The sequence below is a fragment of the Pseudoscardovia suis genome (assembly GCF_002797875.1).
Lineage (GTDB): Bacteria > Actinomycetota > Actinomycetes > Actinomycetales > Bifidobacteriaceae > Pseudoscardovia > Pseudoscardovia suis.
Window position 1 is genome coordinate 288,356 of sequence record NZ_PGFC01000002.1, and the last position, 57,671, is coordinate 346,026.

At 59.6% G+C, this 57,671-nt stretch carries 55 protein-coding genes, 5 tRNA genes and 1 pseudogene (1 of these 61 cut by a window edge); 58 read left to right on the forward strand and 3 right to left on the reverse strand.

Features of this window, described 5'->3' with window-relative positions; translation table 11 throughout:
* The 9 genes from CLV65_RS03835 to dapC all read left to right on the forward strand — a co-directional run.
* Positions 1–385: the 3' end of a hypothetical protein gene (locus CLV65_RS03835; protein ID WP_144441835.1), read on the forward strand. The gene continues 677 nt to the left of window position 1, outside the view; only the last 385 of its 1,062 coding nucleotides appear in the window; its start codon lies off the left edge, out of view; the stop codon is at positions 383–385.
* Positions 386–579: 194 nt separating this feature from the next.
* Positions 580–873, forward strand: coding sequence for a co-chaperone GroES (gene groES, locus CLV65_RS03840; protein WP_094690607.1), 294 nt, complete (start codon positions 580–582; stop codon positions 871–873).
* A gap of 240 nt (positions 874–1,113) precedes the next feature.
* Positions 1,114–1,195: transfer RNA gene (locus CLV65_RS03845), tRNA-Tyr, on the forward strand.
* Position 1,196: 1 nt separating this feature from the next.
* A tRNA-Thr gene (locus CLV65_RS03850) sits at positions 1,197–1,271 on the forward strand.
* A 1-nt stretch (position 1,272) separates the two neighbouring features.
* Positions 1,273–1,346: transfer RNA gene (locus CLV65_RS03855), tRNA-Met, on the forward strand.
* 62 nt (positions 1,347–1,408) lie between these two features.
* The gene (gene rpmG, locus CLV65_RS03860; RefSeq protein ID WP_094690606.1) at positions 1,409–1,579 is read left to right on the forward strand and encodes a 50S ribosomal protein L33; all 171 of its coding nucleotides are present in this window, start codon (positions 1,409–1,411) and stop codon (positions 1,577–1,579) included.
* A 265-nt stretch (positions 1,580–1,844) separates the two neighbouring features.
* Positions 1,845–3,185: a UDP-N-acetylmuramate dehydrogenase gene (locus CLV65_RS03865; RefSeq protein WP_094690605.1), complete on the forward strand. Its 1,341-nt coding sequence runs from the start codon at positions 1,845–1,847 to the stop codon at positions 3,183–3,185.
* A gap of 222 nt (positions 3,186–3,407) precedes the next feature.
* Positions 3,408–3,731 (forward strand): ferredoxin, encoded by a 324-nt coding sequence (fdxA, locus tag CLV65_RS03870; protein WP_094690604.1) that lies wholly within the window; start codon positions 3,408–3,410, stop codon positions 3,729–3,731.
* A gap of 11 nt (positions 3,732–3,742) precedes the next feature.
* Positions 3,743–4,903 carry a succinyldiaminopimelate transaminase gene (gene dapC / locus CLV65_RS03875; RefSeq protein ID WP_094690603.1) on the forward strand — a complete coding sequence of 387 codons (1,161 nt, stop codon included), beginning with the start codon at positions 3,743–3,745 and terminating at the stop codon, positions 4,901–4,903.
* A gap of 294 nt (positions 4,904–5,197) precedes the next feature.
* Here the strand turns inward: dapC and CLV65_RS03880 are convergent.
* Positions 5,198–5,286: transfer RNA gene (locus CLV65_RS03880), tRNA-Ser, on the reverse strand.
* A gap of 222 nt (positions 5,287–5,508) precedes the next feature.
* Between CLV65_RS03880 and dinB the strand changes: the two genes are divergently transcribed.
* The 49 genes and pseudogenes from dinB to CLV65_RS04125 all read left to right on the forward strand — a co-directional run bounded on the left by dinB (position 5,509) and on the right by CLV65_RS04125 (position 54,929).
* Positions 5,509–6,813, forward strand: coding sequence for a DNA polymerase IV (dinB, locus tag CLV65_RS03885; RefSeq protein ID WP_094690602.1), 1,305 nt, complete (start codon positions 5,509–5,511; stop codon positions 6,811–6,813).
* A 146-nt stretch (positions 6,814–6,959) separates the two neighbouring features.
* Positions 6,960–8,441 (forward strand): Mbeg1-like protein, encoded by a 1,482-nt coding sequence (locus CLV65_RS03890; protein ID WP_094690601.1) that lies wholly within the window; start codon positions 6,960–6,962, stop codon positions 8,439–8,441.
* Between the two features lie 342 nt (positions 8,442–8,783).
* On the forward strand, positions 8,784–9,782 hold the full coding sequence (locus CLV65_RS03895) for an NAD(P)-dependent oxidoreductase (protein ID WP_094690600.1): 999 nt from the start codon (positions 8,784–8,786) through the stop codon (positions 9,780–9,782).
* Positions 9,783–9,884: 102 nt separating this feature from the next.
* Positions 9,885–10,544: an IMPACT family protein gene (locus CLV65_RS03900; protein ID WP_094690599.1), complete on the forward strand. Its 660-nt coding sequence runs from the start codon at positions 9,885–9,887 to the stop codon at positions 10,542–10,544.
* Positions 10,545–10,951: 407 nt separating this feature from the next.
* Complete coding sequence (locus tag CLV65_RS03905; protein WP_169713365.1) at positions 10,952–11,731, forward strand: AbrB family transcriptional regulator; 780 nt, start codon at positions 10,952–10,954, stop codon at positions 11,729–11,731.
* 175 nt (positions 11,732–11,906) lie between these two features.
* A complete protein-coding gene (gene malQ / locus CLV65_RS03910) occupies positions 11,907–14,102 on the forward strand; it encodes a 4-alpha-glucanotransferase (RefSeq protein WP_094690598.1) in 2,196 nt (731 codons plus the stop codon).
* A 333-nt stretch (positions 14,103–14,435) separates the two neighbouring features.
* On the forward strand, positions 14,436–14,885 hold the full coding sequence (rplM, locus tag CLV65_RS03915; RefSeq protein ID WP_094690597.1) for a 50S ribosomal protein L13: 450 nt from the start codon (positions 14,436–14,438) through the stop codon (positions 14,883–14,885).
* A 26-nt stretch (positions 14,886–14,911) separates the two neighbouring features.
* Entirely contained in the window at positions 14,912–15,403 is a 492-nt protein-coding gene (gene rpsI, locus CLV65_RS03920) for a 30S ribosomal protein S9 (protein WP_094690596.1), read from the forward strand.
* A gap of 259 nt (positions 15,404–15,662) precedes the next feature.
* Positions 15,663–18,419 (forward strand): bifunctional acetaldehyde-CoA/alcohol dehydrogenase, encoded by a 2,757-nt coding sequence (adhE, locus tag CLV65_RS03925; RefSeq protein WP_094690595.1) that lies wholly within the window; start codon positions 15,663–15,665, stop codon positions 18,417–18,419.
* A 407-nt stretch (positions 18,420–18,826) separates the two neighbouring features.
* Positions 18,827–19,135, forward strand: a complete 309-nt coding sequence (gene rpsJ / locus CLV65_RS03930) for a 30S ribosomal protein S10 (protein ID WP_094690594.1) — start codon at positions 18,827–18,829, stop codon at positions 19,133–19,135.
* A 13-nt stretch (positions 19,136–19,148) separates the two neighbouring features.
* The gene (rplC, locus tag CLV65_RS03935) at positions 19,149–19,799 is read left to right on the forward strand and encodes a 50S ribosomal protein L3 (RefSeq protein ID WP_094690593.1); all 651 of its coding nucleotides are present in this window, start codon (positions 19,149–19,151) and stop codon (positions 19,797–19,799) included.
* Between the two features lie 6 nt (positions 19,800–19,805).
* Positions 19,806–20,453, forward strand: coding sequence for a 50S ribosomal protein L4 (rplD, locus tag CLV65_RS03940; protein ID WP_094690592.1), 648 nt, complete (start codon positions 19,806–19,808; stop codon positions 20,451–20,453).
* Positions 20,454–20,458: 5 nt separating this feature from the next.
* On the forward strand, positions 20,459–20,755 hold the full coding sequence (gene rplW / locus CLV65_RS03945; protein WP_094690591.1) for a 50S ribosomal protein L23: 297 nt from the start codon (positions 20,459–20,461) through the stop codon (positions 20,753–20,755).
* A 30-nt stretch (positions 20,756–20,785) separates the two neighbouring features.
* Positions 20,786–21,616 (forward strand): 50S ribosomal protein L2, encoded by an 831-nt coding sequence (gene rplB, locus CLV65_RS03950; RefSeq protein ID WP_094690590.1) that lies wholly within the window; start codon positions 20,786–20,788, stop codon positions 21,614–21,616.
* 15 nt (positions 21,617–21,631) lie between these two features.
* The gene (rpsS, locus tag CLV65_RS03955) at positions 21,632–21,910 is read left to right on the forward strand and encodes a 30S ribosomal protein S19 (protein ID WP_094660080.1); all 279 of its coding nucleotides are present in this window, start codon (positions 21,632–21,634) and stop codon (positions 21,908–21,910) included.
* A 22-nt stretch (positions 21,911–21,932) separates the two neighbouring features.
* Positions 21,933–22,292, forward strand: coding sequence for a 50S ribosomal protein L22 (rplV, locus tag CLV65_RS03960; RefSeq protein WP_094690589.1), 360 nt, complete (start codon positions 21,933–21,935; stop codon positions 22,290–22,292).
* Entirely contained in the window at positions 22,293–23,111 is an 819-nt protein-coding gene (rpsC, locus tag CLV65_RS03965; RefSeq protein ID WP_094690588.1) for a 30S ribosomal protein S3, read from the forward strand.
* A gap of 4 nt (positions 23,112–23,115) precedes the next feature.
* Positions 23,116–23,535 (forward strand): 50S ribosomal protein L16, encoded by a 420-nt coding sequence (gene rplP, locus CLV65_RS03970; protein ID WP_094690587.1) that lies wholly within the window; start codon positions 23,116–23,118, stop codon positions 23,533–23,535.
* Positions 23,532–23,792: a 50S ribosomal protein L29 gene (rpmC, locus tag CLV65_RS03975; protein WP_094690586.1), complete on the forward strand. Its 261-nt coding sequence runs from the start codon at positions 23,532–23,534 to the stop codon at positions 23,790–23,792. The genes rplP and rpmC overlap by 4 nt, the downstream gene beginning before the upstream one ends.
* The gene (rpsQ, locus tag CLV65_RS03980) at positions 23,792–24,067 is read left to right on the forward strand and encodes a 30S ribosomal protein S17 (protein ID WP_094690585.1); all 276 of its coding nucleotides are present in this window, start codon (positions 23,792–23,794) and stop codon (positions 24,065–24,067) included. Before rpmC ends, rpsQ begins: the two co-directional genes overlap by 1 nt.
* Positions 24,068–24,186: 119 nt before the next feature.
* Complete coding sequence (gene rplN, locus CLV65_RS03985; RefSeq protein WP_094690584.1) at positions 24,187–24,555, forward strand: 50S ribosomal protein L14; 369 nt, start codon at positions 24,187–24,189, stop codon at positions 24,553–24,555.
* Position 24,556: 1 nt separating this feature from the next.
* Positions 24,557–24,892: a 50S ribosomal protein L24 gene (rplX, locus tag CLV65_RS03990; protein WP_094690583.1), complete on the forward strand. Its 336-nt coding sequence runs from the start codon at positions 24,557–24,559 to the stop codon at positions 24,890–24,892.
* Positions 24,889–25,455, forward strand: coding sequence for a 50S ribosomal protein L5 (gene rplE, locus CLV65_RS03995; RefSeq protein WP_094690582.1), 567 nt, complete (start codon positions 24,889–24,891; stop codon positions 25,453–25,455). The genes rplX and rplE overlap by 4 nt, the downstream gene beginning before the upstream one ends.
* Position 25,456: 1 nt before the next feature.
* Positions 25,457–25,642 (forward strand): type Z 30S ribosomal protein S14, encoded by a 186-nt coding sequence (locus CLV65_RS04000; RefSeq protein WP_004114370.1) that lies wholly within the window; start codon positions 25,457–25,459, stop codon positions 25,640–25,642.
* An 86-nt stretch (positions 25,643–25,728) separates the two neighbouring features.
* Complete coding sequence (gene rpsH / locus CLV65_RS04005; RefSeq protein WP_094690581.1) at positions 25,729–26,127, forward strand: 30S ribosomal protein S8; 399 nt, start codon at positions 25,729–25,731, stop codon at positions 26,125–26,127.
* A gap of 17 nt (positions 26,128–26,144) precedes the next feature.
* The gene (gene rplF / locus CLV65_RS04010; protein WP_094690580.1) at positions 26,145–26,684 is read left to right on the forward strand and encodes a 50S ribosomal protein L6; all 540 of its coding nucleotides are present in this window, start codon (positions 26,145–26,147) and stop codon (positions 26,682–26,684) included.
* Positions 26,684–27,052 (forward strand): 50S ribosomal protein L18, encoded by a 369-nt coding sequence (gene rplR, locus CLV65_RS04015; RefSeq protein ID WP_094690579.1) that lies wholly within the window; start codon positions 26,684–26,686, stop codon positions 27,050–27,052. Before rplF ends, rplR begins: the two co-directional genes overlap by 1 nt.
* Entirely contained in the window at positions 27,049–27,768 is a 720-nt protein-coding gene (gene rpsE, locus CLV65_RS04020) for a 30S ribosomal protein S5 (protein ID WP_094690578.1), read from the forward strand. The genes rplR and rpsE overlap by 4 nt, the downstream gene beginning before the upstream one ends.
* Positions 27,768–27,956 (forward strand): 50S ribosomal protein L30, encoded by a 189-nt coding sequence (rpmD, locus tag CLV65_RS04025; RefSeq protein WP_094690577.1) that lies wholly within the window; start codon positions 27,768–27,770, stop codon positions 27,954–27,956. Before rpsE ends, rpmD begins: the two co-directional genes overlap by 1 nt.
* A 2-nt stretch (positions 27,957–27,958) precedes the next feature.
* Positions 27,959–28,423, forward strand: coding sequence for a 50S ribosomal protein L15 (gene rplO / locus CLV65_RS04030; RefSeq protein WP_094690576.1), 465 nt, complete (start codon positions 27,959–27,961; stop codon positions 28,421–28,423).
* Between the two features lie 177 nt (positions 28,424–28,600).
* Positions 28,601–30,067, forward strand: coding sequence for a preprotein translocase subunit SecY (gene secY / locus CLV65_RS04035; RefSeq protein WP_094690575.1), 1,467 nt, complete (start codon positions 28,601–28,603; stop codon positions 30,065–30,067).
* Between the two features lie 114 nt (positions 30,068–30,181).
* Complete coding sequence (locus tag CLV65_RS04040; RefSeq protein ID WP_094690574.1) at positions 30,182–30,745, forward strand: adenylate kinase; 564 nt, start codon at positions 30,182–30,184, stop codon at positions 30,743–30,745.
* 425 nt (positions 30,746–31,170) lie between these two features.
* Positions 31,171–31,731, forward strand: a pseudogene (locus tag CLV65_RS04045) (LemA family protein); the annotation flags it as partial.
* A gap of 158 nt (positions 31,732–31,889) precedes the next feature.
* Positions 31,890–34,280, forward strand: a complete 2,391-nt coding sequence (locus tag CLV65_RS04050) for a DUF2207 domain-containing protein (RefSeq protein ID WP_157847213.1) — start codon at positions 31,890–31,892, stop codon at positions 34,278–34,280.
* A 193-nt stretch (positions 34,281–34,473) separates the two neighbouring features.
* The gene (gene infA / locus CLV65_RS04055; RefSeq protein WP_094690571.1) at positions 34,474–34,692 is read left to right on the forward strand and encodes a translation initiation factor IF-1; all 219 of its coding nucleotides are present in this window, start codon (positions 34,474–34,476) and stop codon (positions 34,690–34,692) included.
* A 9-nt stretch (positions 34,693–34,701) separates the two neighbouring features.
* Positions 34,702–34,815, forward strand: coding sequence for a 50S ribosomal protein L36 (gene rpmJ, locus CLV65_RS04060; protein WP_094660099.1), 114 nt, complete (start codon positions 34,702–34,704; stop codon positions 34,813–34,815).
* Between the two features lie 147 nt (positions 34,816–34,962).
* Entirely contained in the window at positions 34,963–35,337 is a 375-nt protein-coding gene (gene rpsM, locus CLV65_RS04065; RefSeq protein ID WP_094660100.1) for a 30S ribosomal protein S13, read from the forward strand.
* Between the two features lie 110 nt (positions 35,338–35,447).
* The gene (gene rpsK, locus CLV65_RS04070; protein ID WP_094690570.1) at positions 35,448–35,846 is read left to right on the forward strand and encodes a 30S ribosomal protein S11; all 399 of its coding nucleotides are present in this window, start codon (positions 35,448–35,450) and stop codon (positions 35,844–35,846) included.
* 79 nt (positions 35,847–35,925) lie between these two features.
* Entirely contained in the window at positions 35,926–36,924 is a 999-nt protein-coding gene (locus tag CLV65_RS04075) for a DNA-directed RNA polymerase subunit alpha (RefSeq protein ID WP_094690569.1), read from the forward strand.
* A 241-nt stretch (positions 36,925–37,165) separates the two neighbouring features.
* Complete coding sequence (rplQ, locus tag CLV65_RS04080; protein ID WP_094690568.1) at positions 37,166–37,780, forward strand: 50S ribosomal protein L17; 615 nt, start codon at positions 37,166–37,168, stop codon at positions 37,778–37,780.
* 159 nt (positions 37,781–37,939) lie between these two features.
* Positions 37,940–38,968, forward strand: a complete 1,029-nt coding sequence (truA, locus tag CLV65_RS04085; protein WP_094690567.1) for a tRNA pseudouridine(38-40) synthase TruA — start codon at positions 37,940–37,942, stop codon at positions 38,966–38,968.
* A gap of 111 nt (positions 38,969–39,079) precedes the next feature.
* A tRNA-Ser gene (locus CLV65_RS04090) sits at positions 39,080–39,165 on the forward strand.
* Positions 39,166–40,581: 1,416 nt separating this feature from the next.
* Positions 40,582–41,877, forward strand: a complete 1,296-nt coding sequence (locus CLV65_RS04095; RefSeq protein WP_094690566.1) for an ROK family transcriptional regulator — start codon at positions 40,582–40,584, stop codon at positions 41,875–41,877.
* Positions 41,878–42,026: 149 nt separating this feature from the next.
* The gene (locus tag CLV65_RS04100; protein ID WP_094690565.1) at positions 42,027–42,929 is read left to right on the forward strand and encodes a carbohydrate kinase family protein; all 903 of its coding nucleotides are present in this window, start codon (positions 42,027–42,029) and stop codon (positions 42,927–42,929) included.
* A 233-nt stretch (positions 42,930–43,162) separates the two neighbouring features.
* Positions 43,163–44,347, forward strand: a complete 1,185-nt coding sequence (locus tag CLV65_RS04105) for an MFS transporter (protein ID WP_094690653.1) — start codon at positions 43,163–43,165, stop codon at positions 44,345–44,347.
* Positions 44,348–44,686: 339 nt separating this feature from the next.
* Complete coding sequence (locus CLV65_RS04110) at positions 44,687–45,844, forward strand: GmrSD restriction endonuclease domain-containing protein (RefSeq protein ID WP_094690564.1); 1,158 nt, start codon at positions 44,687–44,689, stop codon at positions 45,842–45,844.
* Positions 45,845–45,855: 11 nt separating this feature from the next.
* A complete protein-coding gene (locus tag CLV65_RS09090; protein ID WP_211278391.1) occupies positions 45,856–46,854 on the forward strand; it encodes a patatin-like phospholipase family protein in 999 nt (332 codons plus the stop codon).
* Positions 46,855–47,023: 169 nt separating this feature from the next.
* Complete coding sequence (gene rpoB / locus CLV65_RS04120; protein WP_094690563.1) at positions 47,024–50,581, forward strand: DNA-directed RNA polymerase subunit beta; 3,558 nt, start codon at positions 47,024–47,026, stop codon at positions 50,579–50,581.
* An 85-nt stretch (positions 50,582–50,666) separates the two neighbouring features.
* Positions 50,667–54,929 carry a DNA-directed RNA polymerase subunit beta' gene (locus CLV65_RS04125; RefSeq protein ID WP_094690562.1) on the forward strand — a complete coding sequence of 1,421 codons (4,263 nt, stop codon included), beginning with the start codon at positions 50,667–50,669 and terminating at the stop codon, positions 54,927–54,929.
* A gap of 332 nt (positions 54,930–55,261) precedes the next feature.
* Here CLV65_RS04125 and CLV65_RS04130 read toward each other — a convergent pair whose 3' ends face one another.
* Positions 55,262–56,830 (reverse strand): PucR family transcriptional regulator, encoded by a 1,569-nt coding sequence (locus tag CLV65_RS04130; RefSeq protein ID WP_157847214.1) that lies wholly within the window; start codon positions 56,828–56,830, stop codon positions 55,262–55,264.
* 96 nt (positions 56,831–56,926) lie between these two features.
* Positions 56,927–57,613, reverse strand: a complete 687-nt coding sequence (locus CLV65_RS04135) for a biotin transporter BioY (protein ID WP_094690560.1) — start codon at positions 57,611–57,613, stop codon at positions 56,927–56,929.
* Between the last annotated feature and the right edge of the window lie 58 nt (positions 57,614–57,671).

The following is a 57,671-nucleotide window of genomic DNA, read 5'->3' on the forward strand; positions in this document are numbered from 1 at the left end:
TACCGTGAAAATGGACACACGGCAGATCAGCCAGGCGATTCATTCGGAGGAACCGCCTGTTGATGTCTTGCACACATCGCTTTCGTTCACGCTGGGTGCTGTCGACTCTGAGCAGACCTCCGCCGTGCGCAGCGCGGAAATCAAGTCCTATAGGCAGGTCGCCAAGGCCGTGCCGCGTCGTGGCATGACCGAGCAAATTCGCAAAGCTGCGCAGCGTGAGGCGGCTGAGGCTTCCCAGGAAGCCAAGGGCGTGCTGGACGCATCGGAGGTGTCGCACACGCAAGGTGTGTCTCAGGAAGACCTGGACCGCGATTTGCAGCAGGCGTTGGAACGGCACCGCAATGCGTCTGTCATGTCTTCGGCGACGCGGCATTCCGCACGGTGATTTGAGCGGAACGTGCACGGCATATGCACGGTATTTCACCGAGAGAGAGAATTAGCACTCGAATTGGCAGAGTGCTAAATGTTGCGCTACTATTCGAGGTAGCGCATGAAAGACGCGAGGCGTTTCGTCAGCCGCCACACGCCGGCCATGCGGCAATAGTCACTCTCTGAATATGCAGAAACAGGAGGCCCACAGTGTCGATTTCACTCACACCGTTGGAAGACAAGATTGTCGTTAAGCAGGCTCCGGCCGAGACCCAGACGAAGTCCGGTCTGTTCATTCCGGAGAACGCCAAGGAGAAGCCGCAGCAGGGCGAAGTCCTGGCGGTTGGTCCTGGCCGTCGCGCAGACAACGGCGAGATCATCCCGATGGATGTCAAGGTCGGCGACAAGGTCCTGTATTCGAAGTATGGCGGCACTGAGGTGCATTTCGACGGTGAGGATCTGCTGATCCTGTCCGCTCGCGACGTGCTGGCCATCATTCGCTAATTTTCACTGGCCGACGCCTCATTTCAAAGCCCGCCCATGCGGCGGGCTTTTTGTATTGTGCTGCGGCATGATTCCATGCCTCGCAGCGTTGCGGCTGGGCGATCGCTAGGCGCGTGAAGAGGGTTGGGATGCTCTCGCGACACGCCGTTAGGCGTCGACTTGCGCTTCTTAAAATTTCATGGCATTATAGCCAAGTTGCCGCACGAGAGAGCAACGCAAGAAGTTCCCTCGAGTTGCAATGGCTGATTTCCCAAGCGGTCAAAGGGAGCAGACTGTAAATCTGCCGGCTCTGCCTTCAGTGGTTCGAATCCACTATCAGCCACGCCTCGGTAGCTCAGTGGTAGAGCACTTCCTTGGTAAGGAAGAGGTCGCGGGTCCAATTCCCGCCCGAGGCTCCATGGCGGGATAGCTCAGCTGGCTAGAGCGTACGACTCATAATCGTAAGGTCGAGTGTTCGAGTCACTCTCTCGCTACGAGAGCCGGCCGGGCGATACAGTCTGGCCGGCACAATTCGGTAAACAAACAGAGGTGGAAAATGGCTAGCAAGAGCGCCGATATTCGTCCGGGCATCACGCTCGCATGCACCGAGTGCAAGGAGCGCAATTACATCACGACGAAGAATCGTCGTAACACGCCCGACCGTCTCGAACTCAAGAAGTTCTGCCCGCGCTGCGGCAAGCACACGCTGCATCGTGAAACCCGCTAAAGCGTGGATTCGCTAAAGCTAGACTTTACAGCCCGGTTCGCCGGGCTTTTTTCATATCCAGCTACGGTTGTCCAGCCACATAATTGAGGTGCCATCGCCACATGGAAAAGGCCTGTCATCCGGCGGACGGCTTATCGCCAACGATCCATGTCGCCGTGGCAGTTACTGCGGTTGCCCTACACTTCTAGATAGCACCATTGCCCATGCCTATTTACGGATCATCCCGTATTCCACGTGATGCTCACGTCAGCCAAGGGAGGCATTCATGACCGACGCGCTTATCAATCAACCTGCTGCACAAGTGAATGCTGCACAAGCGGATGTTGCACAGACAGATGCTGCACAGACAGATACGCCCGCTTTCAGCGACATCACGACCATTCGCATCGGTGGCGCCATCCGCACATTCGTGCAGCCTGCCACGGAAGACGAATTTATCGATGCCGTGCGTTCCGCGGACTCGAAGTATGAAAGGCTGTGCGTGATCGGTGGCGGAAGCAACATGCTTGTCTCTGATGCGCCGTTCGATGGCACCGTGGTGCGTGACGCCCGTCACGGCGTGGATGTGCAGGATATGCCGGCGAAGGCCTCACAGCACAATGGCGAGGACGTCACGGTTACCGCGCAAGCCGGCGTGAACTGGGATGATTTCGTGGCTTTCACCGTTGCACACGGACTGGAAGGCGTCGAAGGGCTCAGCGGCATTCCCGGCACCGTGGGAGCATCTGTGGTGCAAAACATCGGCGCATACGGGCAGGAGGTCGCCTCCAGCATTCGAAAGGTGCGGGTATGGGACAGGCAGGAACAGGTCATTCGCACCCTGGATGCCGACGATCTGCGGTTCGGCTACCGCACATCCTCTCTCAAGACGACCATGTACACCGGCTCGCTGCAGGCACGGGAAACGACCCAGTGGTTCCCCACACCGCGGTTCATTGTGCTTGAGGTGACCTATGTGTTGCATTCCGACAATCGCGGCACCGTAGGCATGGGGCAGCTTGCCAAGGCTCTCGGAGTTGACGTGGGGGAGCGCATGGAGCTCGCTCGCATTCGCGATGCCGTGCTGAAGGTGCGCGCCGGCAAAGACATGCTGGAGGACCCGACTCGCTACGCCAACCGTTGGATGGCTGGCACCAAGGCGAGCCTCATGGCCGCAGGGACTTTCACTGGCAATGACGACGCTGTGGGCGATAGCGACACGGCAGGCCAGACGGTGCAGCCCAATCACAATCGTTGGAGCTGCGGAAGTTTCTTCATCAATCCCGTGGTCAAGACGGCCCACGCGCAGCGTTACCTCGACGGCGCGCCGCAGTATCCGGTTGCGCTTCCCGACGGCTCCATGGGCGTCAAGACGTCCGCTGCATGGCTTATCGACCATGCGGGATTCCATCGTGGCTTCACTCTTGCGTCGAGTCAGGACGATGATGTGCAGGAGTCGCACCCCGAACTGGGCCGCGCTGGTCTGAGCACCGTGCATACCCTTGCCCTGACGAACAGGGGACAGGCGCGCTTTGATGATGTGATGCGCCTTGCCGCAAGCATCCAGAAAGGTGTAGAAGACACTTTCGGAATCCATCTTGTGCCTGAACCGGTGATCGTGCGCTGAGCCATGCCACGTCTGGCATGCGTCGCCCGGAGCCGAACCGAGCCGTCGAATGCATCGCTGCGGCGGCGATGGCACGACACGCACAAGGGTCCAGGCGCGTTGGCGCAGCGTCGTCAAACGGTCGTAACCTTGTAGCAGAACTCGCGCCTCGGGTTGCGTCCGCTGCAGCCCAGCAATTCGGCGCGCATCATGTTGGCCGCATCGCGGCAGGAAGGAGCCATCATGGCCTACGTTATCGCTGAGCCTTGCGTGGATGTCAAGGACAAAGCCTGTGTGGACGAATGCCCCGTGGATTGCATCTACGAAGGTGACCGCACGCTGTACATCAACCCCAACGAATGCGTTGATTGCGGTGCTTGCGAGCCTGTGTGCCCCACCGAGGCGATCTTCTATGAAGACGACCTGCCTGATGACTGGGCGTGGTACAAGGATGCCGCGGTGAGCTTCTTCGCTGAAGTCGGTGACAAGGGCGGAGCTTCCGCAGTCGGCGCCTTTGGCCATGATGAGCCCCGTGTGGCTGCGCTTCCCGCCGGTATCAACGGCTGATTGGCGCATTCATGGGTTTTGAAGCGTATTCGACTCCTTACGATTGGTCCCGCGTCTCTGCATTTCGCACAGCGGCAGCGGCATATCCGGGCGGTTCCGTCGACCTTTCCATCGGTTCGCCGGTGGATCCGGTGTCCGATGGCGTGCGTAAGGCCTTGGCTGATTCCTCCAATGCGCGCAACGCCTACGGGTATCCCGCAACGGTGGGTACGCCGGAGCTGCGCGAGGCGATGTCTCAATGGTATGCGCGCAATCGTGGTGTCGATCTGGCCGCCCTCGGTGCAACCGTTGTGCCCTCCGTCGGTTCGAAGGAAGCCGTTGCCTTGATGGCGTCCATGCTGCATTTGCAGCCGGAGGACGTGGTCATCCAGCCGCGGATCGCATATCCCACGTATGCCATCGGCACGCAGCTGGCTGGCGCCACCGTCAAGCTGGTCGATGCAGTCGAAAACACCGCATCATGGGAGCACATCAAGGGAGTCAAGGCCATTTGGGTCAATTCACCCAACAACCCCAGCGGCAAGATGCTCAATGCATTCCAACTGCACGACATTGTGATGGCGGCGCGCCGTATCGGTGCCGTGGTGCTCAGCGATGAATGCTATGCATTGCTGGCATGGCGCGGATCCGATGATGCTGCTGATGCCACAGGCCTTGCTGCGCACGCGGCTCCGTCCATTCTTGACCCGGGCGTGTGCTCGGGCAGTGCCGAAGGAATACTTGCGTTGTATTCCTTGAGCAAACAGAGCAACATGGCGGGCTATCGCGTGGCGTTCATCGCCGGCGACAAGAATCTGGTCGATCCCATGGCGGCATTGCGTAAGCAAATCGGCTTGATCATACCAGGACCGGTGCAGGCGGCAATGACGTACGCATTGGGAGACGGCGACACCGTGGTGGCCCAAAGACGCAAGTATCTGTCCAGACTCATGTCGCTTGTCGACGGGCTCAAGGCGTTCGGCTACGGTGACGCTGCGATTCCTGATGGTGGTCTGTATGTGTGGGTGAAGGCACTGGGCAAGGATTGCTGGGATGACATGGATGTGCTTGCCGAACTTGGCATTGTGCCAGCTCCCGGTGAATTCTACGGCGACAGCGGGTACCTGCGGTTCTCGGTGACAGCCACCGATGAGGCGGTCAACCGTGCGGCGCACCGCCTGCGTGGTGCTTGATGCGCATCGCTGCCTGAATCATCTAAGGGTGATTGAGGAGGGTGACTGAGGTTAGCGTGATCCGGGCGCGGATGAGAAATCCGCGTCCGGATTTTTATATGATGCGCCGTGTGCATGCCCTCGGTTCACGGCTTGATTGTTATTGCCATGGCCGCTTGCATCCATGGTTTGGCGAGAGAACGAAAGACCTAAGAATGAAGGGCTCGGGAACGAAAGGCCTCAGGACGGAAGGCGTAGGGCGGAATGCGTAGGAACGAAAAAGGCCTTGGACACGAAGTTCCAAGGCCTTGCGGGCGGAGACGGAGGGATTCGGACCCTCGAACCACAAAAACGTGATTAACACCTTAGCAGGGTGCCCCTATCGACCACTCAGGCACGTCTCCAGGCTGTGTATGCAAATCGACTTGCATAGTGCTGACCTGCATATTGAATTATATGAAGCGCTGCATACGCTGCAGCAACGCAACAGTGCAAAACAATATCAGAAATTCACAAAAACACCAAAACGGCGTGGTTGGCGGTGCGCTCGGCGTTCGTAGTCCGACATGCATGCGGTCCGCATGACATGCGGAGCCTTAGGCGGTTTGTCGCGGCATAATGAGGTTATGAGCACGTCACCGAGGCCTGAGGCAGCCAAACGAGATTGGGGACACGACCCTACTGGGTGCACGATTCTGCATGTCGACATGGATGCTTTCTTTGCTTCATGCGAAATCGCACGCAACCCACAGCTGCGAGGGCTGCCCGTGATCATCGGCACCGGTGCCCGCGCCGTTGTCTCAGCGGCGAGCTACGAGGCACGCGCATTCGGGGTGAATTCCGCCATGCCACTGTCGGCTGCCCGCAGGAGGTGCCCGCAAGGCGTGTTCCTGCCAGTGGACATGGCATACTACCGGTCGGTTTCCGCCCAAGTGTTCGAGATATTCGAAGAGGTGACGCCCTTCATCGAGAAAGTCTCGGTCGATGAAGGCTATCTGGATGTCTCCGGTGCATTGTCTGCATGGTCGGGAGGGCCGGAGCAGATGGGTGCATGGATCCGCCAGCAGGTCCACGATCGCCTGGGCATCACATGTTCTGTGGGCATCGCATCCAACAAACTCATCGCCAAGCTTGCATCCACCACTGCCAAGCCGGACGGCATGCTCATCATTCCCAAGGCGCGCAACGCCGAATTCATCCAAGTTATGCCATTGAGATCGGTGCCCGGCATCGGCCCTGCGATGGAGAAATCACTTGCTGCATGGGGGTGCACCACCGTGGCGCAACTCGCACGGCTGAGCGAAGATGACCTGCTCCACGCCACTGGGTCGCGAGTGGAGGCTGAGCGCCTCTGGCGTGCCGCTCGCGGGCAGGACGACCGTCGCGTTGTGGTGTCGGCACCCGAAAAATCCGTGGGTTACGAGCGCACATTTGATGTTGATCACACCACGCTCGGCCCGGTGGACGCTTTGGTGCGCATGTGCTGCGAAGAGGTTGCGTCCCGGCTCCGCGCTCGCGAACTCGTGGGGCGCACGGTGAATGTGAAAATCCGCTACTCTGACCTTCGGTATGTCTCGCGCGCGCGTTCACTCGGCCGGCCCCTCGACACGGCGGCGGACATCTATCCGACTGCGCATGAACTGCTGTGCGACATCCTCGCGGTGGGAACCGACGCTCCGGGGCCCACAAGGCTGTTCCAACCCGTGCGCCTTGCCGGGGTGTCGGTCAGCTCTCTGGAAAGCGCTCATGGCGCGGCATACCAGCCGACGTTCGAAGACTTGTTGGAACAGGAGGACGCTGAGACGAATCCTTCGCACATAAGATCGCAGTCCGAAGTGCGCGCCAAGACCGGCGAGGCAGAGAAAGCCATCGATGATATTCGCAGGCGTTTTGGCAAAGGCTCCGTGGGCTTCGGTTTGCGCGGCGAGTGACTTTGTCTTGTCGGAATTGTCGCTTGCTGGGGGAATCGTGACTCTGGGCGGAGTCGTCACCTTATTGGGGATTATTGGGCAATCTCGGCATTGGCTGTGCGGTGAGTGGCTTCAGTCTCTGGGCACACTGATTAGAATCGGGGAGTGTGGCGAACATCATCGACTATGTGAAGACGGAGATGAGACGGCTTCCCTCGGGTGCAACGGTGCAGGGAAGCGCCGACGGCTCCCAGACAGACTCAGACGCAGGCTCAGCGCATGGTGCTGCCTTTGACGCTGCGGGCGCTGCCGGCAGTGCTCACGCCTCGCGCCCTTTCCATGATGTCGACAGCCTGGTGCTTTCGCAGCTCGCCTATGTGCACATGCCCGATAATGTGCCGCGATTGCCATCTACGGGCGCCGCGCTGCCCGCGAGCGCATACGTGTCGATTCGCGATTTGCTGCGCGCCGAATGCTATGACGCCATGTTCCCCACGAAAGGCGCCAACAGTTCGTTGTGCGCACTGGTCGAGGCGATGGCGGCAAGCCCTCGTTTCCGTGGTATGCGTGTGGGCAATTACATCTCGGTCGAGGATGATCAGCCGGGGCACGAAAAGCAGTTCGCTGCGGTGAGCGTCCTCATCGATGACCACACGGAGTTCGTGGCGTTCCGAGGGTCCGAGGATTCGATCGCCGCATGGAAAGAAAATTTCAACATGGCTTTCACCTGTCCGGTGCCTGCGCAAGCATCGGCTGCCAGATATCTGGAGCATGTGGCGGCCTCCAGCTCGCGGCGTCTCATCGTGGGAGGGCATTCAAAGGGCGGCAATCTGGCGGTTTACGCTGCCATGAAGGCACCTGAGAATGTGCGGCGGCGCATCGAGGCGATTTATTCCCATGACGGTCCCGGATTCGAGCAGCGGGTGCTGGAATCCCTCGATTTCGAACGCATCAAGCCTTTGGTTCACAAGACGGTTCCCGAAGATTCCATCATCGGAATGATTTTTCAGACCCAGGAGGATTTCACCGTCGTTGAAAGCACCAGCCATGGCATCGCTGAGCATTTCGCGATGACGTGGAAGGTCGAGAACGGCGATTTCGTGCGTGTGCCGCAACTGCCTCAGGGCACGCGATACGTCAATCGCACGTTGAATGAGTGGGTTGCTCGCATCACTCCGCGTGAACGTGAAAGAGTGCTGGGCGTTCTGTTCGATATCCTTCGGTCAACCGGTTGCGAATCATTCTCCGACATGGCTGTGCATTGGCGCGAATCGCTGCCAGCCATCGGCGAAGCGGTGAAAGACATGGCTCCGTCCGATCGCAGGCTTGTGGTGACCACTTTCAAAGTGCTGTTCTCCACGGCGTTGCGCACGGCGCGCACGCAGGCGGAGGAGGACGTCGCGGTGCCGGAGTTCATGCAACAGATGGGGCAGCCGCGCGCTCGCGTGTCAACTGCGGATCGTGGTGCGGGTCGTGATGTTGCGGATCGCTCGGGCACAGGTCCACTGGACGCCGAGGACGAAAAGCGACGGATTAAGCAAGAGCTGTCCGAACTGTCGAAGCAGTATCGCGATGCCAAACGCCTGAACAAGCACGAGGCGCAATTGCGCAAGCAACAGATCAAGTCGCGCAAGCGGCAGGGCCGATAACAAAAGCGCCGTGTTCGATTCAGCGCCGGAGCATGTGGTATGGCTGTTTGAACAAGCCATGGAAATTCGTGAACGACGAGCGCAGCCACAAAATAGAAGCAATCCGAAGTGGTGACAAGGGAGACAATGATAATTGTGGGCGAAAGTACTCCCTTGTCTCTCGCCACTACCTATGATAGCGTGCCGCATTCGCGAAATGCGCAGAAAATGTGAAGCTTTTGTGAAAATTGTTTGAGAAAGTAGGGTGTTCGATATTCCGGCTGACATCAGTGCGTTCGTGAGCCGTTGTGTTTCGACGTCGCCGTGCTTCATACCGTCACGTTGGTGTCTTAATGTTGGGGCATGACTCTCATCGAACGCAACATGGATCAGACATCCCTGCCTCTTGTAGTCGTTCCCAATTGTGTGCCGTCGCTGTCCGAGCCGCTCCTGCGCTGCATCGACAGATTCGACGGCAAAGCCCGCGTGCAGCTTTATGCCCAGCCCAAGGACGTGACGGACCCTGCGGAACTCGTTGCACGGTGCACAGGCGCAGATGCCGTCATCGTGCTGGGGTTCCACGTGACCGATGCCATGTTCGAGGCCTTGCAGCCATCCGTGCGGTGCTTTGCGTTCGGAGGCACCGGCATAGCAAATTACGTCAATGTACCACTGGCGAAGCAGCGTGGTGTGCGCATTTGCAATGTGCGGCATTATGGCGACCAATCGGTTGCCGAGCATGCCGTGGCGCTCATGTTCGAACTGGCGAAGCGCACAGGGCGCATGGATGCACAGATGCACAAGAGTGGCTGGCCAGGGTTCGATGCCATCCAGCTGGGTGGCAGGACCTTGGGCATTGCAGGATTCGGGGGCATCGGCAAGGCAACGGCGCGCATAGCGCGAGGCATCGGCATGAACGTCATGGAATGGTCCAGGTCATCGCATGCAGCCGAGGCCGAAGCGATGGGCGTCACAGAATCGCCGAGCTTGGCGCATCTCTTCGAAACCTGCGACATCGTGAGCCTCCATATGACGCTCTCCGCCCAGAGCGAGGGAATCATCGGGGCGGACCTCATCAACAAGCTCAGGCCGGGTGCAATGCTCATCAACACGGCGCGTTCGCAGCTTGTGGATTCCCCCGCGTTGCTGGCGCGTTTGCAGAAAGGCGACATCAGCGCTGGACTCGACGTGTTCGATGCAGAGCCCCTGCCGGACGATTCGCCTCTGCGCGGGCTTGCCAACGCCGTCATCACGCCGCACAATGCGTGGCGCACCGACGCCGCAAGCGAAGGAATTGTGCAACAATGCGTCGATAGCGTGCTCGCTTGGCTCGATGGCAAGGCAGTCAACGTTGTCGTCTGATGCCTTGCCTGTGGCAGAGTGGGCAATCCCGTGGCGCAGTGGACGATACGGTGCGCAGTGGACGACACGGTGCGCGCGGTGGCATGAATCAGGCAGGTTGATATGAAAAGCACACAGGCGTCGACGATTCTTGACGAGGCATCCTCGCCGGCAACGGCCACATATGAGGATCGCAAGTCGGAATTCATCGCAGAGGCATGCCACGTCGAGAGCGCCCAGGAAGCGCTTGCATTCGTCGAAGCCGTGCGTCAGCGCAACCCCAAGGCCCGTCACGTGGCTTACGCCACCATCTGGGGAGGCGGAGCGGGGGCTGGCGAGCGCATGAGCGATGACGGCGAGCCTTCGGGCACTGCCGGCAAGCCGATTTTCGATGTCTTGCGCGCAGGTGGGCTCACCGACTGCGTGGTGACGGTCACGCGCTACTTTGGTGGCATTTTGCTGGGCAGCGGCGGGCTGGTACGGGCGTATTCCTCGGCGGCGAGCTCTGCCATTGCGGCAGCGCATCATGCCGCCATCGTGGAGGCGGTGCGCTTGCGTTTGGTGGTGCCGTATGCGTTGCGTGAACGGATGGTGCGCATCCTTGCGGATTGCGGCGGGCGCGTGGCTGATGAACAGTTCACCGATGTGGTGACGCAGGACGTGGATGTGCCCTGCGATGCGGTGGAGCCATTCGAAGCCCAGGTGCGGGAAGTCACCGCGGCAGGCGTGACGCCCCAGCGGGTGGGCGAATCCCATCTTGTGCGCGGCATCGGCGGCGAGTGATCGAGCGCGGCGAATGGACGAGTGCGGTGGCCTAGTGCGGCGAGTGACTTTGCGCGGCGAGTGACTTTGCATGATGAATGATTTTGCGCGGCGAGCGGGCAGGTGATTGGTCGGACGGTGCCCTTGCGCATTTCCCTATGTCCTGTGAGGGCGTGCCGCCATGGTGATTCCAATGGACTGTTTTTGACCATGTATGACGCATATTTTCGACACGCTTTGAACCAACCTGTTGGTGCGGGAGTCCGCCGAAGTCATATGCATAATTTCGAACATCTGAACGATTGCTGCTAAAGTTTGGTAAAGAAAAACGAGGGGCGATTGCAGCGGCATATTGCAATGAACGCCCTTGCATCGCAGGTATGTGAATTATTCGAATACGTCAATGGGCAGTTGGCAAGGAGAGTCTTATGGCAGATATCCAGTCGCAGGATGAGCGGGAATTGCAGGATGGCCAGGGTTCGGCTGACGTGTCAGCCGATGCGTCGGTGCAGGACGGAACGTCGGCAGAAACGTCTGCGCAGACGCAGCAGGAGGCTGCGCAACCGGGCGATGCTGCGCAACCGGGCGATGCTGCACAGAGTGGCGAATTCGATGAAAATTCCGCTACGCTCAACGAGATGTACGACCATTTGAGGCATTCCGTGGACTCTACTGAGCTCGATGCTTTCGCATCCCGTCCCTTGCCCGATCCCAAGGACGCCGCGGCGTTCTCTCGAGCAACGGCATTGCTGGAAGCCGTGGCAGGCAATCTGCATACATCGGTTGCTACGCGTGTTGCCTTGGCCCGAGATATGAAGTTCCCGAATATTCTCGTCAAGTTGTCCGAAGATCCCGATCCTACGGTGCGCGCGGCTGTCGCGGCAAACGAGGAGGACAAGAACTGGCTCGTCGGCAGGCTTACGAAGGATCCAGAGGTTTTCGTGCGGGAAGCGGCTTTGCGAAACAAGCAAACCTCGTGGAAGATGCGCATGGAGGGGGCCGAAGATCCTCAGATTGGTGCACAGACGCTGGACTTCCTCGCGCGCATGGGCACGGAGGAGGGATTCTCTGGCCCTGCGGTGCTCGCTGCCATGGTCAGAAGAGCCGTGGCGCTCAATCCCAGTGCGAGCGAGGAGACCGTGCAACGACTTGCGCAGGATGGTGTTCCTGATGTGAGTCATGCGGCGCAGCAGCGTCTGGCTCAGTGACGCGTTGGCACAAACAAGCGTGAGTCTCCGCCTTGATGCATCACATTGATGGTCATCGAGTTGATGGTCATCGAGGCACCGGTTGGATGGTTCTGCGGAATAATGCAGACGTTTTTCCTGAAATTTTTCCGCAAGAAGCGTGGTTAACGGCGTGGATTGTTTTAGGCTAGTAGACATGAGCAAAAAACAAGAAATGGAAAGCGAAGAGCGTCTTGCCCGACCGCTCATTCGGCTTGCGAAGGCACATGGCGTTGCCACGTCCTACAACGGGCAGCAGGGTGAATTCATCGAGATCGACGACGATGTCCTGATCAAGGTGCTTGCGGCATTGGGAGTCGATGCCAGCAGCGAAGAGAAGGCGAAGAAGGCGCTGAGCGATCTCGAAGATGAGAAGCATGCACGCCTTGTGGAACCCACCGTGTTGCATGTGCAGGGATCCGACAGCACCGTGACCGTCAACCATGGTCCGCTTGATGTGCCGCAGGCATCCATCACGCTGGAGGATGGCACGGAGTATCAAGGCGTCATTTCCACGAAGCCGGGCGATGGGGCAACGGCGTATCCGCTCGATGGTGAGCTCATCGTCAATTCCCGTCTCGTCATTCCTGCGGATCTGCCTCTCGGATACCATACGCTTCATGTAAAGGCTGGCAAGCGCACTGCAGACGCCACGCTCATCAGCGCCCCCAAGCGCGTCAACCTCATCAAGGATTTGCAGAACGGCCAGCTGTGGGGCTGGATGGCTCAGCTGTATTCCATCCGTTCCAAGGACTCCTGGGGCGTTGGCGATTTCTATGATCTGGGCAATCTGCTTGCAGGTGCCAAGACGAAGACTGGTGCTGATTTCATCCTCATCAACCCCGTGCACGCTGCGGAACCTGTCGCGCCTCTGACGCCGTCGCCGTACCTACCCATCTCCCGTCGTTTCATCAACTTCTCCTACATCCGTCCGGAAGCGATTGAAGAGTATGACCGCCTCGACGATGAAGCGCAGGAGCAAATCGCCCAGCTGCATGATTCCGTGCGTGCCAACAACACGGACCCTGATTTTGTCGATAGGGATGCGATGTGGAAGGCGAAGGTGCCTGCCCTGTGGCTCATCTTCAAGGCCGGACGCAGCATCAAGCGCCAGAAGGCCTTCGACGCATATGTCAAGGAAGCTGGCGGCGACCTCGAGGCTTACGCAACATGGTGCCTGTGCTACGACAAGTGGGGCGCTCCCGAGGACGATCCTGAATCGTGGGAGAACCGTCTGACGAAGGACTCCAAGGAAGTCAAGGATCTGCGCAAGCAGTATCCCGACACGCTTGAGTTTTACAAGTGGCTCGAGTGGATCGCCGACGAACAGCTGACCGCAGCGCAGAAGAAGGCCCAGGATGCTGGCATGAAGATTGGCCTCATGGCTGACATGGCCGTGGGTGTACATCCTCAGGGGGCCGAGGTGTGGTGGAACCCCCAGCGCTTTGCCAAGGGCGCCACGGTGGGTGCTCCGCCGGACTTCTTCAACCAGCAGGGCCAGAACTGGAGTCAGCCGCCGCTCAACCCCATCGACCTGGCCAACACCGGTTACCAGACGTACCGTGACATGGTGCACGGCATGTTCCAGAAGGCAGGTGCCGTGCGCATCGATCATGTGCTCGGTCTGTTCCGTCTGTGGTGGATTCCGCAGGGCAATTCCGCCAAGGACGCCACCTATGTCTATTACGATTCCGCAGTGATGCTCGGCATCCTCGCCTTGGAGGCATACCGTGCAAATGGCGTCGTGGTGGGCGAAGACCTGGGCGTCGTGCCGGATTACGTTGCGGATTCCCTCAAGGAGCACGGCCTCATGGGCTGCGTCATTGAGTGGTATGCGCAGGATTCGAACGGTTTCGTGCCTCCGAAGAAGTGGCGTGAATACGCACTGGCTTCCGTCACGACGCACGACATGCCTCCGACGGCTGGATACCTCAACTACGAGCAGGTCAAGATTCGCGAAGAGCTGGGTCTGCTGACCACTTCCGTCGAGGAATTCCAGAAGTCCGCTGAGGAAGAGCACAACGGTTTGCTCAATATGCTCGAGACGAACGGCTACATGCCCGCCCAGTGGCGCGAGGACGAAGCCAGCCATGAACAGGACATCATCGAGGCAATGCATGTGGCATTGTGCGATGCGCCGAGCAAGTTGCTCGCGGCTGCCATCGTTGATGGCGTCGGTGAACGTCGTGCACAGAACCAGCCCGGTACGAACAACGAGTATCCGAACTGGCGCGTTCCCCTTGCCGACGGCAAGAAGAACCCGATCCTTCTGGACGACCTGTTCAACAATGAGCGTCTTCTGTCCCTGGCTGACACGATGAACAACGCGTTGGCCAAGAAGAACGCACGCTAGCAAAGCCGAGGTGGTGAGCACAGTCTCACACCGGTGATGTAGAGGTTGCCGGGCGCATGCACTCCATGCGCCCGGCAACATGCATTTTGCGCCATCTTGCGGTGCGGACATGTTCAGAAAACATTCCTGTTGTCTGACCGCGACACGCGGAGGGGAAAAGACGTCGCATGGTTTGTCAAACGAGGACCAAAGCTTTATAATTGGCGACTGTTGTGTCTTCCAAGGGTCCGGAAAGCGCTGTCCCACTCGCATCGGACTTTCAGGGAGCCCACGGAAATCAAGAGAGCCATTAACCACTGGCGCTCAAACACAATGAACAGAAAAGGTTGAACAGTGAAGACTTTCACTCCTAAGCCAGCTGACCTGAGCCACGAATGGTACGTCATCGACGCAACCGACGTGGTGCTCGGTCGTCTCGCCTCGCAGACTGCTAATCTGCTTCGCGGCAAGAACAAGCCGTCCTTCGCGCCTTATGCGGATCAGGGCAACCATGTCATCATCATCAATGCTGACAAGATCGCTCTCTCCGGCAACAAGCTCGGCAAGAACCTGTACCAGCACTCCGGCTTCCCGGGTGGCCTGCGCGCTGATAGCTACGCAGAGCTCCTCAAGAAGGATCCGGCTCGCATCATCCGCACGGCTGTCAAGGGCATGCTCCCGAAGAACCGCCTTGCCAAGGTGCAGCTCAACCGCCTTCACGTCTACACCGGATCCGAGCATCCGCATGTGGCGCAGCAGCCGACAGTGTTTGAGATCAAGCAGATCTCTCAGCAGGCTAAGTAACCAGGACCGAAAGGAGATCCACAATAATGGCTGACAACAACCAGAACTCCGCGGTCCAGGAGACCGAGGAAGAGCTCACTTCCTACACCACCGAGACCAACGCAGGCGCCGGCACTGGCACCTCCGCCATCGCCCCGGGTTATGGCACCGGCCGTCGCAAGGAAGCCGTCGCGCGTGTGCGCCTCGTTCCTGGCTCCGGCAAGTGGACGATCAACGGTCGTCCGCTTGAAGAGTACTTCCCGAGCCGCCTGCAGCAGCGTGAGGTCAATTCCCCAATCGTGCTGCTCAAGCTCGAGAACAAGTTCGACGTCATCGTGCTCGTTGACGGCGGCGGCGTGACTGGCCAGGCAGGTGCAATCCGCCTTGGCGTCGCACGTGCGCTCAATGCCATCGATCGCGATTCCAACCGTGCTGCACTCAAGAAGGCCGGCTTCCTCACCCGCGACGCTCGCGTCGTCGAGCGCAAGAAGGCTGGTCTGCACAAGGCTCGCAAGGCCCCGCAGTACTCCAAGCGTTAAAACGCTTCCGCACTATGTGCGCATCTACGCCCCAGTTCGCTGGGGCTTTTTTGTTTTTTCAACTCAGCTGTCGTCGCGCCTCGAATCCGGAATGTATTTGCACTACGACGCGACGATTTTCGCCACGCGCGAGTGTTTATGAAATATGGCGTTGATACGTTAAAGTGTGAGTTGGCTCACAGTAGTCACTGCGCTGTCGTAAGGTCGGCGAACGCGGTTTCGCCACCTGCCGAGGCAGCAGTGTGTTCAAGGAGGATCCGTGGCAAAAAACGCAACGGCAGATAGCAATACCAAGCCCCAAGTCGACGCTCAGGCAGAGGCTGACGCCAAGAAGGCGGCCGCCCAGGCTGAGGTTGATGAACTCGTCGCAAAGGCCCAGGTTGCGCTGAAGGAATACGAGAAGTTCGACCAGGAGACCATCGACCGCATCGTCGGCAAAGCATCTCTTGCAGCGCTGAACAAGCATCTTCAGCTCGCGAAGCTTGCCGTTGAGGAGACCCATCGTGGTTTGGTCGAAGACAAGGCCACGAAGAACATCTTCGCATGCGAGCATGTGACGCATTACATGGCAGGCCAGCGCACGGTCGGCATCATCAATGAGAACGATGTGGACGGCATCGTCGAGATCGCGGAGCCTGTCGGCGTTATCGCCGGCGTCACGCCCGTCACGAATCCTACGTCGACCGCCATCTTCAAGTCCCTGCTGGCATTGAAGACTCGCTGTCCAATCGTGTTTGGCTTCCATCCGTTTGCTCAGAAGTGCTCCGTCGCAGCTGCAAAAATCGTGCGCGACGCGGCAATCAAGGCCGGTGCCCCCGAAAACTGCATCCAGTGGATCGAACATCCCAGCATTGAGGCCACCCAGGCTCTCATGAGCCATCCTGGCGTCGCCACGATCCTCGCGACCGGCGGCCCGGGCATGGTGAAGGCGGCATACACCTCCGGCAAGCCTGCCCTTGGCGTCGGTCCGGGCAATGCGCCTGCATACGTCGATTCCGATGTCGACGTCGACCGCGCGGTCAACGACCTCGTGCTCTCGAAGCATTTCGATTACGGCCTGATTTGCGCCACCGAAAACGCCATCATCATCCACAAGGATGTCTATGATCGCGTGATCAACGAGCTTAAGCGTCGCAAGGCCTACTTCGTCAACGCGGAAGAGAAGACCAAGCTCGAGAAGTACATGTTCGGCGTGCAGGCGTACGCCCCGGAAGGCAGCCCGGCTCCGCGCCTCAACAGCGTGGTCCCCGGCAAGTCCCCGCAGTTCATCGCGAAGGAAGCAGGCTTCGAAGTGCCTGCCGATTGCACGATGATCGCCGCTGAATGCGCCGAAGTGGGCGAGCGCGAACCGCTGACGCTGGAAAAGCTGTGCCCCGTGCAGGCGATCCTCAAGGCGGAAGACAAGGAAGATGGCTTCACCAAGTGCGAGCAGATGCTCGTGCACGGCGCTGGCCATACCGCCGCCATCCATACCAACAACGAGGACCTGGTGCGTGAATTTGGCCTGCGCATGAAGGCATGCCGCATCCTGTGGAACTCCCCGTCGTCCCTTGGCGGCATCGGCGATATCTACAATGCAATCGCCCCGTCGCTCACGCTTGGCTGCGGCTCCTACGGCGGCAACTCGGTGTCCGGCAACGTTCAGGCCGTCAACCTCATCAACATCAAGCGTGTCGCTCGGAGGAACAACAACATGCAGTGGTTCAAGATCCCGCCCAAGACCTACTTCGAGCCGAACGCCATCCGTTATCTGCGCGACATGGTGGGTGTCAATCGCGTGGTCTTCGTGTGCGACAAGGTCATGATTCAGCTGGGCGTCGTTGAAAAGTGCATCGACCAGCTGCGCCGCCGCATGAACCATGTCGAATATCGCATCATCGACTACGTCGAGCCCGAGCCCAGCGTGGAAACCGTGCAGCGTGGCGCCGCGATGATGCGCGATGAGTTCGAGCCGGATACGATCATCGCAGTGGGCGGTGGCTCCGCCATGGATGCCGCCAAGATCATGTGGCTGCTCTACGAACACCCCGAGATCTCGTTCGACGACGTCAAGGAGAAGTTCTTCGACATCCGCAAGCGCGCGTTCCGTCTGCCGGAGCTCGGTCACAAGGCCAAGCTCGTGTGCATCCCGACGTCGTCCGGCACGGGCTCCGAAGTCACTCCTTACGCGGTCATCACCGACCACAAGACCGGCTTCAAATACCCGATCACCGATTATGCGCTCACGCCGTCCGTCGCTGTCATCGATCCGGTGCTCGCTCGCACCCAGCCGCGTCGCCTCGCGTGCGATTCCGGCATGGACGCACTGACCCACGCCATCGAGGCCTACACGTCCGTGTACGCCAACGACTTCACGGACGCCATGGCGCTCCACGCAATCGACCTCATCTGGCATAACCTCGATGCATCCGTCAACAAGAAGGACGTGGATGCTCAGGAGCGCATGCACAACGCAGCCACGATGGCAGGCATGGCGTTCGGTTCCGCGTTCCTCGGCATGTGCCATGCAATGGCCCATACCATCGGCGCTCTGTGCCATGTGGTGCACGGCCACACCAACGCAATCCTGCTGCCGTATGTGATTCGTTACAACGGCCAGGTGCCGGAGGAGCCCACGAGCTGGCCGAAGTACAGCAAGTACGTCGCCCCGCAGCGCTTCCAGAACATCTGCAAGCTGCTTGACATCAAGACCTCCTCGCCTGAGGATGCGGTCGAGAAGCTCGCCAGCGCCATCGAGGATTATCGCGACAACAAGCTGGGCATGGATGCTTCGTTCAAGGCTTGCGGCGTGGACGAGGAATACTTCTGGTCCATCCTCGACAAGATCGGCATGCGTGCATACGAGGATCAGTGCGCACCGGCAAATCCGCGCATCCCGCAGATCGAAGACATGAAGGACATCGCGATCGCTGCTTACTACGGTGTGTCGCAGGCCGAAGGTCACAAAATCCGTGAAGAGCGTGAAGGCGAAGCCGCGTTGCACGAGGCTTCGGAAGTCGTTCCGGAGGGCAAGTGACGCATCAGCGCTGAAGGGCCTCTGGTCTCAATAGCTGATGCCCATTGGCATCGGCTGAGCACTGGGACTGCCCGTCAGCGTGAGTTCGCAGGCATGATTGTGTGCCCGTCGGCATGAAAGTGCACCCATCAATATGTTTGGTGGGTGCACTTTTTCGATGTGGTGCCAGTCCATCGACACGCCCGAATTGCTGCGGTTTATGGGGTGTGCTTTAATAAACAAGTTGCCTGTTTTATGGCTCGCAAATTTCTCTTCTAAAAAGCGAGCGCGACGTGGCGAAAGCCAAGGGTCGCGCACTGATGTGGCTCTGCCAGGTCTGCCGTTTCAACGGTGGACGTAGCTGGTCTGCCTTGGTGATGTAATGCAGGTTGTAATTGTAACGAACCTTAAGAAAGGGCGGACGGCGAATGGCGGGACAGAAAATCCGCATCAGGCTTAAGTCCTATGACCATGAGGTCATCGACCAATCGGCGAAGACTATCGTCGAGACGGTCACCAACGCGGGCGCAACGGTTGTTGGCCCCGTTCCTCTTCCCACCGAGAAGAACGTGTTTGTTGTTATTCGTTCTCCTCATAAGTACAAGGATTCCCGCGAACACTTCGAGATGCGCACTCACAAGCGTCTCATCGACATCGTGGATCCTACCCCGAAGGCAGTCGACTCGCTGATGCACCTCGACCTGCCGTCGGAAGTGAACATCGAGATCAAGCTGTAGGGAGGAGGAAGCCATGGCTAACGAAAAGAATCGCGTTGCTCTCGTGGGCACGAAGCTCGGTATGTCCCAAGTGTGGGACGAGAACGGCTTCTTCGTCCCCGTCACCCTCGTGGATGTCTCCACGAACGTTGTGACCGCTGTCAAGACCGACGAAACCGATGGCTATCAGGCTATCCAGCTCGGCTACGGCGAAATCGATCCTGCGAAGGTTACCAAGCCTCTTGCAGGTCACTTCAAGAAGGCTGGCGTCACGCCGCGCCGTCACCTCGTCGAGGTGCGCACTGCTGATGCCGCTGATTACAAGACCGGTCAGGAGCTGACCGCTGAGGTGTTCGCTGAGGGCGCCACGGTTGACGTCACCGGCACCACGCGCGGCAAGGGCTTCGCTGGCACCATCAAGCGCTGGGGCTTCAAGTCCTATCGTCGTACCCACGGCTCGCACAAGAACGAACGCCGTCCCGGTTCTGTCGGCGCATGCGCTACTCCGTCCCGCATTCTCAAGGGCAAGCGCATGGCTGGCCGCATGGGCCACGCAACCAACACCGTGCTGAACCTCACTGTCGTCTCCTCTGACGCCGAGAAGGGCATCCTTGCTGTCAAGGGCGCCATCCCCGGTCCCAAGGGCGGCATCGTTGTGGTTCGCTCTGCAGTGAAGGGAGCCTGAATTTAAATGGCTAACGTTACTCTGAACGTCACCGACGCAACGGGCCAGGCTGCAGGCACCGTCGATGCACCGGCCGAGGTCTTCGGCATCGAGTTCGACGATGTGCGCAAGCACGTCCCGCTCGTGCACCAGGTCGTCATCGCACAGCTCGCTGCTGCACGTCGTGGCACGCACGCTGTCAAGAATCGCGCTCGCATCTCCGGCGGCGGCAAGAAGCCGTACAAGCAGAAGGGCACCGGTCGCGCTCGTCAGGGCTCCATCCGCGCTCCTCAGTTCGCCGGCGGCGCAGTCGTGCATGGCCCGGTGCCGCGCGACTACTCCCAGCGCACCCCCAAGAAGATGAAGGCTGCTGCTCTGCGCTATGTCCTGTCGGACCGCGCTAACGCTGGTCGTCTTCATGTTGTGGACTTCGCTCTGACCGAGCCGTCCACCAAGAAGGCGAAGGCCGCCCTGGTGCCTGTCGTCTCGGATCGTTTCACTACCGTCGTGCTTGGTCGTGAAGAGCTCAACACGTACCTGTCCGTGCGTAACCTGCGCACCGTGCACGTGCTGTTCGCCGATCAGCTCAACACGTACGATGTGGTCACCGCCGAGGACGTCGTCTTCTCCAAGGAAGGCTACGAAGCCTTCGTCAATGGCAAGAAGGAGGCCTGATTTCCATGGTGGCAGTTCACAAGCCCGCACACGACATCATCCTCAAGCCTGTTGTCTCCGAGAAGAGCTATGCGCTCTCCGATCGCGGCCAGTACACGTTCGTCGTGGCCAAGGACGCGAACAAGGTGCAGATTAAGCAGGCAATCGAAGAGATCTTCAAGGTCAAGGTCACCTCGGTCAACACCCTCAACCGTGCAGGCAAGCGTGTCCGCACCCGTTACGGTTACGGCCAGCGCGATTCCCAGAAGCGCGCAATCGTCACCGTTGCTGAGGGTCAGTCGATCGACATCTTTGGCAACTGAAGGCTAGCCGAGAAAGTTAGGAACTAAATTATGGCTATCCGCGTTTACAAGCCGACAAGCGCAGGACGTCGCAACGCTTCCGTTTCGGACTTCTCCGAAATCACGCGTTCGACCCCTGAGAAGTCGCTCGTTCGTCCTCTCAAGAAGACGGGCGGTCGCAATTCGTACGGTCGCATCACCTCCCGCCATCGCGGCGGCGGTCACAAGCGTCAGTACCGCATCATCGATTTCAAGCGTTGGGACAAGGACGGAGTGCCCGCCAAGGTCGCCGAAATCGAATACGATCCGAATCGTTCCGCTCGCATCGCCCTCCTGCACTTCGCAGATGGCGAGAAGCGTTACATCATCGCTCCCCAGGGCATCAAGCAGGGCGACATCATCGAGACCGGTGAGAACGCCGACATCAAGCCCGGCAACAACCTGCCGCTGCGCAACATCCCGACCGGTACGATCGTGCACGCAATCGAGCTCCGCCCGCTGGGTGGCGCGAAGATCGCACGTTCCGCTGGTGCCGCTGTGCAGCTCGTTGCAAAGGACGGCGCTTACGCTCAGCTGCGTATGCCGTCTGGCGAAATCCGCAACGTCGACGCTCGCTGCCGCGCAACGGTTGGTGAAGTTGGCAACGCTGACCACGCCAACGTGCAGCTCGGCAAGGCCGGTCGTGCCCGCTGGATGGGCAAGCGCCCGATCACCCGTGGTGAATCGATGAACGCTGTGGACCATCCGCATGGCGGTCGTACCCGCGGTGGCAAGCCGCCGGTTTCGCCGTGGGGCAAGGGCGAGGTTCGTACTCGTCGTCCGAAGAAGGCTTCGAACAAGATGATTGTTCGTCGTCGTCCGAATGGTAAGAACCGCAAGTAAGGGAGTGTCACACAGATGACTCGTAGCATCAAGAAGGGCCCCTTCGTCGACGCCCACTTGCAGAAGAAGGTCGACGAGCAGAACGAGAAGGGCACGCACAACGTCATCAAGACGTGGTCGCGCCGTTCGATGATCACCCCTGATTTCATCGGACACACCTTCGCTGTTCACGATGGTCGCAAGCACGTGCCCGTGTTCGTGACCGAAGCAATGGTTGGTCACAAGCTCGGTGAGTTCGCTCCTACGCGTACTTTCCGTGGCCATGTGAAGGATGACAAGAAGGCACGCCGCTAAAGGCGAGGAAGAGTAGAGACACATGGAAGCTAAAGCAGTTGCTCGTCACGTCCGCGTGACGCCGCGCAAGGCTCGCCGCATGGTCGACCTCATCCGAGGCAAGCAGGCGGAAGAAGCCATCAACATCCTCAAGTTCGCGCCCCAGGACGCTTCGGTGCCGGTGCTCAAGGTTCTTGAGTCCGCCATCGCAAACGCCCGCGTGAAGGCTGAGCGCGCCAACGAGCAGTTCCACGAGAACGAGCTCGTTGTGACCGAGACCTACGTGGACGAGGGCGTGACCCTCAAGCGTTTCCGCGCTCGTGCGCAGGGACGTGCAGCCCGTATCAACAAGCGCACCAGCCACATCACCGTGGTCGTCGCCGACAAGGAAGGAACCCGCTAAATGGGACAGAAGATTAACCCGTTCGGCTACCGTCTCGGCGTCACCGAATCTCACCGCAGCAAGTGGTTCTCCGATTCCGTCAAGCCGGGAGAGCGTTACAGCGATTTCGTGCTTGAGGATGACAAGATCCGCAAGGCCATGAACAAGGACCTGGAGCGTGCCGGTGTTTCCCGCATCGTCATCTCCCGCACTCGTGACCGTGTGCAGGTCGACATCCACACCGCTCGCCCGGGCATCGTCATCGGACGTCGTGGTGCAGAGGCCGATCGCGTGCGTGCCAAGCTTGAGAAGCTCACTGGCAAGCAGGTTCAGCTCAACATCTATGAGGTGAAGAACGCTGACCTGGACGCTCAGCTCGTTGCACAGTCCATCGCTGAGCAGCTGACCAACCGCGTGACCTTCCGTCGCGCGATGCGCAAGGCTCAGCAGGACGCAATGCGCGCAGGCGCCAAGGGCATCCGTATCAAGCTGTCCGGCCGCCTCGGTGGTGCTGAAATGAGCCGTTCCGAGTTCTATCGCGAGGGTCGCGTTCCGCTTCAGACGCTTCGCGCTCTCATTGACTATGGCTTCTTCGAGGCTCGCACCACGTACGGCCGCATCGGCGTGAAGGTGTGGATCTACAAGGGCGACATGACGGACGAGGAGTTCGAGGAGCAGCAGGCTCAGCAGAACAACCGTGGCCGTCGTGGTGACCGTCGTCCGCGCGGCAACCGCCGTGCTGCCAAGGAAGCAGCAACCGAGAACAAGCCGCAGGAAGCCCAGGCGGCTCCTGCAGCCGCTGCGGAGGCTCCCGCAGCCGCAACGGAAGCAAAGGAGTGACCTGATGCTGATTCCTAAGAGGGTCAAGTATCGCAAGCAGCAGCGTCCTACGCGTTCTGGCATGTCCAAGGGTGGCAATGAAATCGCTTTCGGCGATTACGGCATCCAGGCACTCGCCCCCGCGTACATCACGAATCGTCAGATTGAAGCTGCTCGTATCGCCATGACGCGTTACATCAAGCGCGGTGGTCGTGTGTGGATCACGATCTTCCCTGACCGCCCGCTGACCAAGCACGCTCTCGGTTCCCGAATGGGTTCCGGTAAGGGTGCTCCGGAATTCTGGATCGCCAACGTGCGTCCTGGCCGTGTCATGTTCGAAATCGGTGGCGTCCCCGAGGACGTCGCTCACGAGGCTCTTCGTCGTGCAATCGACAAGATGCCGATGAAGTGCAGGATCATTGCTCGTGAAGGCGGTGAAAACTGATGATCGGAACTGCTGAATACAGCATCGAGAATCTCAACGCTAAGACCAACGCTGAAATCGAGGGCGCTCTCAAGAAGTCCAAGGAGGAGCTTTTCAACCTCCGCTTCCAGTCCGCCACCGGTCAGCTGCAGAACACCGCCCGTCTCAAGGCGGTCAAGCGCGACATCGCCCGCATGTACACGGTGCTTCGCGAGCGTGAGCTCGGCATCACCACGGAACCCGCAGGTGAGTCCGACAACAAGGCTGAGGAGAAGTAATGGCTGAAGCTACTGAAACTCAGGAGCGGAATTTCCGCAAGACCCGCCGCGGCTACGTGGTGTCCGACGCTGCTGACAAGACCATTACGGTCGAGCTCGAGCAGCGTTCCACCCACCCGCTGTATGGCAAGGTCGTGCGTTCCACTCGTAAGGTCAAGGCCCATGATGAAAACAACGAGGCACATGTCGGTGACCTTGTTACAATTATGGAGACTCGTCCTTTGAGCAAGACGAAGCGCTGGCGTTTGGCAGCGATCGTCGAGCGCGCAAAGTAATAAGTTCGGCAAGGCTCGCCGTACACCACGATTAGGGCCGCATCGTCCGATGCGCTAGCATAGGATACTTGCGGCCCTTTTCGGGTGTACGGGGAGGACCAGCTCGGCTAAGGAGAAATATGATTCAGCAAGAATCAAGGCTTAAAGTCGCCGACAACACGGGCGCCAAGGAAATCCTGGCAATCCGCGTGCTCGGTGGTTCTAAGCGACGCTACGCCGGCATTGGCGACATCATCGTCGCCAGCGTCAAGGATGCAATTCCTGGCGGCTCGGTGAAGAAGGGCGACGTGGTCAAGGCCGTCGTCGTCCGCACTGTCAAGGAAAGCCGCCGCAAGGATGGCTCCTACATCAAGTTCGACGAGAACGCTGCCGTCATTCTCGGCAATGGCCGTGAACCGCGTGGCACTCGTATCTTCGGACCGGTCGGTCGTGAACTGCGCGACAAGCGCTTCATGAAGATCGTGTCCCTCGCTCCGGAGGTGATCTGACATGGTAGCCAAGATCAAGCAAGGCGATCAGGTCAAGGTCATCAAGGGCCGCGACCGCGGCGCAGAAGGCAAGGTCCTTCGCGTCCTCTCCAACGGTCGTATCATCGTTGAAGGCGTTCAGATCGTGAAGAAGCACGTGCGTGCCACGCGCGAAGGCCAGGAGTCTGGCATCATCTCGACTGAGGCCCCCATCGATCGCTCCAACGTAATGCTCATCGATCCCGAGTCGGGCAAGCCGACCCGCGTTGGCGTTCACGTGAAGGAAGAGGTCCGTGACGGCAAGGTGAAGCGCGTGCGCACTCGCTATGCCAAGAAGTCCGGAAAGGAGATCGCATGAGCGATATCGAAGCTCCCGCGACCCCGCGTCTGAAGCAAAAGTACAATGAGGAGATCGTTCCTGAGCTCGAGAAGGAGTTCAAGCACGCTAACCCCATGCAGATTCCTCGTCTCACCAAGGTCGTCGTCTCCATGGGCGTCGGTGCCGCAGCTCGCGACTCCAAGCTCATCGAAGGCGCAGTCAAGGACCTGACCCTGATCACCGGTCAGAAGCCGAAGATCACGAAGGCGAAGAAGTCCGTCGCACAGTTCCATCTGCGCGAAGGCCAGGAAATCGGTGCGTTCGTCACGCTTCGTGGCGACCGCATGTGGGAATTCCTGGATCGCCTGCTGACGCTCGCCCTGCCGCGTATCCGCGATTTCCGCGGCATCAACGGCAAGCAGTTCGACGGCAATGGCAACTACAACTTCGGTCTGACCGAGCAGTCCATGTTCCATGAGATCGATCCCGATAACATCGATCACGTGCGTGGTATGGACATCACCGTTGTGACCACCACCAAGGACGATAAGGAAGCTTACGCGCTGCTCAAGGCTCTCGGCTTCCCGTTCAAGGAGAACTGAAATGGCAAAAACCGCTCTGAAGAACAAGGCGGCCGCTAAGCCGAAGTTTAAGGTGCGCGCTTACACGCGTTGCCAGGTCTGCGGTCGTCCCCATTCCGTGTATCGCAAGTTCGGCCTGTGCCGCGTGTGCCTTCGTGAGAAGGCCCACCGCGGTGAGCTGCCCGGCGTGACGAAGTCCAGTTGGTGATATTTGACGCTGAAGGTCTGCGGCTGTGCCGGATGAGAATCCGAGCACAGCGGCGGAAACCACGGCGAGGAAGGGCATAAGCCCACATGACAATGACAGATCCGATCGCAGACATGCTTACGCGTCTGCGTAATGCGAGCGCGGCTAAGCACAAGACCGTTGACATGCCGTACTCCAAGTTCAAGGCGAACATCGCTGATATCCTCAAGCGCGAGGGTTATATCAAGGATTACACCGCCAAGGAAGCCAAGGTCGGCAAGACCCTTGAGATCACTCTCAAGTACGGTCAGTACGGCCAGCGTTCCATCCAGGGCATCAAGCGCGTGTCGAAGCCTGGTCTTCGTCGTTACGCGAAGTCCGATGAGCTCCCCATGCCGCTCGGCGGCCTGGGCATCGCCATCATTTCGACTTCCTCCGGCCTGATGACTCAGAAGGAATGCCTGGACAAGGGCATCGGCGGCGAAATCGTCGCTTTCGTTTGGTGAGAAAGGAGAGCTGAAACATGGCATCGCATATTGGTAAGCTCCCCATCGCCATTCCGTCCGGCGTTGAGGCATCCGTTAAGGATTCCACGGTCACCGTCAAGGGCCCGAAGGGCACCGACGAGTACACCTTCCCGGAGAATATCTCCGTGGAAGTGCAGGACAACGAGATCGTGGTGTCCGCTGCTGACAATGAGCGTGAGACCCGTGCAAAGCACGGTCTGGCTCGCGCAATCATCGCATCCAAGGTCAAGGGCGTGCATGAGGGTTACCGCAAGCACCTGCTCATCGTCGGCACCGGTTACCGCGTGCAGGCCAAGGGCAAGGGCCTCGAGTTCTCCCTCGGTTACTCGCACACCATTACCGTGAACGCTCCTGAAGGCATCACGTTCGAGGTGCCGAACCAGAACGAGCTTTTCGTGTCCGGCATGGACAAGCAGCTCGTCGGTCAGGTTGCCGCGAACATCCGCAAGCTGCGCGCCCCGGAACCCTACAAGGGCAAGGGCATCAAGTACGAGGATGAGCACATCCTGCGCAAGGCTGGAAAGGCTGGTAAGTAATGAGCGTCAAGATCCTGGGTAAGGGCAAGTTCGTTGCCCGCGCGCGTCGTCACGCTCGTATCCGCAAGAAGGTCGTCGGCACCCCGGAGCGTCCCCGCCTCGTGGTGACCCGTACCAACCGCAACATCATCGCCCAGATCGTCGATGACACCAAGGGCGTGACGCTCGTTTCCGAGTCCACGCTCCACAATGACTTCGACTTCAAGGGCACCAAGACCGAAGCCGCCAAGGAAGTTGGCCTGCGTATTGCAGCAAAGGCCAAGGAGGCTGGCATCACCGCCGTGTGCTTCGACCGCGGTGGCAACAAGTACCACGGCCGCGTCGCAGCGGTTGCTGATGGTGCTCGCGAAGGAGGCCTGGCGCTGTGAGCGATAACGAAGTTAAGGAAACTGCAGTGGCAGAACAGTCCGACAACAACGCGGCAGCGACGAAGTCCGACGAGCGCAAGGGCCGCCGCGGCGGCCGCAACGAGCGTCGCAACCGTCGTGATCACGAGGAGAACCGCGGCGACGAGATGCTCGATCGCGTCGTCACGATCAACCGTGTCGCTAAGGTTCACAAGGGCGGTCGCACGTTCAGCTTCGCGGCTCTGGTTGTCGTCGGTGACGGCAACGGTACCGTGGGCGTGGGCTACGGCAAGTCCCGCGAGGTCCCGGCTGCAATCGCCAAGGGCCAGCTCGATGCCAAGAAGCACATGTTCACCGTTCCGCGCGTTCGTGGCACCATCACCCATCCGGTGATCGGCCATGACGCCGCCGGCACTGTGCTGCTTCGTCCGGCTGCCCCGGGTACCGGCGTTATCGCCGGTGGCGCTGTGCGTGCAGTCATGGAGTGCGCAGGTATCTCTGATATCCTGACCAAGTCCATGGGCTCCGACAACGCTATCAACACCGTGAATGCGACCGTTGCAGCTCTCAAGCAGCTCGAAGAGCCTGAAGAGGTTGCTGCCCGTCGTGGCCTGTCGCTTCAGGAAGTTGCTCCTGACCGCCTCCTGCGTGAGCGCGCCAAGGGCATCGCTGAGGCTCGCGAGGCTCGCGAAAAGGCTGCGGCTGAGAAGGCCGCCGAGAAGAAGGATGGTGAGTGATGGCTGACAAGCAGATCAAGGTCACCCTGGTTCGTGGTCTTGTGAACCGCACCCCCAACCAGCGTGTGAACGTCAAGCAGCTCGGCCTGCACAAGATCGGCCAGTCCGTGATCGTCCCTGATGATCCGGTCCATCGTGGCATCATCCAGAAGGTGCGCCACATGGTCACCGTCGAGGAGGCTAACTGATTATGGCTAATAACAACGAAGAAGTCGACATCCTCCAGATGCACAACCTTCGTCCGGCTCCGGGCGCCAACAAGAAGCGCATCCGCGTCGGCCGTGGTGAAGGCTCCAAGGGCAAGACCTCGGGCCGTGGCACCAAGGGCACGGGCGCTCGTTATCAGGTTCGTCCTGGTTTCGAAGGCGGCCAGCTGCCTCTGTACATGCGTCTGCCGAAGCTGCGCGGCTTCAAGAGCCCCTTCAAGAAGGAGTTCCAGGTCGTCAACCTCAAGCGCATTGCCGAAGTCTTCCCCGATGGCGGCGACGTCACCGTCGAGGCTCTCGTCAAGGCAGGCCTTGTGCGCTCCGGTTATCCGGTCAAGGTTCTCGCTGACGGTGAGATCTCCAAGGCTTACAACTTCAAGGGCGTGAAGGCTTCTGCCTCCGCTTCCAAGAAGATCGAGGCCGCAGGTGGTTCCGTCTCCGAGGAGTAGCTCTTATGAGCGAAACACGCAAGAAGCGATGAGCCTCTTGTGTAAGTGAAGAAATTTCGCCCCTTTCCCGCTTTTCGGCGGGGGAGGGGCGAATTCTTTGCTATGATGTTGTTCAGTGTGTGCCCGAACGGGTAGCGGCGTAGGAGTCCGTTGATCCGACCGAGGAAGGAACATCTAGTGAAAACGCTGATCCAAGCGTTGCGCACAAAGGAGCTGCGCAACAAGATCCTGTTCGTCTTGTTGATGATTCTCATCTACCGCATCGGATCGTATATCCCCACTCCAGGCGTCGATTACAAGGCTGTCCATGAGTGCGTGACCACCATGTCCGGCTCCAGCCAAGAGAACTTCGTCGGGCTCGTCAACCTCTTCTCCGGCGGCTCGTTGCTCCAGCTGTCGATCTTCGCGCTCGGCGTCACGCCGTACATCACGGCGTCCATCGTGATCCAGCTGCTCCGCGTCGTCATTCCGCGATTCGAACAGCTGCATCGTGAAGGCCAGTCTGGTGAAGCAAAGCTCACCGAATACACGCGTTACCTGACCATCGGCCTCGCCGTGCTCCAATCCAGCACCATCATCGTCACCGCCCGAACCGGCGCCCTGTTCAACTACATGTGCTCCGACGTGATCCCCGACACGTCCTTCGCCAACATGCTCATCATGGTGATGGTCCTGACCGGCGCAACCGGTTTCATCATGTGGATGGCCGAGCTTGTGACCGACAAGGGCATCGGCAACGGCATGTCCGTGTTGATCTTCATCTCCATCTGCTCCGGCTTCCTCAATAACCTGTGGAACATCCACACCGAGGAGAACGGCTGGGTCAAGTTCGGTGTCGTCGTTGGCGTGTTCATCGTCATCCTTATCTTCGTGGACTATGTCGAGCTGTGCCAGCGTCGTATCCCGGTGCAGTACACCCGCCGCATGATCGGTCGCAAGATGTACGGCGGAAGCTCCACGTATCTGCCGCTCAAGATCAACATGTCCGGCGTTATTCCGCCCATCTTCGCATCGTCCATCCTGTCGGTGCCTACGTTGATTTCGCAGTTTGGCAATTCCGATCAGTCGTGGGTCCAGTGGATCAACACGAACCTTGGTTCCTCCACCACCGTGTGGTACATCGTGCTGTATTCGCTCATGATCGTGTTCTTCACCTTCTTCTACACGTCCGTCACTTTCAACCCCGAAGAGGTCGCGGACGACATGAAGGAGTATGGCGGCTTCATCCCTGGCGTTCGTGCCGGTCGAGCAACCGCTGAATACCTCAACTACGTCATGAACCGTCTCAACACGGTGGGTGCCATCTACATTCTGTTCGTCGCGCTCATCCCGACCGTGCTCATCAAGGCGCTTAACCTCAACACCTCTCTGCCTTTCGGCGGTACGACGATCCTCATCATTGCGGGTGTCGGTCTCGATACCCTGCGTCAGGCAAAAGCTCAGACCGAACAGTTCCAGTATGAGCACTTCCTTGTTGCGCAGGACCCTGAGAAAATCGAGGATTCCACGGATGATGAGACGGACGAATCCGTTGATTCGCAGACCGAGGCCTCTGCCGACGATCAGGCAACCGAGGAAGCGGAAACTGCAACTGCTGATACCGATTCCGATTCCACGGACAAGGCTTCAGCGGACGCGGAGTGATGCGACCAAAGGTTCATTAACTCAGGCAGCTTCCATCCACCAATCGAAGAAACACAATCCACGGCGTGGCACACCTACCAGTGCGCCGCGCCCATCCAATTCAAGGAGTAATCAATGCGACTTCTCATCATGGGCCCCCAGGGCGTTGGCAAGGGCACTCAGGCTGCTCTCCTGAGCAAGCATTACAACATCCCTGCCATCTCCACCGGTGACATCTTCCGCTTCAACATCAAGAACAAGACGCCGCTCGGCCTTGAAGCGCTTGAATACATCAACAAGGGCGAGCTCGTGCCCGATGAGCTGACCAACAAGATCGTCAAGGACCGCCTTGCTCAGGACGATGCCAAGAACGGTTGGATTCTCGATGGCTATCCGCGCAACGCTTCCCAGGTGGAGGCACTCGATGCAATGCTCGCGGATCTGGGCACTCCGCTCGACGCTGTCGTCGCCCTTACCGCTGACCATGACGTGCTCATGGACCGCATGATGAAGCGCGCACAGCTCGAAGGCCGTTCGGATGACAATCCTGAAGCCATTGCAAAGCGCCTCGACGTCTACGCAAAGGAGACCGCACCGCTCCTTGACACGTACAAGTCCCGCGGTTTGCTCCACGAGTTCAACGGCGTGGGTGAAATCGACGACATTCAGGCAACGATCATCAAGGGTCTCGGCGAGTAGTCACCTGCAAGCAATCCAAGGATGCGCTGGCATGACTTTCCCTGCCAGCGCATGAAGACACACGCAATTCAATTGACCGCCTCACGGCGGTCAATTTTTTATTGAGCGAAACAGAAACTTTTTATTGAGCGAAACAGAAACTTTTTATTGAGCGAAACAGAAACAGAAGACAGAAATAGAAGTATGCGCGATAGCCTCAGCGTAAGGGTTGCTTCTATGGTTGCGAAGGTCTGTAATGTGCGGGAAGCGATAATTGCAGGCTTTGGGACTGCACCACAAGGCAATGCACGATGGTCACGGCGCTTGGTGTGAAGCCAGGCAAATTGCCACATGACTGCAGCCACGACACAGCAGCCACGACACAGCAGCAACGACACGATGAGAAAAACCAGCTGAACCGCACAGGTCCCGTGTAGACTTAAAACATGGCAGTAATTGTTATCGTAATCATCGTCGTTCTGATGCTGGCACTGTGGCTGGCATCGACCTACAACAACTTGGTCAGCATGAGAAATCTCGTCAAGAACGGGTGGGCGCAGATTGATGTGCAGCTCAAGCAGCGCGCCGATCTCATCCCCAACCTTGTCGAGACCGTCAAGGGCTATGCCTCGCATGAAAGCAGCGTTTTGGAAGAAGTCACTCGCGCCCGGTCCCATGCACTAGCCGCGGCCCAGACGCAAGCGTCTCCTGAGCAGCGTGCTGCGGCTGAAAACGAGCTGAGCCGCGCGATTCTCAACCTGAATGCGGTTTCCGAGAATTATCCGCAGCTCCAGGCCAATCAGAACTTCCTTGATCTGCAGAACCAGCTCAAGCAAATCGAGCAGAAGATCGCCTACGCCCGTCAGATGTACAACGACGTCGTGCTCAAGTACAACAACAGCATCCAGATGTTCCCCTCGAACATTGTCGCCGGCATGTTCCACTTCATCGAGGCGCAGTTCTTCAGTGTCGCAGGTCAGGATCGTGAGGTCCCCAAGGTGAGTTTCGCCGCTCCTGGCGCCCCGGCATCCCAGTCCACCGAGGGACCGTTCACCAAGTTCATGCCTGATGGACAGTCGGGTCCCGAGCCGTTTAACGCTGGCGATAATCAGCGGTCTGTGCAATGAGTTCCGCGAACGGGGAACCTCAAGGACCGTTCGCTTCCATGGACCAAGCGGCGGGATTCTCTCCCGCCGCATCTGCAGGCAATGGAGCCTTCTCCAGTCCGTGGCAGACGGAGAGCATGAATTCCACCGCATACAATGGTTTCACTGGAGCCCAAGGTGCATCTGGCAGTGATGCCGGTTTCATGCCTAACCTTGGCAATGGGAAGGCTCCGTGGTTCAACTCAAAGCGTTTTCTTGGCGCCATGGCGTGTGCTGTGGTTATTGCCGTCATCCTTGCATTCATTGTTGTCGCGGCTGCTGACCATTCGGATTCCGTTGCTGCCTTGCAGGCGACAAGCGATGACATCGATGCCCAAATCGAGTCGAATGGCGATGTGACGGTCAACGAACTGGTGACCATCCAAATGCGCGAGCGTGATTCTGGACCATATCACCAGTTGTATCGCACGATCAAGCTCGACAGCGCGTTCGCAACCGATGTGAGCGACGTGTCGGTGACGCGCATCCTTGCGGACTCTTCAACCACCTATACGCGGCAGAATTTTGTGTCCCCGAGCTTGACTTCAGCCTCCTGGGACTCCCGATACGCAGGGCATTGGTATCTCTACGACGAGACGAACAACACTGATTACATCCCGGTGAGCGACGCTGTGCCTGTCACCGCGCCTAATGGATTCCCACAGCGCAAACAACTCGAATTCGGCTGGAACATCCCCGAAACAGAATCGGGAACGATGACGTTCCGTCTCACCTACACGTTGCGCAACCTCGCGACCGAGTATTCCGATGTCTCCGAGACGTTCTGGGAACTCATCGCCGCAGACGAGTCGATGCCGATCAAGAAGCTCACTGCAACGGTGAGGCTGCCGCAAGGGGCAAATACGTCGAATACGTGGGCTTGGCTCCACACGGAGGCGAAATCGAGCAATCATCGCGATAGCGACGGCACGTTGCATTTCGAGATCGACAATTTGCAAACCAGCGACTACGTGGATGTGGTGGCACTGACCGACGATTCAATGATGTCGGGAGTGGCACGCACCAGCACCGATGCTCGCAAGGATTACCGCATCTCCACGGAGACAGCGAAAGAGAAGGAATGGCACAGCCAGCAGGTTGCACAGGCCAACCGCAACGTCGTGTTCGTGCTGTTCTTCGCGCTTACGGGTCTTGCCCTCGTCGTGTGGTCCATCGTGGGGGCTTTCAAGAGCTATCGCAACAGCCAGCCATGGCTCGCCACCGGGTATTGGCGCGATCCGCCCGCAATGAGTCCTGGCGCTGCAGCCTATATGAACAACGTCATCGACTCGACGAAGGATCCGCAGCAGTGCGCTCTCTCCGGCACGCTTCTCTCGCTTGCCTCCAAGCATTGCCTGCTGCTCGTGCCTGGTCCCGCGCGTTGGTACGAAGGCATAGATGTGGCGCATACCGATCCTGCGCAATACCATTCGTACATCGAGGGCGTGGCGTCGGCCAACGGGAAACCGGGCTGGCAGCGCAAGTCGGTGACAACCACCGTGTGCCTGCTGGTGAACCCCGTCCATGGAGACGACATCTCCGCATACAACCTGTGCGACTCCGAGGCACAGCTGCTCCGAGTGTTCGCACTCGTCGCAGACAAACTCGGCACACCGGTGTTCGACATGAACCAGATGTGCGAACTGTGGGGTAGCTGGAGCGATGGCGTCGAAGAAATGGAATCCTTCAGGGCGAAGTGCGCAACTGAATTCAGCGAGCTGAATGCCACAAATTCCCAAGGTGCTTGGCATACCGCGCCGATGATTGTATCGATATTCTATTTGCTCATGCTCCACATAGCATGGCAGATTAGTGAGTTGATCACGCTGTGGCCTCTTGTCTGCTGCGCGTTCCTGCTCGTTGTCGTGAGCGGCTGTTTCTCATTTGTCTACGGCAAGTCACGCGGCATCACGCCGAATGGTCAGCGCTGGGCAGAACAAGTGCAGGGATTCAAGCAGTATCTTCTTGACTTCTCGAATTTCAAAGACCGTGGCGTCAGCGACCTCGTGCTATGGGATCGTTACCTTGTCTATGCTGCCTCGTTTGGCATCAGCAAGGAAGTGCTGCAGCAGCTGTACCTCGCAGAGCCCAATCTGCAGGATCCGTCGTGGGTTGACTCCCATCTGAGCAGTTCGCTGATGTATTGGGATGCAGCGACGCGCGCGCGGAATACAAGCTTGATTGCTGACCCGAGCGTGACATCTGTGATGAGCACCGGTGGCCTTGATGGATTCACCGACAGTTTGAATACCTCATTGAACGATGTGCAGAGTTCGTTTACCACTGCATTAGGCGCTCTGCAGTCCCATCAATCAGGTGGCCATTATTCAGGTAGCGGCGGAAGCTTCAGCGGTGGCGGCTTTGGCGGCGGCGGTGGCGGCGGCGGTGGCGGCGGCTTCGGCGGCCGCTGAGCGACCCCTATCCGTTTGCTGAATGCAGATAGAGAAGGGTGGTGTGTCCAGTCCGCTGGTGTTTTGAGTCAGCGGACTTCGGCACGGGGTAGCGACGCGCCGAATTGTATTCGATGCGCTTGTGTGCTAACTTGCATTATTGGTGTGCCTTCACAAGAGGACGCATCTGTAAACACAGCGAGAACGGAGTCTAATGGCTAAAGACGGTGTGATTGAGGTCGAGGGACGAGTCGTGGAGGCTTTGCCGAACGCGATGTTCAAGGTCGAGCTCGAGAACAAGCACATTGTCCTCGCCACGATTTCGGGAAAGATGCGGAAGAATTTCATCCGTATTCTTCCTCAGGATCGTGTGGTGCTCGAAATGAGCCCGTACGACCTGAATCGCGGTCGTATTACATACCGCTACAAGTAAAGGAAAACCATGAAGGTTAGCCCCAGCGTGAAGAGAATCTGCGAGCACTGCCGCGTGATTCGTCGCCACGGTCGCGTCATGGTGATCTGCACGAACCCGCGCCACAAGCAGCGTCAGGGCTGAGCGGACACCGCTAGCGACACAATTCAATAGGCGCTGAGCCACAGGAGCGAGAGCCCCTGAACCCCAGGACAGAGACCTGGGCCGGAGCAAGCAGGACTTGTGAAGGACGGCTTGGCGTACGATCTCTGACAACAAGAAGGAATCGCAATGGCACGTCTTGCCGGAGTCGACATCCCCAATGAGAAGCGTATCGAAATCGCCCTCACCTATATCTACGGTGTGGGTCGTACGCGCGCCAAGGAAACGCTCGCAGCCACGGGTATCAACCCGGACACTCGAGTGAAGGACCTCTCTGATGACCAGCTGATCCAGCTCCGTGATTATCTCGAGGGCAACTACAAGATCGAAGGCGATCTGCGTCGCGAAGTCGAAGCAGACATCCGTCGTAAGATCCAGATCAATTGCTACCAGGGCATTCGCCATCGCCGCCACCTGCCGGTTCGCGGCCAGCGTACGAAGACCAACGCTCGTACCCGCAAGGGACCGAAGCGTACGGTTGCCGGAAAGAAGAAGGCTGCCTGATTAAGGCAGCGACATCCCGGCCACGAGATTCCGCAGCCACTATGGTCATGGAACTCATCGTCAGGATGCCAATCAGCTGAAATACACCAGCATAGAGGAAATGAGGCAAAGTGGCAGCTGTTAAGCAGGCAGCCCGTAAGCCCCGCCGCAAGGACCGCAAGTCGGTTCCCGCCGGGCAGGCGCACATCAAGTCCACGTTCAATAACACTATTATCTCCATCACGGATCCGTCCGGCGCAGTTGTGTCCTGGGCATCCGGTGGCGACGTCGGTTTCAAGGGCTCCCGTAAGTCCACGCCGTACGCTGCAGGCATGGCTGCTGAAGCCGCCGCGCGCAAGGCAATGGAACACGGCGTCAAGAAGGTTGACGTTTTCGTGAAGGGTCCCGGCTCTGGTCGCGAAACCGCAATCCGCTCTCTCCAGTCTGCAGGTCTGGAAGTCGGCTCCATCACCGACGTCACCCCGCAGGCCCACAATGGCGTTCGTCCTCCGAAGCGCCGCCGCGTCTGAAGCACTGAGACACAGAGAACAAACATCCAACCCGCCGGCCGGCAAGTGCACAACCGGTCTGAGCTGAAAGGATACCAACGTGCTTATTGCACAGCGTCCGTCACTGTCTGAGGAAGTGGTTTCTCCTCAGCGTTCCCGCTTCACGATTGAGCCCCTTGAGCCTGGGTTCGGATACACGCTCGGCAACTCCCTGCGCCGCACCCTCCTGAGCTCGATCCCGGGAGCGGCTGTGACGTCGGTGCGTATCTCTGGCGCTCTGCACGAGTTCACCACTCTGCCGGGTGTCACCGAGGACGTCACCGAGATTCTCCTCAACATCAAGGGAATCGTTCTCACCAGTGAATATGATGAGCCCGTCGTGATGTATCTGCGCAAGAGCGGGGAAGGGGAGGTCACCGCAGGCGACATCACCCCTCCCGCGGGTGTGACGATCGCCAACCCCGATCACCACATTGCCACTCTTGCAGAGGATGGCGAGCTTGAGATTGAGTTCACCGTTGAGCGTGGTCGCGGCTATGTGCCGGCTTCGTTGAACAAGAGCGATAATGATGAGATTGGCCGTATCCCGGTTGATTCCATCTATTCTCCTGTTCTCAAGGTCAGCTACAAGGTCGAGGCAACGCGTGTTGAACAGCGCACCGATTTCGACCGACTGATTGTCGATGTCGAGACGAAGCCGTCCATCACCCCGCGTGATGCCGTGGCTTCCGCCGGTTCTACGCTCGTTGAACTCTTCGGACTGTTCCGTGAGCTCAATGCCAAGGCTGAAGGCATCGAAGTGGGTCCCGCGCCCGTGCAGGAAGACTCGAACGAAGAGATGTCAGCTCCCATCGAGGATCTCGACTTGACTCAGCGTTCCTACAACTGCCTCAAGCGTGAGGGAATCCACACCATCGGTGACCTCATCAACCACACCGAGCAGGATCTGCTCGATATCCGCAATTTCGGTATGAAGTCCATCGACGAAGTCAAGGAGAAGCTCGAGGCCCGTGGTCTCAGCCTCAAGGCATCCCCGATGGGTATCAATCCGATGAGCCTGGAAGGCGGCACGTTCTTCACTCCTGACGACGAGGAGTAACTGACACAAGCCCTGCCGCGCATGCTGCAGCGATTGCAGCGGCGGCTGGGCGCCTGTCGGTCCTCGTGTGCCTTCGGTAAGGTCGCTTACGCACTTATCGCTGCGATTGCGGCCGATGCGCATGGGCAGTGCTCATGCGGACGCAGGCGCACCAGTGAATGAACGATTAGTCTTCCACTGAACCGTTGCATGGATGCTCGGGCAAATGCCCACCTGTGCTACGGAAAACAAGGAGAAACAAATGCCTACACCTAAGAAGGGCCCGCGTCTTGCTTCGAGCCCGGCGCATGAGCGCCTCATGCTCGCCAACATGGCGACCAGCCTGTTCGAGCACGGCAGCATCCGCACCACGCTGCCCAAGGCAAAGCGCCTTCGCCCGCTTGCCGAGCGTCTTATCACGTTCGCAAAGCGCGGTGATCTGCACTCTCGCCGTCGCGTGATGCGCGTTATCCGCGACAAGTCCGTCGTGCACAAGCTGTTCACCGAGATCGCTGAGACGATGGAGCAGCGCGAAGGCGGTTACACTCGCATCGTGCGTCTTGCTCCGCGCCGTGGCGATGCTGCCCCGATGGCGATCATCTCGCTCGTCACCGAGCCGCTGAGCGCCAAGCAGGCCACCGTGAAGGAAGCCGAGGCTGTTGCCGACGCTGCCGATGCGGCTCGCGCTGATGGTGCTGCTGAGGATGCAGTGAATGCAGCCGTTGAGGCCAACGAGAACAACGACAAGGACGTGGCTGCTGCCGACGCCGCCGCTGTTGATCTCGAGAAGACCGCAAAGGAAGCCGACGAAGTGGCTGAAGAGGCTGCAAACGAAGCTGATGTGGCTGAAGAAGCTGCTGAAGCTGACAAGAAGTGAGCTTCTTGATGAATCGGTGATGAACCGATGATCAATGCCCTGTGCCTTATGGCGCAGGGCATTTTTGTATCGTGTGTGGTGTGCGGTGTGAGTGTACGTAGCGTGGGTGTGGCGTGTGGTGCGTGACAGGTCGTTCTCGAATGGCTCACGCTTTGTGGCATGATGGACGCCATGAGACTTCGCATCGACTTGGCTTATGACGGCACTGATTTCCATGGGTGGGCGAAGCAGCCGCACCTGCGCACAGTTCAGGGTGACGTTGAAGCGGCAATCGCTAAGGTTTTGCACATCCGCAAGCCGCAACTTAAGTCGACGCAATCGTTGGGGAATTCCAATCGCGACACTGCCGCTGGTTCGGATTCGGTGATTCACACCAGCGTGCAGGCCGATACTCAGGCAGATGAACAGCCGAGCGCGCCGTCATGGCCGCAGCTGGTGGTAGCCGGACGTACCGATACCGGCGTTCACGCATTGCATCAGGTCTGTCACCTTGATATCGACGCTGATGTGCTGGTGCGGGGAGTGGGGCACATGGATTGTGCGCCGACCGAGGCATTGCTTCGGCGTCTTTCTCACGTGTTGCCGGCGGATATCGCGATTCATGATGTGACACAGGCTCCGGATGGTTTTGATGCCCGTTTCTCCGCATTGGAACGCGTCTACGTGTATCGGATTTGCGACAATATGCGGTATGTTGACCCGCGCCTTCGCAATTTCGTTGTTGCTATAGACGACCGTCTCGATCTGGATGCGATGAACGCAGCTGCTGCCCATGCCGTGGGATTGCACGATTTCGGCAGTTTCGCGACCCCTAATCCGGGTGGTACCACCATTCGTGAGGTGAAGTCTGCCGTATGGTCGCGAGTGCCTTCGCAGGCGTGCGTTGCCCCTGATGGCGATCACGCTCATGACGTGCCTGCGGCGGAATCCGGGCTGGTTGCTTTTACGATTGTCGCGGATGCTTTTGCACACAATATGGTTCGATCGTTGGTGCAGGGATGTTTGCAGGTTGGACGCGGGCGCAAGAGCGTGGAATGGTTCGCCGACAAAATTGCGCATCCGATGCGTGAGGGGAGCACTGGTCCCGCTCCTGCGAAAGGTCTTACGTTGGAACGTGTGATTTATCCTGATGATTCATGCCTGGCTGAACGTGCCCAGGCGATTCGTGCCAAGCGCACGTTGGTGTAACAGTGGAAGTCGTGGAAGCTGTGGAACTGAGATGAAACGCACGGAGATATGGTGCGCTTGCGTGTCGTGATGAACTTGTGGCATAATACTCAAGTTGCATTCAGCAGCGAAGGATGATTGTCCGAGCGGTCGAAGGAGCACGACTCGAAATCGTGTGAGGCTATAAACCTCCGAGAGTTCGAATCTCTCATCATCCGCAAGAAGCCAGGAACTGCAGAATCCCAGTGGGGTTCACGGTTTCTGGCTCTTTTGTTTTCTGCCACTCCATTTTTGATACTGTGCCTTGATACTGTGTCCAGTGGTTCCTAAGGATTCTTCTTTATCCCGGTTCCCATGACATGTCATTCCGTTCTTGCGGTTGCGTAGAGAATCGTTGTTGCTGCTGAATGATGCAGTTTTGAGGGAATACGCACGCATCTTGTCGTGAATCGGTTCAATCGCAGAGGCGTGTTGCTTAGCTTGTGAGTTTGGGAACGCGCCGTTCTGGCCATTTGATCTGCGATTCCTGCATCGGGTCGCCGATGGTGGAGGTTTGGTGCCTGTGCATCCTCCTGTTATCCTCCACCATCGGCGAGCGGGTGGATGTGTCGCCGATGGTGGAGGATAAACGGGGTTGGAGTGGTCTGTTATCCTCCGTCTTCGGCGGTTCCTCTGTTGGTCGCCGATAGTGGAGGTTAGGCGGGTGTGGATCGGTCTGTTATCTTCCGTCTTCGGCGAGTGGTTAACGTGTCGCCGAATAGGGAGGTTAGGGTCCTTTTGAGGAGGTGTTTAACTTCCGTCTTCGGCGAGGTCCGTGAGGTGTCGCCGATGGTGGAGGTTATGTGGGATTAAAACGGCCTGTTAACTTCCGTTTTCGGCGAGCGGATTGATGAGGTGCCGAATACGGAGGTTTGGGACCTGCATTGGGGGATCTGTAACTTCCGTTTTCGGCGAGGTTCATGTGGGGTCGCCGAAGATGGAGGTTAGATGGGATTAAAACGGCCTGTTAACTTCCGTATTCGGCGAGTGGGTGAATGTGTCGCCGATGACGGGGGTTAAGGTCCCTGTTTCAGGGTCTGTATCCTCCGTCTTCGGCGAGGCTTGGATGGATGGGGTGGTGGCTCGGGTGGATGGACTGGTGACTTCTGATAGGTGGGGAGAATTCGTGCAGGTGAGGTGAATCCATGCACAGTGAGCCCATCCGGTGTGCATTATCTTCACGACACGCGCGCAATAGCTTTCTTGCGTTCATCAATTAACAAGGTTAATATTGGCATTACTCAGGGATACAGATCTGGCGGAGTGCCGATGAAGCGCTCAGCAAGGCGGTGTGCAACGAGGCATGGTGCGAGCCGTGCGTTGGAACACAATCCAGAGCAACCATGAACTTTGGTTCTGTGGTGGATTCGCAGCGGTGAGTTCACCACGGATCAGAGGACAGACCAAGGCAAAGCAGCGAACGAATCAGGGCAGAAAGAGTTCGCGCGGCGCCATCGGTTGTGCACATGGGAAGTCGACATGGCGTCCTCATCCCGGCGACACAGCACCCGCGAATTTGCGGCAACGCAAGGCAGCGGAAACACATAACAGACACCTCACAAACACGGATTGCACAACAGGCACAAGGAAGCGTCATGGCAGGCATTAAGGCATCTCAGTCACGGGTTTCGGAGCTCAACCGGTCCCATATGCTGCGTGTGCTTTATCGCGGCGGTATCAAATCGCGCGCGCAGATTGCGCAAGAGCTTGATCTCACGCCCGCGGCGGTGTCCAAAATCAGCGCGCGTCTTATCGATGCGCATGCGATCGAGGAGACCAGTGACATTCGCGGCAAGGGAAATCGCCGTTCCATTGGATTGCGCATTCCCGCTGAACGATTCCATGTGATTGGTGTGAAATTCGCCCGCACCATTGTGCAGATCGGTGTGTTCGATCTCAACGGCACCGCGCTCGCCATCGACGAGTTGCCGCCAGTGACCGATGATTGCATCGCTGACGTGGTGTCGGATGTGCGCTCGCGTCTTGCCCACATCATCGACGCCGATCCAGACGTCGTGGCAGTGGGTATGGCGGTCCCAGGGCCGTATCTGCGCACGGTGGGTCGCACGGCTCTGGTGTCGTCCATGCATGGATGGCGCAGGGTGAACTTCCTCCACGAATTCGGCACCGCGTTCCGCGTGCCAGTGTATGTGGAGCAGGATGCTCGCGCCGGCGTGCTCGCCCAAAGCCTATTTGGCAAGCAAAGCGATGGCGCACGTGTCCCGCAGCCCGATTCCGCAGCGCCCACCGCAGCGCCCACCGCTCAGTCCACCGCTGAAACCACCGAGGGGGCCAAGCCATCCACACTTGCCTACTACCTCTTGGGCGAAGGCATAGGCCTGGGCGTTATCGACCATGGCATGCTCATCAACGGCGAACTCGGCGCGGCAACCGAAATCGGGCACGTGAGCATCGATGTCAATGGTCGCACATGCGATTGCGGCAACGTGGGATGCCTTGAGCGGTACTGCTCCGCAACGGCCATTCGCCACGACTTGCTGGAGGATCCCGACGCGCCGCATATCGCAGGCGTGGAGGATATGACTCCGGCGCAGGCCGCAAACGCACTGTTCAAGGCCGCCGCCGATGGCGACCAGGCAGCAGTGCACATGGTCGCTCGCGTCGGTCGTTATGTGGGTTACGGCTGCGTGACCATCATCAACGCGTTCAACCCGGGACGCATCGTGCTGGGCGACATCGTGGCCGGCGGAGGCGAAACCCTGCTGGCGGCGGTGCAAAGCGTGGTGGACGAGAGGGTCATACCGCAGATCGCCGACGCAACCAGCATCGAGCTGTCGAGCCTGCCTACCGATTCCGCCATCAGCGGTGCCGCGGCAGTGGCTGTCAACCAGTTCCTCGACAACCCGTCATTGTTCCTCGACCTGAAGTGATGGCGATTGGAGGCACGCGCCCCGCAGGCGCAAGCCAACCTCCAGAAGCCATCACCCGCACACAAAACCAACCATCAAAACTTAACCATCCAGCAACACACAACAAACCGCGGCGGGGCAGCCCGCTGCAACAATAGAAAGGCACAATCATGGCAAAGCCTATGGTTCTCTCCCTCGGTGAACTCCTGTGGGACATGCTCCCCAGCGGAAAGCGCGCAGGCGGCGCACCGGTGAACTTCATCTACCATTCTGTGCATAACGGTGCTGACGGCTACGCCATCTCCGCCGTGGGCGAGGACGAACTCGGCGATGAGCTCGTTGCAGCCACGAAGAAGGCAGGCATCAATGCCATCATTCAGCGCAACGCATGGCCGACCGGCACCGTTGACGTGCAGCTGAAGAACGGCATTCCGGAATACACGATCGTGCGCGGCGTGGCATGGGACCACATCCTTTACACTCGCCAGCTCATCAATGAGGTCGAGAAGGCCGACGCCGTGTGCTTCGGCACGCTGGGCCTGCGCTCTCCCGAGTCCCATGACACGATCATCGAGCTGCTCAAGCACACGAAGCCGGGCGCGATGAAGTTCTTCGACATCAACATTCGTGGAGACCATTACTCCAAGGAACTCATCGACGAGTTGCTGCGCACCGCCACTGTGTTCAAGCTCAATGACGCCGAACTGCTGCTGCTGCGCGACATGTTCAACATCCGTGGCACTTCTGACGACGAGGCATGCCGCTGGTTCCTCAACGAATACGGCCTTGACTATGTGATCCTCACCGCTGGCTCCACGTTCAGCACGATCGTGTCCAAGACCGGTGAATCCTCCACTGTCGACACCCCGCACGTCGAGGTCGAGGACACCGTGGGCGCCGGTGATTCCTTCTCCGGCACGTTCACCGCGAAGATTCTCAACGGAGCGTCGCTCACCGAAGCGCATCGCGCTGCCGTGAACGTGGCTGCGTTCGTGTGCACGCAGAGCGGCGGCTGGCCGACCTATCCGGACGTTGTGCCGGATTACCTGGCCGAGGCAGAGAGCAACAAGTAAGTCCTGCTGCTTGTTGCGTCATTGGACGCACAGCGCTATTGCAACGTGCGTCGCACATGTCTGGTTGGTGCCTGGTCTTGCGGGGCTGGGCGTCAACCAGACTCTGACATTGGAAAACAGCCTTTGATCGAAAATCATCAGGGCACATATCGGAAGATATCGAGGGAAAAGAAATGAGCAACCGCGCATCTTCTCCAAAGACTCCCACCTCAGTGGAGCCGTCCCAGGGTTCGATGAGCCGCATGGCCATTGTGCCCGTTATGTTCGCGTTCTTCGTCATGGGCTTCGTCGACCTCGTGGGCACCGCCACGAACTACGTCAAGCCTGAATTCAACCTTGAGAACTCCCAGGCGAATCTGTTCACCACAATGGTGTTCTTCTGGTTCCTCATCTTCTCCGTGCCCGCTGGCGTGATGATGAACAAGATCGGCCGCCGCCGCATGGTGCTGCTGTCAATCCTGGTCACCATCGGCGCCATGCTGCTGCCGGTGATCGCCTACACGGTGCTCGCGGGAACCCCGCGGCTTGTGCTCATCATCATCTCGTTCGCATTGCTGGGCATCGGCAATACGTTCATGCAGGTGTCCCTCAACCCGCTGCTCACCGTGTTCGTCAAAGGCGATCAGCTCGCCTCCACGCTCACCATGGGCCAGTTCGTCAAGGCGTTTGCGTCGCTGTTCGCCCCGTACATCGCCGGCTGGGCGTTCAACCATTACGGCAAGTGGTGGCTGCTGTATGTCATCTACTTGGTCGTGGGCATCGTCGGATACGTTCTGCTCGCGCTTGACCGTATCGATGAGCCGGCGGCGGATGCCGGCACCACCACGATCGCGCGTTGCTTCAAGCTGCTGGGCGACCCTGTTGTGCTGCTGTGCTTCCTCGGCATTGTCGCCCATGTGGGCGTTGACGTGGGTGTGAATGCCCAGGCGCCGCGTATTCTCATGGAGCATACCGACACCGTGCTGAGCGTGGCGACCAACGCGACGATGGTGTATTTCATCGCCCGTATGATCGGCTGCTTCGTCGGCGGTATCGCTCTGCGGCATATCAATACGAAGGTTGGTCTGCGCATCTGCGGTGTGCTGATGACGCTGTCCGCTGTGAGCCTTGCGATTTTCGCATCGGTGCCTTCGAACCCGCCGGTGTGGCTGTTCTGGATGGCGGTCGCCCTTGTCGGTTTCGGCAATTCGAACGTATTCTCGCTGTGCCTCGGCCATGCGCTCACCGTTGAACCCACGCGTCAGAACGAGGTGTCCGGCCTCATGATGATGGGTCTGATCGGCGGCGCAGTCTTCCCGCCCATCATGGGCGCGGCGGCTGATGGCATGGGCCAGATTGGCGCCGTGCTCGTCATGGCTGTCGGATGTGTCTATGTGCTTGTGATTGGTTTCGTTTACAAAGTGTTTGAGCGCAAGTAGTCTTTGCGTGTGACGGATGCACCACAGGTGCGGATTCCGTTGCCGGCACACGTCGCGTTCTGACACAGACTCCCTCGGCGGATGTCTTGCAATGCAACAGGCAAGGCATCCGCCTTTCGCGTTCTTTATGTGTGTGCGTTCCTCCGGTATTCGCCGGGTTTTGCCACAGCTTCATGATTGCACTCGCCTATTATCATGGAAAGTTGGCCAGCGCTAGGTACATGCGTGAAAAGACCGAATAGGCGCGAAAACGAGATAAGAAAGAAGCAAGAGGGGAACAGCATGGCACGAAAGTCATCACGGTCATCGTCGCGGGGGACGTCGGATCCCACGCCATTCATGTCGCCGAACGGTGGGCGTCGTGGGGGATCCAACAGGGGCTCCCATGGCAAGCACGGCAAGGGCAAGCTCACCGGTAAACAGATTGTGTTGATTGTCGCCGCTGCATTTGTTGTGCTGTGCCTGATCGCGCAGTGCTCCGGTGGTTCGCAATCGCCTAGCTCACAGCCTGCCACGACGCAATCTGCCAGCGAGGCACCCACCGCCAGTGGTTCATCGAGCGCAGCGTCAGCAGCGCCTTCCGAAAGTGCATCGGACACGCAGGCCGCCCCCAGCCAGACGGACACCGCCCAGGCTGGTTCTACTGATGGCGGCAATCTGGCGCAGACGGTGCTTGATGAGCTCGCGGTGCAGGCCCCCGCGTCGAAAGCCGGGTATTCCCGTGACCAGTTCGGCGCGGCGTGGAGCGACGTCGACCATAACGGCTGCGATACCCGCAACGACATTCTCAAGCGCGACATGACGAACGTGACGTTCAAAGATAACACGCATGATTGCGTGGTGCTCACCGGCACGCTCAACGATCCCTACACCGGCAAGACAATAGCGTTTGAACGTGGCCAGGACACGTCGAAAGCCGTGCAGATCGACCACGTGGTGGCTTTATCGAACGCATGGCAGACCGGTGCGCAGAATCTGAGCGCCGACCAGCGTCTGCAGTTGGCCAACGATCCTTACAACCTGCTGGCGGTGGATGGGCCGGCGAACCAAGAGAAGTCCGATTCTGACGCGGCGTCGTGGCTTCCGTCGAACACCGCGTTCGATTGCGAATACGTGGCACGGCAGATTGGCGTGAAGCACAAGTATGCGCTGTGGGTGACGGCCGGCGAGAAATCCGCGATGCAGACGGTGCTTGCGACCTGCCCCTCGCAGAGCGTGCCCACGGACGGCGGTGTGTCGGACGGAGCGAAGGCGGCGACGCAACAGCTGGCGGCGCAGGATTCCGCCGCGCAGGATTCCGCTGCGCAAAGTCAGACAACGCAGGATTCGCAGGCGCAAGTCGCCGGATCTGGCAGTTCCGATGGTTCGGATGTGTATTATGCGCGATGCGCTGATGCGCGAGCCGCTGGCAAAGCGCCGTTGTACGCGGGGCAGCCCGGTTACCGCGAGGGCCTTGATGGGGACAACGACGGCGTGGCATGCGAAACGAGAAAATGAAAGGCAGTGGCATGATGCGCGATGGGGAGCAGGTTGCGCTGGGACACGATACGACGGGGCATGATACGGCGGGGCACGATGCGACCGCGCACGACAGCGCGGACCGCATCGGCCTTGTGCTCGAAGGCGGTGCGATGCGCGGCATGTTCACCGCCGGAGTGATGGACGTGCTGATGCGAGCGCGCGTGGAGTTCGATTCCATGATTGGCGTGTCGGCGGGGGCTGCGCTGGGGTGCAATTACAAGTCCCGTCAGATCGGCCGTGCGTTGCGATACAACAAGCAGTTCTGCGGCGACCCTCGGTATGTGGGCGTGCGGTCGTGGCTGCGCACCGGAGACCTGTACAACGAACGGTTCGCCTACGGCGTGGTGCCGTTTCTCATTGATCCGTTCGACGAGAAGGCGTTCGCTGCCAACCCCATGGGGTTCTGGTGCGTGGCAACGGATGCGGACACCGGCAAACCTGCGTATCATTCGATGCCCGTTCACATGGACATGCCTTTTCTCAGAGCGTCCGCGTCGATTCCCGTGGCGTCGAAGCCCGTGCAGATCGACGGACGGCGCTACGTGGATGGAGGCGTGAGCGACGCAGTGCCGCTCGGGTTCTTCGAGAGCCAAGGTTTTGGACGCAACGTGGTCGTGCTCACCCAGCCGGATTCGTATCGCAAGACGGCTTTGTCACATATGCATGCGATCCGTTTCGCGATGCGGCGCATGCCGCGCCTGCTGGAAGCCGTGGAACGACGCCCCGAGGTCTACAATGCCGAGATCGACTATGTGCGCAGCCGCGAGAAGGCGGGGGCGGCGCTGGTGATCCGGCCGGACGAGTCATTGAACATCGGGGCGATGTGCCGCGATCCGCAGGAATTGCAACGCGTGTATGACGAAGGCGTGAAAGCCGCCGAGCGGGCGTTGCCCCGGGTGATGGAATTCGTGGGGGAGCGGCATGTGGGGCAGTGCCCGGTGCCGTACACGACCGAGGTGATTGCACCACAGCGCACGACCATCTGAGATGGAGTGACACGCCGTTGTGTGAAAGGGCGGTTTGCGTTATAATTGCACCGTTTTGTGGCATTTGTCATATAGCGGGCACATGCCAAGGGATGTCCGCGTAACATATGGCGGTTGCATGGGCATCTGAGAAGCATTGAAAACCAGCGAAAGCAAGGAACCAAGCATTTTGGCTGCTCAGACAAACGAAAGTGTCACCGTCGTCCAGGCGCGCGCTGATGAGAAAGACATCAAGCTGCGCACGGCGACTGACCGCGTGAATTTCGGCTCCATCCGTGAGCCCATCGATGTCCCTTACCTCCTCGGCGTGCAGACCGACAGCTTCGATTGGCTGATCGGCAACGACCGCTGGAAGGCTCGCGTCGCCCAAGATGAGAAGGACGGCACGTTCACCGTTCTCCACACCTCCGGACTCGCGGAAGTGTTCGAAGAAATCTCCCCGATCGAGAACTTCTCGCAGACGATGTCCCTGTCGTTCTCCGACCCGTACTTCGAGGAGCCCCGCCATTCCGTGGCGCAGTGCAAGGAGAAGGACTACACCTACTCCGCGCCGCTGTATGTGAACGCCGAGTTCTACAACAACGAGACCGGCGAAATCAAGAGCCAGACCGTCTTCATGGGCGACTTCCCGCTGCAGACGGAGCACGGCACGTTCATCATCGGTGGCACCGAGCGAGTGATCGTCTCCCAGCTTGTGCGCTCCCCGGGCGTGTATTTCGACCGCACGCGCGATCGCAATTCCGACAAGGAAGTCTTCGGCGCCAAGATCATCCCCAGCCGTGGTTCCTGGCTTGAGTTCGAGATTGACAAGAAGGACGTGCTCGGCGTGCGCATCGACCGTCGCCGCAAGCAGTCCGCCATCGTCTTCCTCGAAGCCATCGGCATGGACCGTGAGCAGATCCGCAAGGAATTCGAAGGCTACCCGCTCGTGCTCGACGCCCTCGACAAAGAGACGATCGACAACCAGGACGCCGCCCTCGTGGACATGTACCGCAAGCTGCGCCCCGGCGATCAGGCAACGCCCGATGCTGGCCGCGGCCTGCTCGATTCGTTCTACTTCAACACCAAGCGCTACGACCTGGCGCGCGTCGGCCGTTACAAGGTCAACCGCAAGCTCGGCCTGGAGATCGATTACAACGATCGCAGCCTGCACCTCGAAGACATCATCGCGACGATCAAGTACCTTGAGACGCTCCACGATGATGGCGAGACCTTCCCGGGCAAGCGCGACGGCGAGGACGTGCAGCTGCGCGTCGACGTGGACGATATCGATCACTTCGGCAACCGCCGCATCCGTCAGGTCGGCGAGCTGATCCAGAACCAGATGCGCACCGGCCTGTCCCGTATGGAGCGCGTTGTGCGCGAACGCATGACGACGCAGGACCCGGGCTCCATCACCCCGCAGTCCCTGATCAACATCCGCCCGGTGGCGGCTGCGATCAAGGAGTTCTTCGGAACCTCCCAGCTGTCGCAGTTCATGGACCAGAACAACCCGCTTGCCGGCATCACGAACAAGCGCCGTCTGTCCGCTCTCGGCCCCGGCGGTCTGTCCCGCGACCGCGCCTCCATGGAGGTGCGCGACGTGCACCCGTCCCACTTCGGCCGTATGTGCCCGATCGAATCTCCGGAAGGCCCGAACATCGGCCTTATCGGCTCGCTGGCAACCTTCGGCCGTGTCAACCCGTTCGGTTTCATCGAGACGCCGTACCGCAAGGTCATCGACGGCCAGGTGACGAACGACGTCGTGTACATGACCGCAGACCAGGAAGCCGACCACGTCATCGCCCAGGCCAACCAGGAGCTGGACGAGAACGGCCGCTTCGTCAACGACACCGCCCTCGTGCGTGATTCCCACGCAGAAGCCGAGGATGTGCCGGTCAGCCAGGTCGATTACATGGATGTCTCGCCGCGCCAGATGGTGTCCGTGGGCGCCTCCCTCATCCCGTTCCTCGAGCATGATGAAGGCCACCGAGCACTGATGGGTGCGAACATGCAGCGTCAGGCCGTGCCGCTCATCGAATCCGAGCGTCCGCTGGTGGGCACCGGCGGCGAATGGCGTGCGGCAGTGGATTCCGGCGACGTCGTGCTTTCTGACAACGACGGCGTGGTGACCTACGTTTCCGCTGACCTCATCAAGGTCATGAACGACGACGGCACCGAATCCAAGTACCACTTGGCAAAGTTCCAGCGCTCCAACCAGACGACGTGCTACAACCAGGTGCCGGTCGTCAAGAAGGGCGATCGCGTCGCCAAGAAGTCCGTGCTCGCCGATGGCCCCGCCACCAACGAGGGCGAAATGGCACTGGGCAAGAACCTGCTCATCGCGTTCATGCCGTGGAACGGCTACAACTACGAGGACGCCGTCATCATCAACCAGCGCCTCGTGAAGGACGACACGCTGTCCTCCATCCACATCGAGGAATACGAAATCGATGCGCGTGACACGAAGCTCGGCCCCGAGGAAATCACCCGCGACTTGCCGAACGTCGGCGAAGACGCGGTTGCCAACCTCGACGAGCGCGGCATCATCCGCATCGGCGCCGAAGTCAAGGCCGGCGACATTCTCGTGGGCAAGGTCACCCCGAAGGGCGAGACCGAGCTCACGCCGGAAGAGCGCCTGCTGCGTGCAATCTTCGGCGAAAAGTCCAAGGAAGTGCGCGACTCCTCGCTGCGCGTGCCCCATGGCGAGACCGGCGTGGTCATCTCTGTCAAGGAGATCACGAAGGAAGCCGCCGAGGCCGATGGCGATGAACTGCCCAATGGCGTCAACGACCAGATCCGCGTCTACATCGCACAGCACCGCAAAATCACTCAGGGCGACAAGCTCTCCGGCCGTCACGGCAACAAGGGCGTCATCTCGCGCATCCTGCCCGAAGAGGACATGCCGTTCCTTGCAGACGGCACGCCGATCGACATCATGCTCAACCCGCTGGGCGTGCCGAGCCGAATGAACCTCGGCCAGGTGCTGGAACTGCACTTGGGCTGGATCGCTCACGCCGGCTGGGACATCTCCCTCGATCCCGATCTCGAGGCCGAGTGGAAGAAGCACGTGCCTCACGGCGCCGAGAAGGGCAAGCCCGGCACCCCGGTCGCCACCCCTGTGTTCGACGGCGTGCGCCCGGATGTGATCCGCGGCCTGCTGAGCACGACCCTGCCCGACCGCGACGGCAACAAGCTCGTCGGCCCCGACGGCAAGGCGCAGCTGTTCGACGGACGTACCGGCGAACCGTTCCCCAAGCCGATCTCGGTGGGCTACATGTACATGCTCAAGCTCCATCACCTCGTGGACGACAAGATCCACGCGCGTTCCACCGGCCCGTACTCGATGATCACCCAGCAGCCGCTGGGTGGCAAGGCTCAGTTCGGCGGCCAGCGCTTCGGCGAAATGGAGGTGTGGGCCCTCGAGGCCTACGGCGCGGCATACACGCTGCACGAGATGATGACCGTCAAGTCCGATGATGTCGACGGCCGCGTGCGCGTCTACGGCGCCATCGTCAAGGGCCAGAACCTGCCGCCTGCAGGCATCCCGGAGTCGTTCAAGGTGCTGCTCAAGGAAATGCAGTCCCTGGCGCTCAACGTGGAAGTGCTCAATGCCGATGGCGTGGCCATCGACATGAAGGACGAGGACGATGACCCGGTGTCTCAGTCCAACGACCTGGGCTTCAACATCTCCGCCCGTCCGAACACCGACAACGCTCCGGACACCGACCACACCGACGTCATCTGACACCGGCACCCGCGCGGCGGGCACAATCCCGCCGCGCATTGACCCCCAACGTTACGTTTGAAAGCAACAAAAGACAGGACATCAAGTGCTGGACGTTAATCAATTTGACAAGCTGAAGATCGGTCTGGCTACCGCCGACGACATCCGCAGCTGGAGCTACGGCGAAGTCAAGAAGCCTGAGACGATCAACTACCGCACGCTCAAGCCTGAGCGCGACGGCCTGTTCGGCGAACAGATCTTCGGACCGACCCGCGACTGGGAATGCGCCTGCGGCAAGTACAAGCGCGTGCGCTTCAAGGGCATCGTGTGCGAACGCTGCAACGTCGAAGTCACCCGCTCCCGCGTGCGCCGCGAGCGCATGGGCCACATCGAGCTCGCCGCTCCCGTGACCCACATCTGGTTCTTCAAGGGTGTGCCGAGCCGTCTGGGATACCTGCTCGACATCTCGCCGAAGGATCTCGAGAAGGTCATCTACTTCGCCGCTTACATGGTCACCTCCGTCAACGAGGCGCAGCGTCACGAGGACCTGCCCGACCTGCAGGACGAACACCAGGCCGAGATCACCGCCCTGAGCCGCAAGCGCGACCTTGAGATCGAGAACCGCGCCAAGAAGGTCGAGGCCGACCTCGCCCAGATCGAGCAACTCGAAGGCTCCGCGAAGTCGTCCGCAAAGGCGAAGCTTCGCAGCGGCGCCGAGCGCGACATGAAGGCCATCCGCCAGAAGTACGACGACCAGATTCAGCGCCTCAACGCCGTGTGGGATCGCTTCGCGAACCTCAAGCCCGGCGACATGGAAGGCGACGTGGACCTGTGGAACGAGATGAGGGATCGCTACGGCGATTACTTCGAAGGTTGCATGGGTGCCGAGGCCATCAAGAAGCGCCTGGAGGACTTCGATCTGGAAGCCGCCGCCGAGGAGCTGCGCGAAGTCATCAAGTCGGGCTCCAACCAGCGCACCGCACGTGCTCTGAAGCGCCTCAAGGTCATCAACGCCTTCATCAAGACCGGCACGAGCCCCACCGCAATGGTGCTCGACGTGATCCCCGTGATCCCGCCGGACCTGCGCCCGATGGTGCAGCTCGACGGTGGCCGTTTCGCGACCTCCGATCTCAACGATCTGTATCGCCGCGTCATCAACCGCAACAACCGCCTGAAGCGTCTGCTCGAGCTCAACGCTCCGGAGATCATGCTCAACAACGAGAAGCGCATGCTCCAGGAAGCCGTTGACTCGCTGTTCGACAACGGTCGTCGTGGCCGCGCCGTCACCGGTGCGTCCAACCGCCCGCTCAAGTCGCTCTCCGACATGCTCAAGGGCAAGCAGGGCCGCTTCCGTCAGAACCTGCTGGGTAAGCGCGTCGACTACTCCGGTCGTTCCGTGATCGTCGTCGGCCCGTCGCTGCGCATGCACCAGTGCGGTCTGCCCAAGCCCATGGCGCTCGAGCTGTTCAAGCCGTTCGTCATCAAGAGGCTCGTGGACCTCAACTACGCGCAGAACCCGCGCAGCGCCGGCCGTCTCGTCGACCGCGCCGATCCGGTTGTGTGGGGTGCTCTCGAAGACGTGATCTCCGAGCATCCCGTGCTGCTCAACCGTGCGCCTACGCTGCACCGTCTGGGCATCCAGGCGTTCGAACCGATCCTTGTCGAAGGCAAGGCCATCCACCTGCCGCCGCTGGCCTGCGCTGCATTCAACGCAGACTTCGATGGCGACCAGATGGCTGTGCACCTTCCGCTCGGTGCCGAAGCACAGGCAGAGGCCCGTTCGCTGATGATGGCATCCGACAACATCCTCAAGCCTGCAGACGGCCACACCGTGACCATGCCTTCGCAGGATATGATCCTGGGCCTGTACTTCCTCAGCACCGTCATCGATGGCGCCAAGGGCCAGGGCCGCATCTTCGATTCGCTCGCCGAGGCCCGCATGGCTCTCGACCGTCACGACATCGACATCCAGGCCAAGGTGCTGCTGCGCATGCCCGCTGATTTCGTGCTGCCCAAGGATTGGGAACCGAGCGAAATCAAGGTCGTCGACCCGCTTCCGGGCGAAGCCGACACCGTCAAGGAAGAGCGCCTGTCGGACGGCACAATTCTGTTCGCCACGTCCTATGGCCGCGTGCTGTTCAACCAGACGCTGCCGGTGGATTACCCGTTCATCAACGAACAGGTGCCCAAGGGCAAGCTCTCCGGCATCGTCGACGATATCGCCGCCCGCTACTCCACGCAGCAGGTCGCTGCCACGCTGGACGCCCTCAAGGACCTGGGCTTCACCCGCGCACAGTGGTCTGGCGTCACGATGGCGTTCTCCGACATCGTGGCTCCTCCGGAGCACAAGCAGATCGTCGATGGCTACGAGAAGCAGGCCGCCAAGGTCAACAACCAGTACGACATGGGTCTGTTGACCGAAGAGGAACGCCGTCAGGAGCTCATCAACCTGTGGACCGAATGCACCGACAAGGTGGCAGAGGCCATGCAGAAGCACTTCACGGCCGACAACAACGTGAACATCATGGTCACGTCGGGCGCTCGAGGCAACTGGATGCAGATCCGCCAGATCGCCGGCATGCGTGGCCTCGTGGCTAACCCGAAGGGCGAGATCATTCCTCGACCCGTCAAGTCCAACTACCGCGACGGCCTGTCAGTGCTCGAGTACTTCATCTCGCAGCACGGCGCTCGCAAGGGCCTGGCCGATACCGCTCTGCGTACCGCAGAATCTGGCTACCTGACCCGTCGACTCGTCGACGTGGCGCAGGACGTCATCGTGCGCGAAGAGGACTGCGGCACGAAGAAGGGCCTCAAGATGCGCGTCGCGGAGCGTGACGAGAACGGAAACCTCGTGCTCGTGCGCAACGCGGATGGCGGTCCGTACTCCCGCATCCTCGCCTCGGACGTGCTCGATCCCGCCACCGGCGAGGTCCTGTACAAGCGCGGCGATGCCCTGAGCATGGACGTGCTCAAGGACCTCGTGGCGCACGGCGTCGAATTCGTGACCGCCCGCTCCGTCATCACCTGCGAATCCAAGCGTGGTGTGTGCGCGATGTGCTACGGCTGGTCTCTGGCAACCAACCAGCTCGTCGACATCGGCGAGGCCGTTGGTATCGTCGCAGCCCAGTCCATCGGCGAGCCTGGTACCCAGCTGACGCTGCGTTCCTTCCACTCCGGTGGCGTTGCATCGGCATCCGATATCACCCAGGGTCTTCCCCGTGTCACCGAGCTTTTCGAAGCCCGCACGCCTAAGGGCGAGGCTCCAATCGCCGAATACCCCGGCACGGTCGAGATCGATGACGAGGAATCCGGCGCACGCAAGGTGATCCTGCATCTCGACGACAAGACCGCGAACGACGGCAAGCCGCTGGAATATCAGGTGACCCGTCGCGCTCCGCTGCTCGTCAAGGATGGCGACCACGTTGCCGAAGGCACGCAGCTCATCGAGGGTTCCGTCGATCCCAAGAAGATCCTGCGCATCCTCGGCCCGCGCGCAGCCACCGTCAACATCGTGGAGGAAGTGCACAACGTGTACCGCTCCCAGGGCGTTGACATTCACGACAAGCACATCGAAGTCATCGTGCACCAGATGATCCGCCGCGACATCGTCACCGACTCCGGTGACTCCGACATGCTGCTCGGTGAGCTCGTTGACCACGCGCACTTCCGCGAGATCAACCGTGGCCTTGTCATGAGCGGCAAGAAGCCTGCGCAGGCTCGTCCTGAGCTCCTGGGCATCACGAAGGCCTCTCTGGCAACCGAATCCTGGCTGTCGGCGGCCTCCTTCCAGGAGACGACGCGCGTGCTCACCGAAGCCGCCTTGGACCAGAAGGTCGACGACCTCAAGGGCCTCAAGGAGAACGTCATCATCGGCAAGCTCATCCCTGCCGGCACCGGCCTGGCGCGTTACCGCAACGCAAAGGTGGAGCCCGACAAGGCGATTCGCGACACCATCTTCCCCAACTTCGGCCTTGACGAAAGCCAGGACGATGATCTGGGCAAGATGAGTGACGAAGAGCTGGCCCAGATGGATATGTCGAACATCGATTTCGGCGATCTGACGATCGGCGATGACTTCGATCCGGACGACCACAGCTTCGATGGCGATGACTCGACCAGCGGCGTGCAGGCACTTGACCTGAGCGCAGGCGACGGCGATCAGGATGAAACCGAGCTCAACCTCGGCGACATCGCAGGCGGTGCCGATGGCACGGCCGATGCCGGCGACATCGACTCACAGGAAGCTGCTGATGCGCAGGACGATTCCAGCGCGGACGATGGCTTCCAGATCAACGACGGCGAAGACACCCCGCTGCCCGGCGATGATGAAGCCAATGGCGACGGCGCTGACGATGCCAATCAGGAGTAGTGATCGCTTGGGTCACTGATTACCCAAGACACTGATTGCCCACAGCTTCTTCTGGCTGTGGGCAATCGGCATTTTGGGCATTGATGGTTCCATGAGTTCCATGAGTTCCATGAGTTCATGGCTTCGCATACGCGTGGGGCGGCTTCCGGGGAAACCGGGGCCGCCCCCACGCGTATGTGCACGCGTATGTGCACGCGTATGTGCACGCGTACACGGTTGAGCGCACGTATGTTCGCGTATTTGCGCTTGGCTGTCTTGGCAGCAGGGATGTTGGCAACAGGAATGTTACGGGTCTCATTGTCACCATTGATGCCCGACCCTGCAGGCGTGATTTATAGGTCGGGGTTGGAATCCTGAATCATGCCGATCTTCAAGGCGGTGAGCAATACGTAGGCTTCGCGCGGATCGGTGGGATCCCAGCCAGTGAGGTCCACGGAGCGACGCAGGCGATAGCGCACCGTGTTGGGGTGCACGGAAAGCTCCTGCGCCGTTTTGTCAAGCGAACCGCCGTTGAAAAGGTACGCCTTCACGGTGGCGAGCACGGAGTTCTTCTCGTTATTTTGCTTGAGCATGGCATAGATGTCGTTGTACAGCTCGTTGCGGGCATCCGCGTCGCCGAACAGCGCCCGTTCCGGCAATACGTCGTTGCTGGCGAGCGGACGAGGGCAGTTCGCGATGGCGGAGGCGGCATGGTATCCGCCCAATGCGGCGCGCACGGTGTAAGAGGCTCCTTCGAATCCCTGTCGCACCGGCCCCATGCAGACGGGGTGCTGCGCATCGAAGAGCGGCATGACGAGACGCGAAAGGCTGTCGATGCTCAGACGCTCATCGGGGGAGGCGCCGGCATCGCCGAGCATGGCGTCCAGTGATGGCTGTGCCGCCACATGAGTCGCGTTGTGTTCGCCGCTGTATGACCCGGCAGCACTGTGTGCCCCGGTCGCGTCGCTGTCCGTGCTGGTGCCGCTGCCACTGCTGGTGGGGGTGATGCGACCTGCGCTGATTGTGGCGCCTGATGCAAGGGCATGCGCATAAGCGGCGGGATGCTCGGGATCGGTGTCGGGAATGCCTTGCTCCGGCGAACCGAAGAGCGCCACCAGCAGATCCTGATGCTGCGACATGCACACGAATCCGCCCATCGCGCTCACATGCCGGCGCAGCCGGTCCTGCTTCATTCCGGCACGCAGCTCACCCGATGTCGAATCCGGCTTGCCAACGAATGCGATGGATTGCGTCTGTGACGTCCAGCGGAACGATGTCATCCGGGCTTGCAAAGACGTGCCGGTTTCGCCGCCGATGAGGGATTCAATGACGAACGCTTCGTCGCGTGCATCCCACGTGCCGTGCACTTCAGCGGCATTCGCATAGACTTCCGCGGCCGAGAACGCCACGGAGCGTGAGTAAATGAGCGCGGCGTTGAGCAGGTCCTGTTGTGCCGCGCCGCTGGATGCGAGCATATCGAGGTTGTCCACGATGACTTCGACGATGATGCGCGTTGCGTCAAGGGTCTGCGACAGTTTGATGGATCGCATGAACTCCACGGGCGCCACAAGAAAGATATGACCGGTGGAGACCGGGGCGTAATCGCGCGGGGAGCGGTAGGATTGCGCCCACGTGATGAATCCCCTCACGGCGGTCTCGCACACCATGTGCAGCAGCGCCTTGTCGGACGGCACAAGCTCCGTGTACCAGTCGGTTTGCGCGCTGAGCCGGTTTTCTGAAATCTCGAGGTATCGTTTCGTCGCCGTGGCGATTCTATCCGGGTCATCCGTGAGCGGGGACGCGGAGCTCGGGGACTGGGACCCTGAGGACTGCAATCCTGAAGGCTGGGATTGCGCGAGCTCATGCGCTGCGGGCTGCGCGGGGATGGGGGCGCCATGTTGGGGGATGTTTTCTGCGACCATGCATTCCATTCTATGTATGAGGCCCGCCGTGCTACCAAGTGCGGCGGGCCTTGAGATGCGAAAATTTATGAGGCTATGCGTCAGTCATGCTATGCGTCAGTCATTGTGTGCGGCGCGGCGCGCGGAGAAAGCCCGGGCGGGGGTCACGGCGGCGGTGGCGACGATGGCCTTCATCGTGTCGCCGATGAAGAACACGGCGCTCGCGGCGGCGAGAGCGCGGATATCCGTGCCGGTCACGATGGATTGCACGGAAATGCCCACTGCGTACGGCACGAGGATGCAGCCGAGGGCACATGCGATGAAGTTGCGGGCCAGCGTCAATGCCGCCGACACGGAGCGGTGACCGTCAGCGTGCGCCTGCGCCGGAGCCTTGAGCAGGGCGGTGATGATGGCGGCGGGAACGAAGCCAAACAGGAATCCTGCGCTGGGGCCAACAAGCGCCGCGGTCGACGCACCGTTTGAGAACACTGGGGCTCCGGCGGCGCCAATCGCCAGATACAGCAGGGCGGCAGATCCCGCTTCCACAGGCGTGAGGGTGAGTGCGGCGATCATGAGCACGAAGGTCTGCAGCGTGATGCCGACCTCAGTGCCCGGCACCTGGATGCGCCCGACCATTGCCGCGACGCACAGAAGTCCTGCGAAAGCGGCGATTTTGAATGCACCGAGCGCGAAGTCGCGCGGGTTGATGGCAGCAGGGATGCCCAAAGTCTGTGCAAACGACCCTTGGGCCGCGGAACGGGACGGGTTTGCCAAACGGTGCGGATTGTGGTCATGGCGAGACATGGAAGCTCCTTCTTCTTTTGTGCCATTGTGAGGAATGAACGTGGAATTCCTATCGAAA

Excerpts from the sequence above, each read along its gene's own strand:
- rplQ (WP_094690568.1), top strand. The coding sequence starts at position 37,166 with ATGCCTACACCTAAGAAGGGCCCGCGTCTTGCTTCGAGCCCGGCGCAT.
- rplC (WP_094690593.1), top strand. The coding sequence starts at position 19,149 with ATGGCTAACGAAAAGAATCGCGTTGCTCTCGTGGGCACGAAGCTCGGT.
- CLV65_RS04095 (WP_094690566.1), top strand. The coding sequence starts at position 40,582 with ATGGCAGGCATTAAGGCATCTCAGTCACGGGTTTCGGAGCTCAACCGG.
- rplB (WP_094690590.1), top strand. The coding sequence starts at position 20,786 with ATGGCTATCCGCGTTTACAAGCCGACAAGCGCAGGACGTCGCAACGCT.
- rpmD (WP_094690577.1), top strand. The coding sequence starts at position 27,768 with ATGGCTGACAAGCAGATCAAGGTCACCCTGGTTCGTGGTCTTGTGAAC.
- CLV65_RS03865 (WP_094690605.1), top strand. The coding sequence starts at position 1,845 with ATGACCGACGCGCTTATCAATCAACCTGCTGCACAAGTGAATGCTGCA.
- CLV65_RS04050 (WP_157847213.1), top strand. The coding sequence starts at position 31,890 with ATGGACCAAGCGGCGGGATTCTCTCCCGCCGCATCTGCAGGCAATGGA.
- CLV65_RS03895 (WP_094690600.1), top strand. The coding sequence starts at position 8,784 with ATGACTCTCATCGAACGCAACATGGATCAGACATCCCTGCCTCTTGTA.
- CLV65_RS04135 (WP_094690560.1), bottom strand. The coding sequence starts at position 57,613 with ATGTCTCGCCATGACCACAATCCGCACCGTTTGGCAAACCCGTCCCGT.
- rpmJ (WP_094660099.1), top strand. The coding sequence starts at position 34,702 with ATGAAGGTTAGCCCCAGCGTGAAGAGAATCTGCGAGCACTGCCGCGTG.
- rpmG (WP_094690606.1), top strand. The coding sequence starts at position 1,409 with ATGGCTAGCAAGAGCGCCGATATTCGTCCGGGCATCACGCTCGCATGC.
- CLV65_RS04000 (WP_004114370.1), top strand. The coding sequence starts at position 25,457 with ATGGCAAAAACCGCTCTGAAGAACAAGGCGGCCGCTAAGCCGAAGTTT.
- rplX (WP_094690583.1), top strand. The coding sequence starts at position 24,557 with ATGGTAGCCAAGATCAAGCAAGGCGATCAGGTCAAGGTCATCAAGGGC.
- CLV65_RS04130 (WP_157847214.1), bottom strand. The coding sequence starts at position 56,830 with ATGGTCGCAGAAAACATCCCCCAACATGGCGCCCCCATCCCCGCGCAG.
- CLV65_RS04100 (WP_094690565.1), top strand. The coding sequence starts at position 42,027 with ATGGCAAAGCCTATGGTTCTCTCCCTCGGTGAACTCCTGTGGGACATG.
- truA (WP_094690567.1), top strand. The coding sequence starts at position 37,940 with ATGATGGACGCCATGAGACTTCGCATCGACTTGGCTTATGACGGCACT.
- rpsI (WP_094690596.1), top strand. The coding sequence starts at position 14,912 with ATGGCTGACAACAACCAGAACTCCGCGGTCCAGGAGACCGAGGAAGAG.
- rplW (WP_094690591.1), top strand. The coding sequence starts at position 20,459 with ATGGTGGCAGTTCACAAGCCCGCACACGACATCATCCTCAAGCCTGTT.
- dapC (WP_094690603.1), top strand. The coding sequence starts at position 3,743 with ATGGGTTTTGAAGCGTATTCGACTCCTTACGATTGGTCCCGCGTCTCT.
- fdxA (WP_094690604.1), top strand. The coding sequence starts at position 3,408 with ATGGCCTACGTTATCGCTGAGCCTTGCGTGGATGTCAAGGACAAAGCC.
- rplO (WP_094690576.1), top strand. The coding sequence starts at position 27,959 with ATGGCTAATAACAACGAAGAAGTCGACATCCTCCAGATGCACAACCTT.
- rplV (WP_094690589.1), top strand. The coding sequence starts at position 21,933 with ATGGAAGCTAAAGCAGTTGCTCGTCACGTCCGCGTGACGCCGCGCAAG.
- CLV65_RS04105 (WP_094690653.1), top strand. The coding sequence starts at position 43,163 with ATGAGCCGCATGGCCATTGTGCCCGTTATGTTCGCGTTCTTCGTCATG.
- rpsH (WP_094690581.1), top strand. The coding sequence starts at position 25,729 with ATGACAATGACAGATCCGATCGCAGACATGCTTACGCGTCTGCGTAAT.
- CLV65_RS04040 (WP_094690574.1), top strand. The coding sequence starts at position 30,182 with ATGCGACTTCTCATCATGGGCCCCCAGGGCGTTGGCAAGGGCACTCAG.
- rplR (WP_094690579.1), top strand. The coding sequence starts at position 26,684 with ATGAGCGTCAAGATCCTGGGTAAGGGCAAGTTCGTTGCCCGCGCGCGT.
- infA (WP_094690571.1), top strand. The coding sequence starts at position 34,474 with ATGGCTAAAGACGGTGTGATTGAGGTCGAGGGACGAGTCGTGGAGGCT.
- rpsQ (WP_094690585.1), top strand. The coding sequence starts at position 23,792 with ATGGCTGAAGCTACTGAAACTCAGGAGCGGAATTTCCGCAAGACCCGC.
- malQ (WP_094690598.1), top strand. The coding sequence starts at position 11,907 with ATGAGCAAAAAACAAGAAATGGAAAGCGAAGAGCGTCTTGCCCGACCG.
- rplN (WP_094690584.1), top strand. The coding sequence starts at position 24,187 with ATGATTCAGCAAGAATCAAGGCTTAAAGTCGCCGACAACACGGGCGCC.
- rpsM (WP_094660100.1), top strand. The coding sequence starts at position 34,963 with ATGGCACGTCTTGCCGGAGTCGACATCCCCAATGAGAAGCGTATCGAA.
- CLV65_RS09090 (WP_211278391.1), top strand. The coding sequence starts at position 45,856 with ATGATGCGCGATGGGGAGCAGGTTGCGCTGGGACACGATACGACGGGG.
- CLV65_RS03905 (WP_169713365.1), top strand. The coding sequence starts at position 10,952 with ATGGCAGATATCCAGTCGCAGGATGAGCGGGAATTGCAGGATGGCCAG.
- CLV65_RS04110 (WP_094690564.1), top strand. The coding sequence starts at position 44,687 with ATGTCGCCGAACGGTGGGCGTCGTGGGGGATCCAACAGGGGCTCCCAT.
- rpsS (WP_094660080.1), top strand. The coding sequence starts at position 21,632 with ATGACTCGTAGCATCAAGAAGGGCCCCTTCGTCGACGCCCACTTGCAG.
- rplD (WP_094690592.1), top strand. The coding sequence starts at position 19,806 with ATGGCTAACGTTACTCTGAACGTCACCGACGCAACGGGCCAGGCTGCA.
- rpsJ (WP_094690594.1), top strand. The coding sequence starts at position 18,827 with ATGGCGGGACAGAAAATCCGCATCAGGCTTAAGTCCTATGACCATGAG.
- rplE (WP_094690582.1), top strand. The coding sequence starts at position 24,889 with ATGAGCGATATCGAAGCTCCCGCGACCCCGCGTCTGAAGCAAAAGTAC.
- rplF (WP_094690580.1), top strand. The coding sequence starts at position 26,145 with ATGGCATCGCATATTGGTAAGCTCCCCATCGCCATTCCGTCCGGCGTT.
- rplP (WP_094690587.1), top strand. The coding sequence starts at position 23,116 with ATGCTGATTCCTAAGAGGGTCAAGTATCGCAAGCAGCAGCGTCCTACG.
- CLV65_RS03900 (WP_094690599.1), top strand. The coding sequence starts at position 9,885 with ATGAAAAGCACACAGGCGTCGACGATTCTTGACGAGGCATCCTCGCCG.
- rpsC (WP_094690588.1), top strand. The coding sequence starts at position 22,293 with ATGGGACAGAAGATTAACCCGTTCGGCTACCGTCTCGGCGTCACCGAA.
- dinB (WP_094690602.1), top strand. The coding sequence starts at position 5,509 with ATGAGCACGTCACCGAGGCCTGAGGCAGCCAAACGAGATTGGGGACAC.